We start from the raw sequence: 57,671 nt of genomic DNA, 5'->3' as shown, positions 1-57,671 counted from the left end.
TCCTGATCCTCGATCAACTCGGGGATGCCCGAGTGATAGGTGCTGACAACAATCAGCCCGGCGGCCATAGCTTCCATCAGCGCCACCGGAATACCCTCGAGATCGCCGTCCTGTGCAGCAACGCTGGGCAGCAGGAATACGTGGGCATCGCGCAGGCGCTGCTTGACCTCGGCGTGCGGGCGCGGCCCGAGGAAAGTCACCCGGTCGGCAACGCCGAGATTTGCGGCGAGCTTCTTCAACTCTTCCAGCAATTCGCCGCCGCCAATCACCGTATAGACCCAGTTGCGCCGCGGAAGGCCGGCGAGGGCGCGCAGGGCGAATTCGATGCCCTTCTTTTCGGTCAGCCGGCAGACCGAGATGAAGGACAGCGTGTCCCGGTCCCAGGAACGCCAATGATAGCTGATCTCGCCCGGCCGCACGCCCATATGGTGAACCATGACTTGCGCGGCAGGCGCGCCGACGCCGATCAGGGCGTCGCGGAAAAACGCGTTCACCGGCAGCTGGAGAACGCCCTTTTCGAAAACAACCTTGTAGCGCGTGAGCGTGTCGTCATGCAGCGGTTCGCCGACATCGCGGCCGTGGAATATGGTTACCAAAGGAGCGGAAATCCGGCCTCGTTTCATGGCGCGGGCAACGCGCATGCCGTTATTGCCGAAATGCGCGACGATCACATCGGCGTTCTGCAATTTGCGCGCAAAGGCGATGTCGATAACGGTCGAGAGCTTATCCCAGAACCTGCCCGACCATCTCCTGAGCGTCGGGCGAAAGCGCCCCAGTCCGCCCCACCAGCAGACGACCTTGCCAGGCAGCGCCTGCCAGCGGCGATCGTCGATGTTGCTGTCCTTGCCGAACGACGTCTCGTTGCAGACGACGCCGACTTGCATGCCGCGCTCGAGGCACCCTTCTATCTGGTCGAGGACGAAGGTCTCCGACAAAGAGGGGAACTTATCAACTACGAAGCAAATCTTCATCGAATGGACGATCTTTCGAGGCCGGTCGGCGATCTGCTCGCGCGGATGAGGGCTGAAGCCCGTCGCCGCCGTGCGAGGCGCCCCAAGCGTCTGGTGTTGTGCGTGCCGTTGTCCCAAAGCAGCTCCCACCCCGGTCAGGCGCGAGAGCCGGCTTTTGGGCAACGTGTATGGTTTTGGACGAAATGCATCAGGCGGCATGCTCCAGCGCGCCTTGCCTGGCGTTGTCGAGAACGCCGAGGAAGGTCGCGAACTGAATGTCTGGATTCATTTGCGGCCGCTCCGAAAACAGCTGCGCCGCCGCCGACAGCCTGTCGTACTCGGCCTTGTCGCTCCATAGCCGCCTGACCGCGGCGACCCAGTCGTCGAGCGGTGCGTCATAGTCAAGTACAACGCCGCCGGCGCCGATCGCTTCCGGCAGGCCGCCGCGGCGGGACCCGACGACCGGAATGCCGCTGCAATGGGCCTCGGATGCCACGCGCCCCCAGGCCTCTTCCCATTTGCTGGGCGCCAGCAGGATCTTGGTGCGGCCATAGACCGTCTTCATGTCGCTGGTACGGCTTTCCAGCCTGACGTTGCGCAGCGGCGCGATGGTCCGTTCGATCTGCGCCCGGTGGTCGTCGTCGAGCTTCCAGCTTTCGACGAACAGAAACGGGATTTCGGGGCATTGGCCGGCGATGCGCACGGCGAGTTCGAACCCTTTTTCATTGTAAGGGTTGATCAGCGTGACGAATTCGCCGGTCGTCGGGGTGCTGTAGAGCCCGGGATTGATGGTCGGCGGAATCACGGTCGAGTCGATGCCGAACCTTTCCTTGTAGGTGCGCGCGGTGAATTCGGAGTTGGCGATATAAAGCGCCGAATGCAATTCGCGCAGGTCGCCGGCCAGCTCGTGGAATTCGACGTTCCGCAGATAGACCACCAGCGGCACGCCGAGCGCCTGCAGCGCCTTTCCGATCGGCACCGATTTGTGGCACTGCACGACGGCGACATCGGGATCGAGCCGTTCGACCGCGAAGCGCGCCGCCTCCCAGGGAAACCACGCCCGCACGACCGGATAGCCGGGATAGCTGTCGATGACCGCACGCTGGCGAAGCAGTTTCATCTTGGCGCGCGCCTTGAAGCCGAACATGCCATCACCGAACAGTGCCGCCAGGACCGAGGCGTCATGACCGTGCTCGCGCAGCTGCTCGACCAGATGGTGCGTGCTCGACTGAACGCCACCGCTGAACTGCGGCGTGTAGCCGTTGCCGCCTGCAAACAGAACTTTCATGGACCTGGCTCCTTGCTGGACCGCCCTATCGTCACGCCGCCATTCTGCCGATGCTGTGGTATTCGATGCCGTGGCGGGCGATGACCTTGGGGTCGTAGAGGTTGCGTCCGTCGAAGATGACGGGCGTGGTCAGCGCGTCCTTCAATGCATCGAAGGACGGCGCACTGAAGCTCTTCCACTCGGTCACGATCAAGAGCGCGTCGGCACCTCGCACAGCGGCCTCTTTGGTGCCGCACAGCTGCAGGTCGTCGCGCAACCCGTAGATCGCCTGGCATTCCTGCATCGCCTCGGGATCGTAGGCCTGCACATTGGCACCGGCGGCCCAGAGCGCCTCCATCAGCGTGCGGGCCGGGGCTTCGCGCATGTCGTCGGTATTGGGCTTGAAGGCCAGGCCCCACAGCGCAAAGGTCTTGCCCTTGAGATTGCCCTTGAAATAGCGGTCCACCTTCTCGAACAGGACCGACTTCTGCTGGTTGTTGCGCTCCTCGACGGCACGCAGCAGCTTGGCGTCGAACTTGATGGCTTCGGCGGTCTTGATCAGGGCGCGCACATCCTTCGGGAAGCACGAGCCGCCATAGCCGAGGCCCGGATAGATGAAGTGGTAGCCGATCCGCGGGTCGCTGCCGATGCCCTTGCGGACCTCCTCGATGTCGGCGCCCAGTTGCTCGGCCAAATTGGCCATTTCGTTCATGAAGCTGATCTTGGTCGCCAGCATGCAATTGGCCGCGTATTTGGTAAACTCGGCACTGCGCACGTCCATCACGATCATCTTTTCGTGGTTGCGGTTGAACGGCGCGTAGAGCTCGCGCATCACCGCCTCGGTGTCCTCGTTGCTGGTGCCGACGATGATGCGGTCGGGCTTCATGCAGTCGCTCACAGCGGACCCTTCCTTGAGGAATTCCGGATTGGAGGCGACGTCGAAAGCCAGATCCTCGCGCCCGCGCGCCCTCAGCGTCTCGGCAATCCTGGCCTTTATCCTTTCGCAGGTACCGACCGGCACGGTCGACTTGCCGACGACGATCTTGGGCGCGTCCATCTCACGACCGATGGCCTCGGCGACGGCCAGCACATATTTCAGGTCTGCCGAACCATCCTCGCCCGGAGGCGTGCCGACCGCGATCATCTGGATCTGGCCATGCTTGATCGCCGCGGCGGCGTCGGTGGTGAACTTGATGCGGCCGGCGGCATGGTTCTCCTTGACCATGTTTTCGAGCCCAGGCTCGAAGATCGGGACATGACCCTGGTTGAGCCGCTCGACCTTTTTTGCATCGATGTCGACGCAGACCACCTGATGGCCGACTTCGGCAAGCACCGCCGCCTGTACAAGACCGACATAGCCGATTCCAAAGACAGTCAAATTCATTCGGTTTCATTCCTGTTCAAGGCTTCGGGGCCTGTTCGAGCTTCGGGCTCGGACCACCTTCGGCCCGGCGGGTTCAGATGCGCTTCTAGTTCGTTTTGCATGCCAGCGATTCCGGGAATTGGCAGGGCTGGCCGAGTGCGGTGAATGCAACGCGGTCCACTTGCATGGCGAGCTTGCGGCCCGGATCCGAGAACGGCCCCATCCAGCCCTTCATCGTATCGCTGCCCCACAGGCTGAAATAGATTCTTTGCGAATGGGTGGGCAGCTTCGCCGGATCGGTGATCTCGTGGACAAGCTTGCCGTTGACGTACCAGCGCAGCCGGTCCTTTTCCCAGACGAAGGCGTAGTCGTTGAAGGCCTTGTCGGTGCCCCCGGCGACGTCGACCAGCTTCTCGTTCTTGCCCTTGCCGGCTATGTAGGCGTTGACCTGGACCTTGGACGTGTCCTTGGTCAGCACCTCGAAGTCGATTTCATCATGCGGCTGCTTGTCGGCATCGCCGACGAAGCTGAAGAATGCCGCGTTGACGCCGGAGCCCGTGTCGGTCTTCATCCGCGCCTCGTAGGTGCCGTAGCCGAAGCGCTGCTTGGTCTGGATCTCGGCGCAGGCGAATTCGCGATCCTTCAGCTTGCGCTTCTCGAAACCGAGCGTCAGCATGCCGTCGGAAAGGCCGATCAGGCTTTTGGACCAGGTGCAGTTCTGATGCTTGCCGTTCGTCCAGCCGTCGGAAATGTACCAGCGCGCGCGACTGAGGCTGGTGAAATCATCGACAAAGGACGGCGCGGTTGGGAGATCCTGGGCGCGGACGGGCACCAGGCCCGCAACCAGGCTGCCGAGAACGATCAGCAGAAACGCGCCGTCTGAACGGAGCCGCCGCAGCTTGCCTGGGATCGGGCGCGTGAACGGGGTGCCGCCGGTTGCCGGGGTGGACGTGCTTTTAGGATCTGCGTTCATATCAAACTCACCTTTGTGCTGTGCGCCCCCAAAGCGATCGTTCGAACCGTGACGAAACAAGCTAATCTTGACCTCTGTCGCTCCTAGGCTCCGTGTAGCGTGCCCAAAACCATTGCGCCGACTCCGGGATATTCGCTCAACCTGTGCCGGGACCGGCGGGTTTCACAAAATCGGTCCTTATGTCTGGGCCGTTCTGCCGATCCTCCTCGAAGATTTCATCCAGCGAATGACGGAGATCCTTCATCATCTGCTTCTGGCGCGAGAGCGCAGCGATGCGCCGCTCGCAATTCAGGATCGACCTGGTCAGTTCGCCAACTTCGGAAGACCTGCGGGAGGAGACCGCCCCGTTTTCCATGGCCTCGACCAGGAAGGCGGCATTGGTGGCCGTTGTCCTGTAGCGGTTCTCAAGTCCGTTCTTCTCCGCCTCGACCTCGGCCGCGATCTGGTCCAGCAGCTTCGCCAAGCGATCGAGTCGCGCGGTGTCGGTCTGCGTGTCGCGCGCCGGATCTCTCGATCGGAAGCGAAAGATCGAGGCCATGCAGTCAGCGCCCCATCATCGTCGAGACGATGACCGGCCTTGGCGCCCGTCCACGTTCAAAAGACATTTCTCGCATCGTCCAGCTCCTCTGACAGGGGATGTCTCGGGCCAGTTCGGTTGGCCGTCCAAAATTGCTGCACCGCAACATAGATTGCCATTCCCCGCGCGCATAGGCAACCACCTAGATCGTAAACTCATAAATCGCGTCGAAATGGTGCGAGCCGACCGAGGTAAGGCGATCGCCACGTTGACGAGCCTAGCTTTCGCCGGCTGTGCTGGTTCCGGCCATGAGGAAGCGCAGCGGCGGCACATGCTGACGCTTAGCGGCGAAGCCAGCGCGGCGAAACAGCGCATCCAGCTTGTCGGAGGCAACGCCGCGGACGACGGCCGTGAGGTTGGACGAGCCGGCCAAGGCATAGGCCACAGCCGGCGCCAGCCCGCGCTCAGTCTTCACGTCTAAGAACTTCCGCAACCGGTATTTGTCGCGAATGTGCCGCTCGTGCCTTCTCAGCGCAGCCTTCGATGCCTCCGGCAAACTGTCGATCGCAAGCAGTGCCAGGTCGGCATCGGCCAGATGCTTCAGATCCTGGGTGTTGTGCCGTCCGCTCAGCGAATCGGCGCGCACGATCGCGCCGTAGCCACAGGATTTGATGACCTTGAAGCGCGCGCCATGCGCAACCGCGCGCGCATAGAGTTCATAGTCTTCGCCAAGGCGCAGCTTCTCGTCGTAGCGCAGCCCATGCCGATCGAGGAAGGCGCGGCTGATCACGGGTTTGAGGAAGCCCAGTTCCCCTCGTTGCACACGGCGCCTGGAGATGTTGGCGTCGATGAAACCCTCGAAATCGAGGAATTCCGGCTCGGGCGAAAACGGTGGAGCGACGATTTTCGAGACATCGGTTGCCGCGTCATCCCTGACAAGCATGATGTTGTCTGCCGCGAAATCCCAATCGGTGCTGGCGAACAGTCTGTGAAACCTGCCTTCGAAAAAGAAATCATCAGCGTCCAGGATGCTGATGAACGGCGACCTGGAACCGGCTATCGCGGCGTTGCGGGCAAAGGAGGGGCCGCGATTGACGTCGAAGCGGATGACGGAAAGGCGGCCCGTGCCGTCGTCGGCTGCATGGGCGACTTTCGCAGTATCGTCGGTGGACGCGTCGTCGACGACGACGACTTCCGCAACCTCCGGCTCGCGCAATGCCGATGCAATGGCGGCCGGGATTGTCCGCGCCGCGTTACGGGCAGCGATGATCACGCAGACTTGGGATGATGTCATGGACATGCCTCTCGATTGCAGAAATCGTTGCGGATTTCCTCGCCCTCCCCGCTCAATGCCTCACCGCCCGTCTGACATGCATCGGCCCAAATGCCTATGCTGCAAGTGCGAAGCAAGCATCGCCAAAATCATCGGCGCCGTCCAGTTTTTCATTTGGCTGGGTGTCATGACGCGGCTGGGCAGGCGGCGAGCCGCAATCGGGATAGCTCCCGAAAGGCGCCGCTTGGCAGAGCCGCTCCTGCACGGCCCGGATCAAGCCACTGGCGCGCTCAGTTGGCCAACCAGTCACTGCCGAGTAGGTCGTGGCGATGGAGAGCGGCCGCTTGGTGGAGGCCGGGAGCATCGAGGAATTGAAGAAACGGGATGCCGACTTGCGGCGTGTTGCTGGAGGCCAACGCCCGAAATCAGTGAAGGCCTCTCCTGGCGCTTAATTTCTCGCCTTCGGCCGCTTCGTTCGAACTCAGCTTTCGTTCTGCGTCGCGAATTTTGTCGGCCGAGGTCGGGGCATTTCTTGCGACCATGGCAAAGACCAGCAGAAAATAACCGAGTTGGATGACTATGGCGCAGCCGATGACGCGAAAAAGCGTCGTGCCGAGCGAGGCGCCGCCCAAATAGGACCAGACGACCACGATCGCCAGCGCAAAACACATTCCGATAATGAACTTTGGCAGTGACATACCCGACAGCCCATCAACCGGCTCGGGAAAAAATGTCGACAAGCCCACCCCGAGCACCTCCCTTAAACTCTGCGAGCTTGTTTAGGTTGCCCGCTTCTGGCCGGTTGCTTCCGGCCTTGCCCAATCTGTCCATACTCCGACAGAAACAATTTGCAACTCTATTGAGGCGAGCAATAGGCGGCAAGGGCAGCTACGGAATAATTTTAAGCGAATCCTCAGGATCGCCTCTGCCATGGTGCAATGCACACGTCGGCATCACCACTGATTGACGGATATCGACTCGCTCCAGTAAGATTTATAATATTGACCAGTATCTTATCATAACATCAGTCGATATTTTGAACTTCTAAGTGACGGCAAAGCTCCACAACCGGGTATAAAGAGCGATTCGCCCAAAATCAGCCCCAAAATTGGACTAGATTTCCAAAATTGCCCATAATCTGTCGCCTTTGCGACATAAAGGCAAAATTTTGTGCAGGACGAGTTCATTATTTAGTCAGTTCATGACGCGACTATTACAGCCGGCTGGGAAATTGTGTGTTGCGCTGCAGCATTTTTTTGGTATCGTGCGCTAAACCATCCGTTCAACGTATGGAGTTTACGCATGAGGGACGTAGCCAAGCCGGCCGACGCGGATTTTTCGCAGGCCGGCGTCGATTTTCCGCCGCCGATCGGCGGCCTGCTCAAACGCAGCTTCGATATTGCCGGTTCGCTGATCGGCCTGATCGCTCTCAGCCCGCTGTTCGTGATGATAGCGCTGCTTGTCAGGTTTTCCGATGGCGGGCCGATTTTCTATGGTCATAGCCGGATCGGCCGCGGAGGACGGATTTTTCCGTGCCTCAAGTTCCGCACTATGGTTCCAGACGGCGAGCGGGTGCTTGCTGCCTATCTCGCCGCGAATCCGGAGGCCAACGCCGAATGGATAGCGACCCGCAAGTTGAAGAACGACCCGCGGATCACGCGCGTCGGAGCGGTGCTGAGGAAGCTCAGCCTCGATGAGTTGCCGCAGATCATCAACATCCTGCAGGGGGATATGAGCCTGGTTGGGCCTCGTCCCGTGGTACGCGATGAGTTGGAGATCTATGGCAATTCGGCCGTCTATTACCTGAAATCGCGCCCCGGCCTGACCGGGCTCTGGCAGGTTAGCGGACGCAACGATGTTTCCTACGACAGCCGCGTCGCGTTCGATCGACACTATGTCGAGAACTGGTCGATGTTCGAAGACATTCGCATCATCATCAAGACCGTACCTGCGGTCTGGATGTCGCGAGGCTGCTACTGACGGCCGCTTGCTGGCCGTGCATCGAGGAGCGACTGTCCAGAATTCGAGCCCGGAACTCAGGCCCCGGGACTCAGGCATCGGGACTCAGGCATCGGGCGGGGCAAACCAGATCGGAAACGCTCAGTTGAAAGCAGATATAATCGATATCTTTTGCACCGGCATTCTCTCCAGACGCATGCGGCGAGTACGACTTTTGACGACTTGCCTCACGCTGGCGACCGGCCTGTCGCTGGCCCTGCCGCAGTTTGCCTTCGCCGATGACTATCGGCTTGGAGCACAAGACAAGCTAACCATCCGCGTAGCGGAATGGCAGACCGTCGAAGGCACGTTCCGTGACTGGTCGGCCATCAATGGAGAATACACGGTCGGGCCGGCAGGAACCTTGTCGGTGCCGTTCGTCGGCGAGATGCCCGCATCCGGCAAGACGACCTCGGAGATCGCGGCATCGCTCGGCGAGGCGCTACAGCGTAAGCTCGCCCTGGCTGACAAGCCCGAGGCCTCCGTCGAAATGGCGCAGTACCGGCCGTTCTATATTTCTGGCGAGGTGCAATCGCCCGGACAGTATCCTTGCGTGCCTGGGCTGACGGTGCTGAAAGCGATGAGCATTGCCGGCGGAACGCGGCGGAACTCGGAGAGCGGGCAGCGCTACGACCGCGACCTGATCAATGCCAAGGGCAATTTCGACGTACTTCAAGACCAACAGGTCAGGCTGATCGTCAAGCGCGCCCGCATCGAAGCGGAACTGGCGAACAAACCGTCATTCGAAGTGCCGAAAGAAGTGGCCGACGATCCGAAGCTGCCCAGCATCGTTGCCGATGAGACGGCGATCCTGGCGGCCGACCAGAAGAAACTCAACCTACGCTTGCAGGCGCTCGACGACTTGAAGGCGCTGCTGCAGAGCGAGATCGATTCGCTGCAGAAAAAGATCGTCAACCAGCAGAAGCAGGTCGATCTGGCGAAGGAGCAGCTCAACGGTATCGGCTCGCTGGCGCAAAAAGGCCTGGTCGTCAACACCCGGGTTTTGAATTCCCAGCAAACCATCGCCGACCTCGAAGGCCAGATACTGGATTACGAAACGGCGATTCTCACGGCCAAGCAGTCGATCAGCAAGGCCACTCAGGACGCTATCGATCTGGAGAACACCCAGAACTCCACCCTCGCGACCGACCGGCAACAGACGGAAGCCGACCTCAACGAAGCGACGCTGAAGCTGAATATGGAAAAAGGCTTGATGACCGAAGCCCTGTCGGGCAACCCCATGCCGCAATTCTATGGCAACAACGAACCAGCCGCCATGTCGTTTTCCCTGGTGCGGGTGGTCGACGGCAAGACCAGCGAAATCACCGCCGACGAAGACACGCCGGTGCTGCCCGGGGACGTGATCAAGGTCAAACCGGCGCCCCTGGCCATCCAGTAGCTTCTTTCCACCGGAGCGAAGCACCCACCTCGCAGGCGGCGGCCTGCGGGGTTTTGGGCTTCGTATTTTATGGATCAGAAAACAAGGCGGCCTTTGGGCGACGAACAGCCCGGATCGGCCCGCTCTAGCCTCGCACGGCGTCCGGTTCCTCGAGATGGTTCGCGGCGCTCCACCGGGAACGGGCGACGGACGGCACCTTCACCAGCTTGAAGTAGCTGTAATACAGCAGGAACGATCCCATGATGTAGGGATTGAGGGTCTCGACCTCGACGAAGGAGCGGATGAACAAAAGCACCATGACGCCTGCGAGAATCACAGACTCGGCTTGCCATGTCCTGAATATCAGCGCCGAGACGTGCCCCCAGAGCGTGCGCAGGATGATCAGCGACAGCAGTGTCGCTCCGACGAAGCCGAGTTCCACCAAGGTCTCGATGTAGGTGTTGTGGAAGTGGAAGCCGCTTCGGGCGGCGATGTAGAATTCATTCCACAGCCGCTCGGCCTCGGAGAAGCCCTGCACCCAATACGCCGCGTAGCCGACGCCGAGGATGGGCGATTGCTGCGCGGCATTCCAGCCCTGCTGCCAGAGGTAGGTTCGTCCGGTGAGCGTCGAATCCTTGCCGAAGAGGCCAAGGACAAAGTCCATTAGCCCGAGATTCAGCGCAATCACGGTGCAGGCGACCAGCCCGCCTGCACCGATCACGAAAATAACCCGGCGATGGCGGAGCGAAAGCAGCTTGCCCATGGAAAGCAGCGCGACCAGGGCGAGAACCGCCGGGGTCGATGCCATCGAAGTGGCCGAATGCGACACGACCAGCAGATAGCCCGACAGAAGGACGATTGGTACAATCAACAAAAAACCTATGCGGCCGCGCCTGAGAAAGGCCAGGTAGGCAACGCAGAAATAGATGCCAAGCGATGCGACAAAGCCGATCTGGTTCTTGGAGCTGAAAGCGCCGACGAAATTGTATGTCCCGTCGAGAACGTCGTAGGAATAACTCGCGACCTTGAGCGAGTAGAGCAGGACGACGAAAATCCCTATTAGGGCGCCTATGGTCAAGGTCCGGACGCTGACCGTGCGCGCGGCAATGTAGGCGCATGCGATATGGGAACAATATTGCACGGCCGTCCTTGCCGTGGTGCCGGGAGCTGCCGACCAGAACACCGAGAAGCAGACATAGGCTGCAAACGCCAGCGGAAGCCAGGCGCTGGAAGCGTGCCTTAATATTTTCCGGTAGTCGACCAGGATGAGCGGCAGCCAGACTGCATAATAGGCCAGGATCATGGTCTGGCCGAAAATGGTCGAGTAGGAGAACGCCCAGATCGAGACTGCAACGGCAAAGCTGCCATAGACCGTGTTCTTGTCCGGATCGATCAACAGAGATTTTGGAATCTTCATCTCGGTATCGGTTTTCCGCCCTTGCAGCTCAATGCCGATTTCATGGGCCGCTCATGGGTCGATTCATTGGATCGATGGGAGCCTCGCCTGCAGGCGCTCGCATTGTGCAGTGCAATATAGCGCATCCGGCGCTGCATGTCACCCGGATGACAAACTGGGCGAAGTCGTTCCTGCAGTTCTCCCATGCCGGACGAGACGATTTGGCCAGGAGGCAGTGCCGTTCAATTGCCTGGTGCTGGCCCATCACGAAGCTGTTCGGAGGCTGCAAGTCCGCGCTTGAACTTGTCCGCCGTTGACTTCACATTCGCCGCCGATTGGGAGGAAGACCACATGCCGATGAGTTTCGCGGGACGATTTGCCGGACGATCTGCTGTTATCACCGGCGGCGCCTCAGGCATCGGCCTTGCCGTCGCGCAAAGGATCACTAAGGAAGGCGGGCGTGTTTCGGTCTGGGATCGCGATGCCGCCCAGATGGAGCAGGCCAAGGCCATTGTTCCAGGCCTGCACAGCGTCACCTTAGACGTCGCCGACCCCATAGCGGTCGAAGCCGCCGCCCGAGAGACGATCGAAGCGATTGGCGCAGTCGATGTCCTTGTCACCAGCGCTGCCATCACCGGACCGAACATGACGACCTGGGAGTATTCCGTAGAGGATTGGCGCCGGGTCATCGACATCAACATCAACGGCGTCTTCTTCTGCAACAAAGCGCTGGTCCCGCATATGCTCGAACGCAATTACGGCAGGATCGTCAACATCGCCTCGATTGCCGGCAAGGAAGGAAACCCGAACGCCTCGGCCTACAGCACCTCCAAGGCCGCGGTGATCGGCATGACCAAATCGCTCGGCAAGGAACTGGCCAAGACCAGGGTAACGGTGAACTGCGTCACGCCGGCGGCCGTGCGCACCGCGATCTTCCAGCAGATGAGCCAGCAGCACATCGACTTCATGCTGTCCAAAATACCAATGGCGCGGTTCGGCGAGGTCGAGGAGGTGGCGGCGCTGATTTGCTGGATCGCGTCCGAGGAATGCTCGTTCACGACGGCGGCCGTCTTCGACGTCTCCGGCGGCCGGGCGACCTACTGAGGCCGGCCGGACGCAAACCGCCCGACCGGATCGCGGCGCCTCAGTCGTGAAGCTGCCGCGAGATCGGCGGGCCGATCGAAAAGTCGCTGAATGTGACCTCGAAGCCCTCGCGCTGCGGCGAGCAGCACATCATGCCGACATCGACCGTTTTCGACGGCGGGAAATAGGCAAGCCGCACCGGCTTCCAATGTTTGTCGGTCGCGTCCAGATACTGGACACGGATCGTCTCGGCATGACGCGTCAAGCGGATCCTGACGCCGTCCGGGTCGGCCGGAATATTGGCCAGCGACCAGTCGGAGGCATCGTTGGTGACGACGACGGAAAAATACATCAGCCCGTCGGTGTATTCGATGCCGGCCTTGATCCAATGGGTCTCGCTCAGGCGGACCATAAGCCCGGCTTGGTCGTAAAGCACCTCATAGTGCCCCTTGGCCGTGACTTCGGCGCTGAAATCGCCCTCGACCTCACGATAGAGGAAATGGCCATTGTCACGCCAGAAGCCGTAGAACGTCTCTCGCCAGAAGTCGGTCTCCTTGCCGGTCCGCACATGCACCGTATTGTCGCCGAACTCGTGGTGCGGCGGCGGATTGAGCCAGGTCAGGTCCGTATTTTCAGATGCCATCGATTTGCTCGCCTGCCTGGCTGGTCCCGGATGAGTGCCGCCGTGATCAGCCAGCGAATGTATAGGCGGTCTTCACGGTGGTGTAGAACTCCGCGGCGTAGCGGCCCTGCTCGCGTGGGCCATAGCTCGACCCCTTGCGCCCGCCGAAGGGCACGTGGAAGTCGACGCCCGCCGTCGGCAGGTTGACCATGACCATGCCGGCTTCCGAATTGCGCTTGAAATGCGTGGCATGCTTGAGGCTCGAGGTGCAGATGCCGGACGTCAGCCCGAACGGCGTGTCGTTGGCCACCGCCAGCGCCTCATCATAATTCTTGACGCGGATGACGTTAGCGACAGGTCCGAAAATCTCCTCACGGGAAATGCGCATGGCGTTGGTGGTTTCGGTGAACAGCGCCGGTTGCAAATAGAAGCCGCGGGTTTCGCGATCGAGCCGCTCACCGCCGAAAGCGAGATCGGCACCTTCCTGACGTCCGATGGCGATATAGTCCTCGTCCTGTTTGAGCTGGCTCTGGTCGACCACCGGCCCGATCTGGGTCTTGGCATCGAGAGCGTCGCCGATGACCAGCTTGCCCAGGCGATCTTTCATCGCCTCGACGAAGCGGTCATGGATGCCGTCCGTCACCACCAGGCGGGACGACGCCGTGCAGCGCTGGCCGGTCGAGAAGTAGGCGCCGTTGACCGCGCAGTCGACGGCGACGGCAAGGTCGGCATCATCGAGCACGACAAGCGGGTTCTTGCCGCCCATTTCGAGCTGGAACTTGCGCATGTGCTCGACGCTGGCGGCGGCCACGCGCTTGCCGGTGCCGACCGAGCCGGTGAAGGTGATGGCGTTGAGATCAGGGCTGTCGAGCATGGCCTGGCCGACCACCGAACCTTTGCCCATCACCAGGTTGAGCACGCCGTTGGGCAGTCCGGCGCGGTGCAGGATGTCGACAATTGTCCAGGCGCTCTCCGGAACGAGTTCCGCCGGCTTGAAGACGATAGTGTTGCCGTAGGCCAGCGCCGGAGCGATTTTCCAGGCCGGAATGGCGATCGGGAAATTCCACGGCGTGATGATGCCGACGACGCCGACCGCTTCGCGGGTGATCTCGACGCCGACGCCGGGCCGCACGCTTGGCACCAGCTCGCCCGACAGGCGTAGCGTCTCGCCGGCGAAGAAGTCGAATATCTGGGCAGCCCGCACAGTCTCGCCAATGCCCTCGACCAGCGTCTTGCCTTCCTCGCGCGCCAAGGCCCGGCCGATTTCATCTTTCCGCGCGGTGATCTCGTCCGACGCCTTCCTCAGCACCGCGTGGCGTGCCAGCAGGCCCGATCGGGACCATGCCGGAAATGCCGCCTTCGCCGCCGCGATGGCCTGCCGGGCGTGCTCGGCGCCTCCCGATGCATATTCGCCGACCACGTCGTCGAGATTGGACGGGTTGATATTGCGGGAGCCGGCATCGCCCACCCACTCGCCATCGATGAGGTTCTTTCGAAACGGGATCATGTCGCTGTCTTCCTTGTCGTCCTTCGATCGCCGTCTATCTGGACCACCGACCGCCACACCGCAAGGCCGAAAGGCGGGCAAACTTCTCCTCCTCGACAGGCATGTGATAGGGGTCGGGCTGGAAAAGATGATTCCAGTATGGTGCGTCGTGGATCGCACGGGAGGAAAAGTATCAGGTCCGACAACGCGTTGCCGCTGGTGATCAGCGCACCCCATCCACGCACGCTCGACCTGATCTTCACGCCGGCTGCGCTGACGAAATTTCGGTCGAAATACCGCATCGTCGAAACATCGCCCGAAGGTGTCGCGGCGCTGCCGGCCGATATCCTTGGCGAGGCGCGCTACATTGTCGGCCAGCCGCCGATCGCGCCAGAGACACTGGAAAAAATGAAGGCGCTGCGCTGCATCTTCAATGTCGAGAGCAACCTCATCAACAACATGCCATATGAGACGCTGTTTTCGCGCGGCATCCATGTCGTCACCACTGGGCTGGTCTTTGCCGAACCGGTGGCCGAGCTCGGCCTTGCCATGGCGCTCAACCTTGCCCGCGACATCGTCGATGCCGACCTCGCTTTTCGTCAAGGCAAGGAATTGTGGGGCGGCGACGGCAACCGGACGGCGCGGCTTCTTTCCGGCGCGGATGTCGGCATCATCGGCTTCGGCGATCTCGGCCGCGCGCTCAACCGGCTTTTGACGGGTTTTCGCACGCGGACAAAAGTCTTCGACCCGTGGCTGCCGCCGTCGATCCTGATCGAGAACGGCGTTGAGCCGGCCTCGCTCGATGAAGTCCTGTCGAGCAGCGATTTCGTCTTCGTCGTCACTTCGGTGACCAGCGAAAACCAGGGTTTCCTCGGCGCCGAAGCCTTTGCCAGGATGCGCGAGGGATCCGCTTTCATCCTACTCAGCCGGGCTGGCGTGGTCGATTTTCCGGCACTGATGGATGCTGTCCGCAGCGGCCACATCGTCGCCGCCAGTGATGTTTTTCCTGAGGAGCCGCTGGCCCAAGATCACCCGGTCCGCACATTGCCGGGGTTCCTGCGCTCCGCCCACCGGGCCGGCGCACTCGACATCGCTTTCAAGCGGATGGGCGACATGGTGCTGGAAGACATGGACCTGGTCGACCGCGGCCTGCCGCCGATGCGTTCGAAGCGGGCCGAGCGTGAGACCGTTTCGCGAATGCGCTCAAAGCCGGTCGACAAGAATTAAGCCGTCTGTCCCGACGGTCGCACATGCTCAGATCGTGAAGGACCAAAACAGGCAGGCCAGTGTCGCAGCGGCGAAGACGACGAAGAACAGGCTTCTCAACAGGATGTTGCGCCGCAGTTCGTTGATGAAGAGATGGCATCCGACGATGGCTGCGACAAACAGGAACCGCCAGTTCAGCAGTGCCGAGAGCACATCGTGCTGACCGAAAGCAAATCTGGCGGCGAGACATCCAACGATGACCGCGAACAACACGATGACCGTCCAGAAGATTGCATCGGCGGCATGCGTCAGGACGATGCCGGCGAGCCTGATCGGCAGAACCATCATCAGCAGTGCGCTGAGGAAGTAGACCGCCGCGAGCGGAATGAATGCCCCTGCATCGGCGACGTCACTCAAGCGCTTGGCGCCGATCGCGCCATAGGGATAGCCATGCCTGGCCACCGCCAGGCTGAGCGCCATCAGCAAAGCCGTCAGCACGGCCGCAAGCGCGAATGAGGTCAGGGCTTTACTCATGGGGCTCCCGTTCCGAACGAATCGAAGTCAGAACGGTGGTAGCCTATGGTTTGTAAATTGCTAGTAAGCATCATGCAGCGGCGCGGCAGAGTTCCTCGGCGCATTCACTCTGCAGCTTGCAGACGCCGCCCGTCGATAATGGTCTTGATCTCGGCGCGGCAGGAGCCGCAATTGGTGCCGGCGTGAAGGGCGGCGCCGATTGCCGCGACGCTGGTGCAGCCGCCGCGCACCGCTTCCGCGATCTGGTTGGCACCGACCCCGAAACAGGCGCAGACGATGGCGCCGCGGTCGACGCTCTTGCCGCCAGGCCTGCCGGCGACGATCGCCAGCCGCGCCTGCCGATCGGCATGGTCGGCACCCAGTTGTTCGGCCGCCCAGCCGCGCGACACCGCTACCGGGGTAGGCGCAAGATAGAGCGCGCCGACCAGCCGACCGCCCGCGAAACGGGCGAAGCGATGGTGCCCGCCGGCCATGTCGTGATAGGCGAGCGCCTCGCCTTCCGGGCCGAACAGCGCGGCGGCAAACCCGGTCCAGTCGCGGCTGTCCTGCAGCGCAATTTCAAGGCGCCAGCCGGCGGGGCAGCGGGCGAGGCTCCAATAATCGGCGTCGATGGATGCGGGCCGTTCCGCAAGCACCGCGAAGCCGAAGGCCGTGGCGGCGAACCGCTCGATTCGGGCGGCAACGTTCTTTGAAGCCGGCTGGCCTGAAATCGCATCAGTCGTCGGCGCGACCAGGGCATCGACGCGCGCGCGCGCGGAAAACTGATCGGTCCAGTGCATCGGCACGAACACAGAGCCTTGGCGTTGGCGCCCTGTCACCAGCGCGCGGACCACGACCTCGCCATAAGCTGTCGAGACGCGCACAATATCGGCATCGCCGATGCCGTAGTGCTGCGCATCAGCCGGGTGAATTTCGACGAAAGGCTCGGCCATGTGCTGCGACAGGCGCGGGCTCTTGCCGGTTCGCGTCATGGTGTGCCAGTGGTCGCGCACGCGCCCGGTGTTGAGCACCAACGGGTAGTCCAGGCTGGTGCGGGTTTGGGCGGTTGGGCGGATGGCAATAAAGCGTGCCTTGCCGTCGGGTGTGTAGAAATTGCCGTTGGCAAAGAAGCGGGTGCTTTTGTCCTCCGGCTGGCGCCACGCACCCCCCTCTGGCCTGCCGGCCATCTCCCCCTCAGGGGGGGAGATTGGCAGTTTTGCCGGCACCGCCTTTTCAGCAATGGTAACGATTGGCGAAACCGGTGGCGACATCCAATCTCCCCCCTTGAGGGGGAGATGGCCGGCAGGCCAGAGGGGGGTGCCTTGGCTCGGCGCTGGCCATTGGAATGGCGCCAATTTCTCAAAGGTCCCTGAATCAATCGCGCCATACGCGCCTATATCAAAATCGCGCGCGCCGTCATTCTCGAAACCCGACAACGCCGCATGCTCGGCGAAGATGTCGGCCGCCGACACATGCGAAAAAGCTTCGGCAAACCCCATCCGCCTGGCGACTTCAGCGATGATCCACCAATCTGGCCTTGCCTCGCCGGGCGTGGCCAAAAAAGCCCGCTGGCGCGAGATGCGGCGCTCCGAATTGGTGACGGTGCCGTCCTTCTCGCCCCATGCCGCCGCCGGCAGCCGGACCTGAGCATGGCGGACCGTGTCGGTCTCGCCCAGCACGTCCGAGACAACGACAAACGGGCAAGCCTTGATCGCCGCCTCGATGGTATCGGCGTCCGGCATCGAATCGACCGGATTGGTCGCCATGATCCACAGCGCCTTGATGCGTCCGTCGGCCACCGCTTGGAACATCTCGACCGCTTTCAGGCCGGGCTTTTCGACGACGGTCGGCGCGTTCCAGAAGCGCTGCACGCGGTTGCGGTGCTCGGGGTTTTCGATCTCCATGTGGGCGGCCAGCATGTTGGCCATGCCGCCGACCTCGCGGCCGCCCATAGCATTGGGCTGGCCGGTCACCGAAAACGGCCCGGCGCCGGGCTTGCCGATGCGGCCGGTGGCGAGATGGCAGTTGATGATGGCGTTGACCTTGTCGGTGCCCGAAGACGACTGGTTTACGCCCTGGCTGTAGACGGTCACCGTCTTCGCCGTCGCGGCAAACAGGCTGTAGAAGCGGGACAGTTCGTCCTCACTGAGACCCGTGGCAGCCGCGATGCCGGCAAGGTCGAGCGCCGAGGCAGCGAAAAGCGCTTGCCCGAATCCGGTCGTGTGCGCCGTGATATAGGTACGGTCCAGCGCGTTATGCTGGCCGAGATAGGCGAGCAGCCCTGTGAACAAAGCGACGTCGCCATCGGGCGCGATCGCCAGATGCATGTCAGCGATATCCGATGTCATGGTGCGGCGTGGGTCGATCAGCACCACCTTCATCTCGGGCCGCTTTTCCCGGGCAGCGGCAATGCGCTGATAGAGCACCGGATGGCACCAGGCGAGATTGGAGCCGACGAGCACGATCAGGTCGGCAAGTTCCAGATCCTCGTAATTTCCCGGAACCGTGTCCGAGCCAAAGGCGCGGCGGTGGCCGGCGACCGACGAGGCCATGCACAGGCGCGAATTGGTGTCGATATTGGCCGAGCCGACAAACCCCTTCATCAGCTTGTTGGCGACGTAGTAGTCCTCGGTCAGCAACTGGCCGGAAACATAAAAGGCGACCGAATCGGGGCCGTGTTCGGCAATGGTTTGCGAGAAGGTCGAAGCGACTAGATTGAGCGCTTGGTCCCAGTCGGTACGGCGACCGTGGATTTCCGGATGAAGCAGCCTGCCGTCGAGATCGATGGTCTCGGCCAGTGCGGAGCCTTTGGAGCAGAGGCGGCCGAAATTCGCCGGGTGGTCCGGGTCGCCACGAACGGTTATTTCACCGTCCGCGGCGACCTTCGCCAGCACGCCGCAACCCACCCCGCAGTAGGGGCAGGTGGTCCTCACCTCGCGCGCTTCATCAATCTGCATGGTTCACGCCGCGCGGCTGGCCAGCGCTTCCAGCGCAATGAACAGCCGCTCGCCGTCGATCCGCACCGGAATGGTGCGCACCACGCCCTCGTCGGCGCCGAGCGCCTTGCCTGTCTCGAGCGAGATCACCCAATTGTGCAAAGGACAGGTCACCGCCGTGCCATGGACGATGCCCTGGCTGAGTGGCCCACCCTTGTGCGGGCAATGGTCGTCGATGGCGAAGACTTGATCGTCGGCCGTGCGAAAGACGGCGATCTTTCCTTCGGGTGTGGCGACGCAGCGCGCACCGCGACGCGGAATGTCCGAGAGCGTGCCGATGGATACCCAATTCATGTGGCTATTCCTCTTTTGCGCGTGTTCTTGTCCGGAAACCGCATTCCACTTTTCGGGAACACGCGCCTACTCCGCCGCCTGCGCAAAGCCGACCGAAGCCATCGGCCGGAATTCATGCTTGTCCTTGCCGGAAGCACGTTCCGACCACGGGTCGACCTGGGCGAATTTCTGCGAGAAGACGAAGCGCGCGAAATAGGCCTTGCGCTTCTCGCCATCGTCCATGATCTGGCGCTTGATCTCGGCGATGCCGACGCGCTTGGCCCATTTGTAGATACGCTCGAGATAGCGGCCCTGCTCGCGATACATCTGCGTCAACGCCACGATATGCTCCAGCGCCTCGTCCTCGGTCTTGACCAGGCCGAGCACTTCGGTGCCCTTGATGTCGAGCCCGGCGGCGCCGGCGAAATGGATCTCGTAGCCGCTATCGACGCAGATCACGCCGACATCCTTGCAGGTCGCCTCGGCACAGTTTCGCGGACAGCCCGATACCGCCATCTTGACCTTGGCAGGGGTCCACGAGCCCCACATGAATTTTTCGATACGGATGCCCAAACCGGTCGAATCCTGCGTGCCGAAGCGGCACCAGTCGGAACCGACGCAGGTCTTTACGGTGCGCAGCCCCTTGGCATAGGCGTGGCCGGAGACGAAGCCAGCCTGGCCGAGATCGGCCCACACCGCCGGCAGGTCTTCCTTGCGGATGCCGAGCATGTCGATGCGCTGGCCGCCGGTGACCTTGACCATCGGGATCTCGAACTTGTCGACGACGTCGGCGATGGCGCGCAATTCGGCGGCGTTGGTGACGCCGCCCCACATGCGCGGCACCGCCGAATAGGTGCCGTCCTTCTGGATGTTGGCGTGAACGCGCTCGTTGATGAAGCGCGACTGGTAGTCGTCGGCGTATTCGTCGGGCCAGTCGCAGACGAGATAATAGTTTAGCGCCGGCCGGCATTTGGCGCAGCCGCAGGAGGTCTTCCATTCCAACTCCTGCATGACGGCGGGAATGGTCTTCAGGCCCTTGGCCTTGATCAGCCGGCGGACCTCGTCATGACCAAGCGCGGTGCAACTGCACATCGGCTGGACCGCCGCGGGGTTGTATTTGTCGCCGATGGTCAGCACCATCAACTTCTCGACCAGTCCGGTGCACGAGCCGCAGGAGGCAGACGCCTTGGTGTGCGCGCGCACGTCGTCGAGCGAGGTCAGGCCCTTGGCCGTGATCGCGCCGGTGATCTTTCCCTTGCATACGCCGTTGCAACCGCAGATTTCCGCATCATCCGGCAAGGCTGCAACGGCCGCCATAGGGTCCAGGGGGGCGCCTCCCTGGTAGGACTGGCCGAAGATGAGCGTATCGCGCATCTCGGATATATCGGTCTGCTTCTTCTTGAGGTCGTTGAACCAGGCGCCGTCGGCCGTCTCGCCGTAGAGCACTGTGCCGATGATGCGGTCGTCCTTGAGCACCAGGCGCTTGTAGACGCCGGCCGCCGCATCGCGCAGCACGATCTCCTGGCGGTCATCGCCCTCGGCGAAGTCGCCGAGCGAGAACAGTTCGATGCCGGTGACCTTGAGCTTGGTCGGCGTGTCCATGTGGACGAAAGCCGCTGCCTCATTGCCGGCCAGATGGCTGGCGGCGACGCGCGCCATCTCGTAGAGCGGCGCGACCAGCCCGTAGACCTGGCCGTTGACCTCGGCGCATTCGCCGATTGCATAGATGTCGGGATCGTTGCTGCGCATGCCGGCGTCGACGACAATGCCGCGATTGACGGCAATGCCGGCTTCCTTCGCCAGGACCGCGTTCGGCCTGATGCCCACGGCCATGACGACGAGCGTTGCGGGAATGACAGTGCCGTCGGCAAGCTCCACCCGCTCGACCTTGCCGTTGCCGGTGATCGCCTGGGTGTTGGCCTTGGTGATGACCTTGATGCCGCGCTGCTCGACGGCGCGCTGCAGGAGATATCCGGCGGCCGGATCGAGCTGACGCTCCATCAGCGTCGGCATGACATGCAGCACGGTGACGTCCATGCCTTGCGCATTTAAGCCCGCTGCTGCCTCGAGCCCGAGCAGGCCGCCGCCAATGACCACAGCCTTGGCCCGCGACTGGGCGGCAAGCATCATGGCCCGGACGTCGTCCAGATCGCGATACGTGAGCACGCCCGGCAGGTCATGGCCCGGCACCGGAATGATAAACGGCACCGAGCCGGTGGCGATGACGAGTTTGTCAAAGGGCTCGGTCACGCCATGATCGGAGGTGACGGTCTTTGCCTGCCGGTCGATGGCGACGATCTTGTGGCCCTTGTAGAGGGTGATGCCGTGCTTGATGTACCAGCCGTCGCCATGGATGATGATCTCTTCATAGGCCTTTTCGCCCGACAGAACCGGCGACAGCATGATGCGGTCGTAGTTCACGCGCGGCTCGGCGTTGAAGATGGTGACCTGGTAGCGCCCAGGCGCCTTTTCCAGGAGGTGCTCCAGCATGCGCCCGGGGGCCATGCCGTTGCCAATGATAACGAGTTTCTCGGTCATGTCCTGATCCACTCCGGTCTCACTCAGCCGCGTAGGAAAGGCCTGAAGCTTCGTCAGACGCCGTGCGCTCCATCCGCCGGATGGAAAAATGCATCCAGGCAAAGCAGGTGGCGACGATGACGAAGAGCAGCATGAAGCAGCTCGACCAGACGCCGGTGAGGTCGTTGAGCGCGCCGAAGACGATTGGCAGGATAAAGCCGCCGAGCCCGCCAATCATGCCGACAACGCCGCCGACCGCGCCGACACTCTGCGGATAGTAAGCCGGGATGTGCTTGTAGACGGCAGCCTTGCCAAGGCTCATGAAGAAGCCGAGCACACAGGCAACGGCTATGAAGGCGAGCGGGCCGACCTCGAAATGGAAGGCGATCGGCCCGCTGACACCGCGCACGACGTAATCTGCCGAGGGGAGAGACAGAACGAGAGTCGCGGCGGCACTGACAGCGAAGGTCCAGTAGAGCACGGTGCGGGCGCCGATCCGGTCGGAAAGCACGCCGCCATAGGCGCGGAAAATACTTGCCGGAATTGAATAGGCCGCGCCGATCATACCGGCGGTCGCAAGCCCGAAGCCGTAGACGCCGATCAGGTAGCGGGGCAGCCATAGCGAGAGCGCCACGAATGCACCGAAGGCGAAGAAATAATAGAAGGCGAAGCGCCAGACCTGAAGGTTCTTGAGCGGCGCGAATTCCTGCCAGAAGCTTCTCGAGGGCGCGGCCTTGCCGGCGCGGCGCTCGCGGATGACCGGATCGTCGCCGGTCGTGAACCAGAAGACGGCGGCCATGACGACGAGTGCTGCCGCCCAGATCAGCGCGACCGACTGCCAGCCCCAGGAGAGAAGCACGAACGGTGCCAGGAACTTGGTGACCGCGGCGCCGACATTGCCGACACCGAAAATGCCAAGCGCCGTGCCCTGCTTGCCGGCCGGGAAGAAGCGCGAGACATAGGCGACACCAACGGCGAAGGAACCGCCAGCGAGCCCGACGCCCAGCGCAGCGACCAGCATCTGCCCGTAGGTGTGCGCAAAAGCGAGCAGAAAGGTCGCGACCGCCGCCGCAAGCATGGTCGCGGTGTATACCAGCCGTCCGCCAAAACGGTCGGTCCAGACACCGAGCACCATACGCACGAGCGAGCCGGTGAGGATCGGCGTGCCGACGAGCAGGCCGAACTCCGTCTCGTTCAGCCCCAGCTCCTGCTTTATGCGCACGCCGATGATTGAAAAGATCGTCCACACCGCGAAGCAGACGGTGAAGGCGATGGTGGACATGACAAGCGCCTGCCGGGGAGCACTGTCCTGGCTGGGCGCGGCTGGGAGATTTGCGGTCATTTTCTGGCTCCGGTTAGCGGCGTGGGAAGCACCGCCCTTGTGCTGTTCGTTCGCGACTGTCAGCGGCGCGGCATCGCCCGCAGCGCGCTGACGGCGAGAAAATCGCGGCGCGTGAAGTCCGCGAGGGACGCGCCAGTTCCGATCCGTTTCGTCATCGTCGTCTCCGGTTGGGCGCCGCTTGGGACCAGCGCCGTCGATTGCGTCAAAACAAAAAAGCCGCCGGCCAGGTCTTCGCGTCCGGAGTTCCGGGAGCGCGTGTGGACCTGAGCGGCAGCTTTGCCTGTGGCGCCCGCCATTGGACGCCGTGTCACTTGGCCCTTGCGGACCTACATGTTGAAAAGCAGGAAGCGTGCCAATTCGACAGCGCTCTGAATTATCGAATGAAACCAATGTGAACCGCAGCCGCGCGACTTTTGACCAAGCTCGGCAGCGGATCAAAGATTAGTCAGAATGCCTTGCACAGCAGCATAATATTTGTGCAATGCGGTAGATTGCCTATTGCCGATGCAGATTGCCAATGATGATGACGAGTTTTCCGGTTATTGCCTTACTCCGCGGCTTCGACGAAGCGGTGGCGTTCGTAGAGGAATTTCAGCACCGCCTCGCGGCAGCGCAGGAAGGTGCGGTCGGAGGAAAGCTCGATGCGCCGACGCGGCCGGGCCAGCGGCACGGGAAGAACCTCGCCGATGGTGGCCGCCGGGCCGTTGGTCATCATGACGATGCGATCGGACAACAGCACCGCCTCGTCGACATCGTGGGTGATCATGACGGTCGTCGAGCCGAGCCTCGAATGGATATCCATCACCGCGTCCTGAAGATGGGCGCGCGTCAGCGCGTCGAGCGCGCCGAAGGGCTCGTCGAGCAGCAGGATCTTCGGCTCCATGGCCAGCGCCCGGGCGATGCCGACGCGCTGCTTCATGCCACCCGAAATCTCGGCCGGACGTTTGTCCTTGGCATGCGCCATCTGCACGAGATCGAGATTGCGCATGATCCATTCATGCCGCTGGGCCCGGCTCTTGCTCCGGCCAAAGACCTTCGTGACTGCCAAATTGATGTTCTCGTAGACGGTGAGCCAGGGCAGCAGCGAGTGATTCTGGAACACCACGGCGCGTTCCGGGCCAGGGCTGTCGACTTCCTTGTCCTCGAGCAGCACGGCGCCGGCCGAGACCTTGGTCAGGCCGGCGATCAGGTTGAGCAAGGTCGACTTGCCGCAGCCTGAATGGCCGATGATCGAGACGAATTCACCTTTGTCGATGGTCAGCCGGATGTCCTTCAGCACGTCGCTGACCTGGCTGCCGCGGGCGAAGGATTTGTCGATGTGGTCGAGTTTCAGATAGGCCGTCATCGTCCCTCTCCTCACTTTGCCGTTGTGCCGCGGGTGACGAAGACGCCGACCGCCGCGACCAGGCGGTCGAGGCAGAAGCCGGTGACGCCGATATAGGCGAGCGCGACGATGATGTCGGGCAGCCGCGATGAGTTCCACGCGTCCCAGATGAAGAAGCCGATGCCGACGCCGCCGGTCAGCATTTCGGCGGCGACGATGGCGAGCCAGGACAGACCGATGCCGATGCGCAGGCCGGTGAAAATGTAAGGTGCAGCTGCCGGCACCATGATCTTCACGAAGAATTCGAACTGGTTGAGCCTGAGGATGCGGGAGACGTTGCGGTAGTCCTCAGGGATGTTGCGGACGCCGACCGCGGTGTTGATGATGATGGGCCAGATCGAGGTGATGAAGATGACGAAGATCGCCGACGGGCTGGAATCGCGGAACGCCGCCAGCGACAGCGGCAGCCAGGCGAGCGGCGGCACCGTGCGCAGGATCTGGAACACCGGATCGAGGCCGCGCATCGCCCAGATCGACTGACCGACAAGCGCGCCGAGCGCAACGCCGACGATCGCCGCAAGGCCGAAGCCGACGGCGACGCGCTGCAGCGAGATCAGCACCCGCCAGGCGAGCCCGATATCCTGCGGGCCGTTGTCGAAGAACGGATGGGCGATCAGGTCATAGGCCTCGTTCCACACCTGGCTTGGCGGTGGCAGGCTGGCTGTGGGCGACGAACAGGCGACCTGCCAGACGACGAGCATGATGGTGATGACAATGACCGGCGGCACCAGCGTGCTGGCCAGCTTGCCGGCGATCGCGGCCGGGTCGAAGCGGCGCCGCGCCCTGGCGGTGAAAGCGATGACCTCGGCGGGCTTGGCCGGCGCGGGGTACGGCTTCACCTTGCTGTCCTCGATGGCTTGGATAGACATTTCTCGAAAACTCCTTGGCAGCACATGCACAACGGGCGGCGTTGCCAACGCACTGTCGCGCATCTATGTCGGGCTCAGGCCGACGCCTTGATCTTCAGGCTGTCGAGATAGGCCGACGGATTCTCCGGATCGAAGATCTTGCCGTCGAAGAAGGTTTCGGTGCCGCGCGACGAAGACGCCGGAATATCGGCCGCGGCGACACCAAGATCCTTGGCCGCCTCGCGCCACAGATCCTCACGGTTGACCTGGCCGACCAGTGCTTTGATGTCGGTGGTCGGCGCGAACTTGCCCCAGCGGATGTTCTCGGCGAGGAACCAGCTGTCGTGGCTCTTGAAGGGATAGGACACGCCGCCCTGCCAGAACTTCATGTAGAGATCGGTGCCGTTGGCGACGCGGCCATTGCCGTAGTTGATGTCGCCCTTGAGGCGGCCGATGATGTCGGCGGTCGGCACGTTCATCCACTGCCGCTTGCCGATGATGGCGGCCGTCTCGTCCTTGTTTTCTTTTGCCTCGCACCATTGCTGGGCCTCCATGACGGCCATCAGGATCGCCTTGGTGGCGTTCGGATATTTGTCGATGAAGGCGGCGCGCAGGCCGAGCGCCTTTTCCGGATGGCCCTTCCACAGTTCGCCGGTGGTGGCGGCGGTGAAGCCGACGCCCTGATGGACGAGCTGCTCGTTCCATGGCTCGCCGACGCAGAACACGTCCATGTTGCCGACCTTCATGTTGGCGACCATCTGCGGCGGCGGCACGACGATGGTCGAGACATCCTTGTCGGGATCGATGCCGCCGGCAGCCAGCCAGTAGCGCAGCCAGAGGTCGTGCGTTCCGCCCGGGAAGGTCATGGCGGCCTTGACCTCCTTGCCCGCGGCCTTCTTGGCGGCGAAGGCTTCCTTCAGCTTTGAGGCATCGAGGCCGACGCCGGTGGCGGCATATTCCTGGGCGACGGAAATGCCCTGGCAGTCGTAGTTGAGCCGGGCCACGATCGCCATCGGCAGCGGCTGTTTGTTCTGCGTCACCTTGCCGGTGTGCATCAAATAGGGCATCGGCGTCAGGATATGGGCACCGTCAATGCCGTTGGCTTCGCCGCCGAGCACCAGATTGTCGCGCGTTGCGCCCCACGAGGCCTGCTTGAGCACCTCGACATCGGGCATGCCGAATTTCTCGAACAGGCCTTTTTCCTTGGCAATCATCAGCGGTGCCGCATCGGTCAGCGCAATGAAGCCGAGCTTGGCGCCGGTGACTTCCGGCGCGGCGGGTGCCGCATAGGCGCCGGAGGGCAGCAGCGCACGCGCCGCCGCCAGCGTTGCCGCGGTGGTCGCGCTGATCCTCAGGAAATCGCGGCGGCTGATCGCCGGTTGGGCGGAATGGCTATTGGTGCGTTTCGTCATCGTCATCTCCGGTTGGGCGCGGCTTGGGATCGGCGCCGTCGATTGCGTGTTCGACCAAAACAAAAAGCCGCCAGCCAGGCCGCGCGCGTCCGTCATCCGGGATCGCGTGTTGACCTGAGCGGCAGCTTTGCCTGTAGCGCCCGCCATTGGACGCGTATTCCGTGACCCCGAGAAGAGTCTGCCTATTGCAATGCAGGAACCGTGCCAGTTTCGGAATGGATGGTAAACATCAATGAGATCAATGACATACCACAATCGTCGGCGCGCCGGCCCGCTGGGCGCGCAAGCTAAGGATTGTTCATTAGCGCAGTTGCACGCACATTTTTTGTGCAGTGCACAAGAATGGCGCGGAAATGATCAGGCTTCGGCGCGCGCCAATTTCTGGCCGGCAATGTAGGCGTCGATCTCGTCGGGATCGAATATCTGGCCATCGAAGAACCCGTCGGGACCGAGCACCAGGCTTGCCCCCGCCGAACCAACTGGAGTCGCGGCCTTCAGCGCGCCCTCGACCTTGGCATTAGCACCGGGAAGCGCCACGCCAAGCGGCTTCAACGCCGAGCGGTAGAGATCGGGGCGGTAGCAGTCGCGGGCAACAGCGAGGTTTTCCGGCGTGTGCGCGACATGCCCCCAGCGCACCATCTGCGTGTAGAACCACAGCGCATGGCTCTTCCACGGGAAGTTTGCCGCCTTGTCGAAGGGCAGAAAGAAGTCGCCGACGCTCAGTTCGGCGCCGCCGCCGAGCGCAAGATGACCGCTGAGGATTGGCATCTGCAGCGCTGGCGCCAGGCCGAGGAGGGCCGGCTGCGCCATCAGGGCCGTGAGTTCGCCGCGGTTTGCCGGATCCTGGCACCAGCGCGCCGCATGATGCAGCGCGCGCAGCAGGGCCGAAAGCGCGTCCGGCTGTTTTTCCGCCCATGCCTTGCGCACGCCGATGACTTTCTCCGGGCTGGTCTTCCAGATGGCCGCCTTGACCGTGGCGATGTGGCCGGTGCCGGCGACGACGGAGGCGCTGTTCCAGGGTTCGCCGACGCAGTAGCCGTCGATCCTGCCGGCAGCGAGCGCGTCCGCCATGAAGGGGGGCGGCACGATGACGATTTCGATCTCATGCGACGGGTCGATGCCGCAGGCGGCGAGCCAGTAGCGCAGTTCGTAATTGTGCCCGGAGTGCGGATGGACGACGGCGAAGCGAAGCAGATCGCCACTGGCATTCGCCCGTTCACGAATCAGCGCCCCCAACGCCCTGCCGGCCCGTGCCGGATCGAGGTCGGGTCGGGCGCCGTGCGCGGCCATGCCCGCCCAGACGGCGTTCGAAACGGTGACGCAATTGCCGCCAAGGCCGAGTGAAAACGGCACGACCGTATCGGAGGCGAGCGGCGTCAGCCCCAGATTGCAGGCGATCGGCATCGGCCCCAGCATGTGCGCGAGATCAAAATGGCCGATGGCGATGCGGTCGCGGATGTTGGCCCAGGACGTTTCCCGGTTGAGCATCAGATCGATGCCTTCGCGCAGGGCGAAGCCGATTTCCTTCGCCGCGACAAGGACAGCGCTGTCGAAGAGCGGCATGAAGCCAGCATTGATCCGGTGCTCGGCCGCCATCGTCAACTCTCCTCGGGATCCAGAAGGCCTGCCGCCGTCACCAGGCTCTGGGCGATTTCGCCGATCTTGCGGTTCTGGTTCATGGCGGTCTTGCGCAGCAGCGTATAGGCCGCGTCCTCCGACAGGCCGCGCGACTTCATCAGTATGCCCTTGGCGCGATCGATCACCTTGCGGCTTTCCAATTCGCTGCGGGCCTCTTCCAGCTCGCGCGCCATGCGCGAAAACGCGTTGAAGCGGCTGATCGCCATGTCGAGGATCGGCTTGACCCGCTCCTGACGCAGGCCGTCGACAACATAGGCTGACACCCCGGCTTCCACCGCCGCTTCGATCGAAGCCTGGTCCGAGCGATCGACGAACATGGCGATCGGCCGCTTCACCACGCGCGACAGCTGGAACATGTTTTCGAGCATGTCGCGGTTGGGATTTTCGAGGTCGATGACGATCACGTCGGGTTCGATCTCGGCGATCCGCCGCGCAATGCCGGCGACGTCATGGATGACGGTGACCTGCTGGTGCCCGGCCTCCCGCAGCCCCGATTCGATTATCGAAGCGCGGATGTGGTTTTCATCGATCACCAGGACAGTGAGGGATTTGCGGATCATGCCGCATTTTGCGCAGGCGAGACGATTGTGCAATGCGGCATGGCGAGATTCACGCAAACAAAGCCAGCGTTCAGGCGCCGCCTGAGGCATTTGACGCGACGGCCGCAGCGACCAACTTGACGCCGCGGGAGCCGGCACCAGCCTTCACCTTGAGCCGCACCGGCTTTGCCCTTCTGCTCTATGCCGTCGGCGACAACGAGGCGCATTTTGTTGGGCTGATCGTGCTGTTTGTGGCGGCGGCTTGTTTGCGGATTGTGGAGGAGAGATAGGGGGCGCGACACCACCAGCTGCTTTTGACCCGAAGCCGACCGTCGCAGACCAAATCCTGAATGGCTGCTTTTCACGCAAGCGGACTGGCCGCTTTTAGGTCCTTGGACCATCGATCCGGCCTCAGTTCGGATCTGCCGACGTTGCTTTCGACCGGTCCTGTGACCACCGCGGCTTCTACCGGATCGCCAGGGAAGCGAGGCAAGGCAGCGTCAAGTTCGAGCCAGAGATTAAGAAGAACGGAGCCATCGCCGCATAGGAGTCTGCCTCCGTGGGTATGGACGGATTCACTCATGCGCAATATGGATGGGGAGGCCTGCCGTGGCGCTCACATTTTCGCCGCGTCGCTGAGGCAGGTGACGTTCGTTCAATGACGCTGCGCAGGGCGGGTTGCCGCCCGCAGAAGTGTCGATATCAGGGGATCTGGTCGATGACCGACAACAAGCCAGACGTTACCAAGGATTGGCAAGCGACGCAGGGCCAGAAGTCCTCCGCCACGCGTCTTCGCCTTTTCGCCGCACTCTCGTGGATCGTCGCCATTGGCGGCGAGATCTACGGGATTATTCTGCTTCGCCAGAACAAGTTCGACCAGGGACACCTGCCGCTGATCATCGGCCTTCTGGTCGGCATCGCGATTTTCGCAATCGCCGGCAACTTGCTGTGGAAGGCGGCCAACAGGCACGATCCGGCCCGTGCATCCGACGCGGCCAGGTTCTTCTTCCAAAACCAGCTCGGCGCAATCATGACGCTGATTGCCTTCCTCCCGCTGGTTTTCCTGATCCTCACCGACAAAAACATGGATCCGCAGACCAAGAAGGTTGCCGGCGGCCTCGGCGCTGCGCTGGCCGTGCTCGCGACGGTCATGGGGATCAGTTTCAAACCCCCGTCGGTCGAACAGTACACCCAGGATATGAACGCATGCGCAGCCCAGATCAAGTCGGGGCAGCCCACCACCGCCTGTTCGCCCGATGTCGCCGCTCAGGCGCAGGCGATCGCGACGGACACCGCCGCGGTGGCGGCGGCGACGCGGGACGCGAGCCACCCCGCCGGTCAGGATGTCGTCTACTGGATCGCGCCCGAAAACGGAGCCGCGAAGTCCACCGAGCCGCATGTTTTCCACCTCTGCGCAGGCGTGAGTCCGCTGAAGGACAAGACCGTGAATAGTGGCTCCGTAACGGAGGCCTACGCACAGAACGCCGTCCGCATCACGAAGCAGATCGATATGGAACAGAAGCAGTGCGGGTTCACCCCCACAACCAGCACCAACTGAACCCGCCTGCGCTCGATCGCGTCCAGCCGTTGGTCTTGTCGAGAGGGATGACGCGTAAGCGCAGGCTCAGTATTGACTCGCCGAAGCAACGCTGAATACCGGGATCGCCCCGGCTGGCCATTATTGTCCAGCTGCAAACTTATCCGCGGCGGGCAACGACTGGGCGTCTTACGCACGGCAGCTTCCGGCCTGAGCGCTTCGAATGGAGAATGACGTTAATGCGGCGCAAAGCAGACTTCACCCCGGCCTGATCCAGCGGCGCTTTCTCAGTGCGCCTGCCCCGCCGCTTCACACCACCGCACTCCCCTGCTCCGCCTCCGCCGCATTCGGATCGCCCGGCGCGGTCGCCCAGGCGAGCTCCACCAGCGTCACCGTCCGCCGTCCAACCCCGTCGAGCTGACACACGATCAGCCCCTGCTCCTCGATGTAGGTCAGCAGGCGCGGCGTAGCGAGTGCGAGCCGTAGGCGCGGGCGATCGCGGCGTCGCTCGGGCAGGGCCAGCCCTCCTTAGCGGCGCGGGCGATCATCATGAACACGCCTTGCATGTCCTCGGGCAGCAGCGAGGCGCGCGCCGAGACGTCCTGCCAGGCGTCGTCGCCTGCCATGTCGGAGCCGAGGCCGGCGCGGGCGCGCGTCAGCATGCGGCGGAACTCCGGCACGTCCGGCACGACCGCGGCGAGGCCCTCGATGCGGCAGCGGACGACGAACTCCTGATAGAGCACGCCGATGACGCGGAAGCCGGCATCAGGCTGCGCCAAGAGGCGGCTGATGGTGTCGGGACTGCGAGCAGCGCGGCATTCGCGGTCGGCTACGAAAGCGGGATGCCGAAGAGGCGAGAGGCAGAACCTTGGCCGCAGCATGAGCAGGCCGTGAGCAGCGATGAAGCCGGCAAAGGTCATCCTCAGGAGGCTAAGCGGTCGGCCGGAAATAGCCGATGTCGCGCTTGCCTTGCCGGGAAATATGCCGTCCGTCAGGCCCCTCCATAGCGCCAATCATCACGCACGTCCTCCCGATCAGCGCGAAAATCAGCGTGGAGCGATCTCTGCGACGAGATCGTTCGTCGTCTTGACCCCAGCCATGAAGCCGGCGGCATTGAATTCGTTCATGACGAAGAAAGCGCCGACGCCGCTTGTCGGTGCAATCGCAACATAGAGAAACATCCCTTGCAGGCCGCCGCTCTTCTGGAGGATGAGCGGGCGATGCTCGTTAGGGAGCATGATGACCCATCCGAGACCCATGGCGTCCATCGGCCCACCGTCATCCAGCCCCATCACCGACGCGAGCCCGTCCCGGTACAAAAAAGCCGCGTGGTTCAAAAGGCGCAACTCGGCGTCGGCCGCGGAAGGCTTGTTGTCGACATGCCAGTTCATCCAGCGCAGCAGGTCGTCCGCGGTCGAGTACAATCCACCGGCGCACTCCATGGCTGTGCTCGTCGGCACGATTGGCATGGGGCTGCCGTCGAAGTTATGGCCCTGCATCAGGCGCGGCTCGTCCTCCGGTCTTGGGTTGAAAACCGTGTCTTTCATGCCGAGGGGATCGAGGACACGCTCTCGAAGGACCTCGGCATAAGGCTTTCCAGAGACATTCGCGAGCGCCGCTCCGAGGAGGTCGTATCCGAAGTTCGAATAGAGAACGGCGGTGCCCGGCGCGAACAGCAGCGGATTGTCCTTGAGGGCGGCAATCTGCGCCTCTTTGGTGTTCGTAGAGAAAGGGTCTGAGGGGGGCGCTTCGGCCACTGGCACCTCCCGCGGAAGGCCGGAAGCTTGCGCGACGAGATCGATCAGGCGGAGGGCGCGGCCGTCCTTCTCCGGGAGCGTGACGTCCCAGCCAAGGCGATCCTGCAGCCGGTCGGTGAGTTGTACCTTGCCGTCGATCGCCAGCGAGGAAAGCACACCGCCGCAGAACACTTTGCTCACGGACGCGATGCGGAACATTGTGTCGCCGTCGGGCACTTTTTCACTCCCGTCGGCAATCTTGCCGAAACCGGCCAAGGCCGTCTCGCCGTTGCGGACGGCGCCGAAGATCAGGCCAGGCACCTTGGTGGAGAGATACAGGATCGTACCGTTGAACTGCACCGCTTCCGTCAGCAGCTTGTCCTCGGCATGTCCATAAGAGGGAAGGGTGACGGCTGCGATTGCCGTCAAAGCGATGGCCATAAGTCGGCGCGATCGAGACAAACGCATTGCCAAAATCCTTTGATAAAGCTGCAGAATAAAATCTTCGGAAAAAGGGCCGCCGCGTAGTATCTTACCATCTCTCCAGAAGCAGGAGATGTCAACAGAATGAACCGAAGGGGTAATCGGCGGAGGTAGCGTAGGTTCGGCGGATATTTGCGCTACAGTCCTGCCGTATTTCTTGTCTTCGTCAGTTGATCGCGGCTGATCTCTTCATTGACAAACCGACCCGCTGGTAATTTAGAAGATATGTAAAGCGCCGTCGGCAAGAGGGAGTGCTGTAGCGTCGAACAACTTACAATAGCGGATCTGCGTCGCGCCAATCGTCGTCGTATGATGAAGACCGCGCTCGGCCGCCGCCTCACCCCACCGCACTCCGCTGCTCCGCCTCCACCGCATTCGGATCGCCCGGCGCCGTCGCCCAGGCCAGCTCCACGAGCGTCACCGTCCGCCGTCCGCCCCCGTCAAGCTGACACACGATCAGCCTCTGCTCCTCGATATAGGTCAGCAGGCGCCGTGCGCGGCGTAGCGAGTGCGAGCCGTAGGCGCGGGCGATCGCGGCGTCGCTCGGGCAGGGCCAGCCTTCCTTCGCCGCGCGGGCGATCATCATGAAGACGCCTTGCATGTCCTCGGGCAGCAGCGAGGCGCGCGCCGAGACGTCCTGCCAGGCATCGTCGCCTATCATGTCGGAGCCGAGCCCGGCGCGGGCGCGCGTCAGCATGCGGCGGAACTCCGGCAGGTCCGGCACGACCGAGGCGAGGCCTTCTATGCGGCAGCGGACGACGAACTCCTGATAGAGCACGCCGATGACGCGGAAGCCGGCATCGGGCTGCGCCAGCACGGCGCGCAGCACCCGGTCGACGCGCTCGCGCCGCTCCGCCAGATCCTCGGCGCTGATCGGCGGCTCCACCGGTTCGGGGCGGATTTCCAGCGCCGCCGATTTCGCCGCCATCAGCTGATCGAGCAGGTCCGGCGAGGAGCGGCGCTGCGGCCGGACGGTTTCCGGCGGCGGGGCCGCCAGGATGATCGCGCGGGCATCCTCCAGCGCCGATTCCGGCAGCGGCATCAGGCGCGGGGTCGCGTTGCGCGGACTCGTATCGGTCGGGCCGATGCGCAGACCGAGCGGACGGCGCGACAGCGCCGGGCCGAGCGCCATGAACTGCCCGCGCTCGAGGTCGCGAAAAGCCTCCGCCTGGCGCCGCTCCATGCCGAGAAGATCGGCGGCGCGCGCCATGTCGATGTCCAGAAAAGTCCGGCCCATGAGGAAATTGGAAGCCTCGGCGGCGACGTTCTTGGCGAGCTTGGCCAGCCGCTGGGTGGCGATGATGCCGGCCAGCCCGCGCTTGCGGCCACGGCACATCAAATTGGTCATGGCGCCGAGCGAGAGTTTGCGCGCCTCGTCGGAAACCTCGCCGGCAACCGCCGGCGCGAACAGCTGCGCCTCGTCTACCACCACCAGCATCGGATACCAGTGGTCGCGGGCGACCTCGAACAGCCCGCCGAGAAAGGCGGCGGCGCGCCGCATCTGGTTCTCGGCGTCGAGCCCTTCGAGATTGAGCACCGTGGAGACGCGGTGGATGCGCGCCCGCTCGCCGGCGCTCTGCAGGCCGCGCTCGGTATGCTCCTCGGCATCGATCACCAGATGGCCGAAACGGTCGCCAAGCGTGACGAAGTCGCCTTCGGGATCGATGATGGTCTGCTGTACCCAGGGCGCACTCTGCTCCAAGAGCCGGCGCAGCAGATGGGATTTGCCGGAACCCGAATTGCCCTGCACCAGAAGCCGCGTCGCCAGCAGTTCCTCAAGATCCAGCGCCGCCGGGGCGCCCGCGCTCGTCTGGCCCATCTCGATCGCAACGGTCATGTCCGACTCTCCTTGGGGAGAGGGCTTATCAACCGCATCACAGCCCGTCGAGCGCGCCATGGCCGGCGCTCCGTGTTGCGCACAGGCTGGATGCTGCTAGGGTCAAAGATACGAAACGTACCGTTTCGATTCGAGACTGCCGCTAAGGGGTGGATTCCTGTCCTTGGCATCGGCAACCGGATCAAACCGATCGCCCAAAGCCTTCATTGACGCGATGGAGATCGAGCGGCCGAAGCCGGTTTTTTGCGGACATTTGCCCGCTCCTCCAGGTCTCGCCAGAAGCCAAGCACTGTCGCCACGATCGCTTCCGGCGCGTCCTCCTGCATAAGATGCTTCGCGTTCGGCACGACATGGAAGGAAGCACTCGAAATGCGGCGCGCGAGCTCGCGACCGTCATCGATGGGAATCCACTGGTCGTCCTCGCCCCACAGGATGGCAACGGGGCAACGAATCTCGCCGTAGCGCCACTCGACCTCTTTCGAGTATTTGTCATCCATCTGAGCGACCTGGCGCCAGAAAGCTTTTTGACCTTCGGCTCCCAGCCACGGCGCGAGGTAGAGCGCCATCTCTTCCTCGCGCAGCGCATTCGCTACGGCGGCGCCGATATAGGCGCGCAGGATTGCTTCATGAATGTAGTGCGGAAGGCCGGAAAAGACCGCCTCGTGTTTCTTGGCGGCCTGAACAAGTGGTGAGCCTTGCGGGCTGATTGCGACCGGATCGATCAGCACCAGCGACCGATAGTCGAGCCCATTGAGCAAATGACCGCGTAACGCTGTTGAGCCGCCGAAATCATGCGCGACGACATCGGGGGCACGCAGGCCCCAATGATCGTAAAGGGCCGCGAAAAGCTCGTTCTGAATGCCACGAGACACGTCGCTATCGGGTTTATCAGATCGACCATAGCCGAGCATGTCAAAGCAATAGATTCGCCTCTGTTGGCCGAGCAAAGGCGCAATTCTACGCCATGCCGACGATGAGAAAGGCGTGCCATGCAGCAATACCGCGGGTGAGCCCTCGCCCATCGCGCCCCAGGCGATCGAGTTCCCTTGAAAGGTGAAGCGTTCAGGAAGAGGCCAGTCCGCTGTCGCCATCAGTCTCTCCTCCGATCCTAGCGCAGCCAGAGACCTACCCAACGGCAACCCATGGATCAGGTTCCAATGGTCCGCCTTTCACCGGCTGGCCTGCTTGGCCCTCGGCGATCCGGCGCGCGCAGCCGCTGCAAGAATGCTCTCCATCAGGTCCTTTTCGCGCAGCGGTTTGCCGAGCAGCGGCACGTCGGGGGGCCGGTCGGCGATCGCGTCGGCGTCGGCATATCCGGTTATCATCACCGCCGGCCAATCGGACCGCAGATTGCGGGCGAACCGGATGACCTCGAGCCCCGAGACGAGCGGCATGGCAAAATCGGTGACGATGACATCGAAATCGTACGGCGCCCGCTCGATCATCGCCAGCGCTTCCGCACCGCCCCCGGCGCAGGTAACCGCAAAGCCATGTTGGCGAAGCGATTGCGCCGTCAGTTCCCGCAGTACATTGCTGTCGTCAATCAGCAGGACCGACGGATAGTCCTCGCCGGCATTCACGACGGTGTTGTCGGCATCGGACTTGTCGGCGATTTCCACCGGGCGCTCGATTGAACGCGGCAGCCAGAGCTGGACGGATGTTCCACTGCCGACGGTGCTCTCAATGCGGAGCGTGCCGCCCGATTGCTTGACGAAGCCATGCACCGTGCTCAGACCGAGGCCAGTGCCCTTGCCGACCGGTTTTGTGGTGAAGAACGGTTCGACGACCTTGGCGAGAATGTCGGCCGGTATGCCCGACCCCGTATCCTTGACGGTGACCACGACATAGTCGCCCGCCGAAATATCCTCGGCTGCACTGCCTAGCGTTCGATTTTGCGCCTCCACGATTATCGTGCCGCCGGACGGCATGGCATCGCGCGCGTTGAAAACCAGGTTCATCAGCGCCAGCTCCAGCTGGCCGGCATCGACATGCGCCGGCCACACCGTGTCGTCGACAAGCCAATCGAAACGGATCAGGCCGCCCAGAACCGGGGCCACCAACCCGTTCATGGTGCCGCCAAGCGCAGCGAGGCGCACGGCCTGCGGCCTCAGTGTCTGGCGGCGCGAGAACGCAAGCATGCGGTTGACGAGCTCGGCGCCTTGTTTTGCCGACCGGCGCGTCAGTTCCAGAACTTGCCTGGCCTGTCCATCGAACTCGGCGTGGCGCTCGAGCAATCCCAATCCGCTGAGAATTGCGGCAAGCAGATTGTTGAAATCATGCGCCAGGCCGCCGGTAAGCTTGCCAATCGCGTCGAGGCGCTGCGATTGCAGCAGCTGGTTCTCAAGCTCGCGCCGCTCGGTAACGTCCAGCAATGTGCCGAGGATCTCGGGCCTCTGGCCATCGGAACCGTTCGACAGGACGCCCTGGTCGAGGAAAATCCGGTAATTGCCGTCGGCGCATTGCCAGCGGAATTCGCAGGTGTAGGAGCCGATGGCCTTGGCTGCGAGCAGGGCTTGCCTCACTCTCGGCAGATCGTCGGGATGAACCCGGCTTAGGCCGAAGCCTGGATCGGAGGTCAGCCGTTCGGCAGGAAAGCCGGTCAAGCGTTCGACCCCTTCAGTCACAAAGCTGGCGCCGAACGGCGGCTCCGCCGCCCTTGCGTGGAAGCAGACCGGAAGAGAGCTCAAAATGGCATGCTGCCGCTCCTGGGCGCTACGCAGCGCCCGCTCGGCCTCGAGTTTTTCCTGCTGCGCCTGCAGTGCCTGGGCCAGCAGCCGTTGCTCGGCAGCCGCCTTTTGCTGGATTTCGAGCGTCTTCTCATGAAGTTCGACGAACACGGCTACCTTGGAACGCAGCATGGCCGGGTCGAAGGGCTTGAACACGTAATCCACCGCGCCGGCGTCATAGCCGCGCAGCATGTGGGCGTCTTCCTTGTTGATGGCGGTGAGAAAGATTATCGGCGTTCGCCTGGATTGCTCGCGCTGGCGAATCAATCCAGCGGTCTCGTAGCCGTCCAGCCGAGGCATCAGCACATCCAGCAGGATGACTGCGAAATCCTCTTTCAGCAGAGCGCGCAGCGCCTCTTCGCCCGACTGCACGCAGACGACTTCGCCGACAGGGGCCAGAACCTCGCCGATCGCCAGCAGATTGCGCTCGTCGTCATCCACGGCCAGGATGCGCGCCTTTGCCGGCCCTGTCGCCGGGGCCATAACCTCCAGCTTCCTCGCTCCGTTTCTCGACAGTTTCTGCATCGAGCGGCCGTCAGTTCACTGCCATGAGCGTCTTTTCCGGACGATGGACACGGGATCGCGAGCGGCCGATCCAGACACGCAGCAAGGCCAGCAGCAGGTCGAGGTCGACCGGCTTGGCGATATAGTCAGAGGCGCCGGCGTCGAGGCACTTCTGCCGGTCGCCCTTCATTGCCTTGGCGGTAACCGAGATCAACGGGATATGGGCGATTGCCGGCATGCCGCGGATCTGCCGCATCGTCTCGTAGCCGTCCATCTCCGGCATCATGATATCGATCAATGCGGCGTCGATATCCGGGCTCTGCTCCAGAAGCGCAATACCTTCCCTACCGCGCTCCGCGTGCAGCACCTGGATGTCATAGGTCTCAAGAACGCTGGTGAGCGAATAGATGTTGCGGATGTCGTCGTCGACGATGAGGACCTTTGCGCCGGCGAGGTCGAATTTATCCGGCTGTTCGGCTGCCGAACTGTCGTGGCCTCGCCCCGGGAGCGTTGCGGATATCAGGAGAGCCAGCTGCGCGAAATTCTCCGCCCGCGGAACGTCCGCCAATGCCGGATGCAAGGCGAGCGACTGTTGCAGCGCTTCCGGATGCGGCGCGAAGAACAACAGTCGCGACACGGACTGCCCGAACAGGACGGCAATCTCATCCAGCATCTGGGCGTTGTCCTTGGCCGAGCGGCCAAGGCCGAGCACAACGGCATCATAGCCGGCGATGCCGATGTCGTCGGCATTCGCCGCGACGCGGCCGATCGCGGTGACCGAGGTGACGCCGTCGCGGATCGCCTCGATCAACGAGAGACGGCGCTCGGGATCGGTATCGGCAATCAGAACGCGGCGCTGGACGCGGAGCTTTCTGGAGTGAATGTCCTGGAAGACCTTCATCAGTTCGTCCGCCGACACGGGCTTGGTTGAAATGGTGGATGCGCCCTTGCGGGCAAGCACCTCGATATCTTCGGCACCCGAGATGACATGGACGGGAATGTCCTTGGTTTTCGGGTCATGGCGAAGCAGATCGAACAACACCCAGCCGTCGATATCCGATAGTCCGAGATCCAGCGTGATCGCATCGGGAACCAGCTTGCGGGCCAAAGCCAGCGTGCCAGAGCCCGCGGTCGACAGGACGCCCTTCAGCCGGGCCGAACGCGCCAGGCCGAGCAGCAAACCGCCAAAGGTCGGGTCGTCCTCGACGATCAGCACGACCCTATCTTCCGGTGAGATCGTATCGCGGTCATCAAGCAATTCGGAGGATGGCGGGCTCGGCTGCGCCGTCGTCGCGACCACCTCCATCGCCGGCAGCAAGGCCGCTTGCGGGGCCAAGGCCATCCGAGGTCCGTCGAACGGGATGACCAGCGTGAACGTCGAACCCTTGCCCGGCGTGCTCTCGACCCGCAATTCGCCGCCGATCAGCCGGGCGATCTCCCGGCTGATCGAGAGCCCAAGCCCGGTGCCGCCATATTTGCGACTGGTGGTGCCGTCGGCCTGCTGGAAGGCCTCGAAAATCAGCTTCTGCTTGTCCTGCGGAATACCGATGCCCGTATCGGTGACCGCGATAGCGAGCGCTTCCATCGGTTGCACCGAGCCGTTGTGACGGCCAGTCTTTTCGGCCCGGAAATTCAAGCTGACTTCGCCCTCGGAGGTGAACTTGAACGCGTTCGACAAGAGGTTGAGCACAATCTGCTGCAAGCGCTTCTCGTCGGTGCGGACGGTCTCCGGAAGCTCGGGATCGACGTTGATGGCGAAGCCAAGCCCCTTGTCGGTCGCCAGCTGCCGGAAGGTTCGCTCCATATGCTGGCGAAGATGCACCACCGGCATGTCGTTGATATCGATCGAGACGGTACCCGATTCGATCTTCGACAGATCGAGGATATCGTTGATGAGGCTCAAAAGGTCGGTGCCGGCCGAGTTGATGGTGCGCGCGAACTCGACCTGCTTGTCGTTGAGATTGCCTTGCTGGTTGGTTGCGAGCAGGTTTGAAAGGATGAGCAGCGAGTTCAGCGGCGTACGCAGTTCGTGGCTCATATTGGCGAGGAATTCCGACTTGTATTTCGAGGTAAGCGCCAGCTGCTCGGCCTTCTCCTCCAGCGCACGGCGCGCCATCTCGATTTCGAGGTTCTTGTTCTCCACCTGCTTCTTTTCGTTCTCGAGCAGCTGCGCCTTTTCCTGCAGCTCCTCGTTGGTGGCGTGCAGCTCTTCCTGCTTTTTGGTCAGCTCGGTCTGACGCGCCTGCAGCTCCGAGGTCAGCAGCTGCGACTGCTTGAGCAGGCCTTCGGTGCGCATGGTGGCGGCGATGGTGTTGAGAACGATGCCGACGGATTCCATCAGCTGGTTGAGGAATGACTGGTGCGTGTCGCGGAATTCGCTGAACGAGGCGAGTTCGATGACGGCCTTCACCTCGTCCTCGAACAGAGCCGGAAGAATGATCACGTTGGCCGGCGCGGCATTGCCAAGGCCCGACGTGACGCGCAGGAAATTCGGCGGCACATTGTCCAGCATGATGGCGCGCTTGTCGGCGGCACTTTGCCCGACAAGGCCTTCGCGCAGATCGAGGCGTTGCTTGATCTCCGCCTTGCTTTCGGCGCCATAGGAGGCGGCGAGTTCCAGATAGAATTCATCCTCGTCGCGGTTGGTCACGTAGAACACGCCATATTGCGCATTCACCAGCGGCGCGAGTTCGGACATGATGAGACGCGAGACCGTTGCCAGGTCGCGCTCGCCCTGCAGCATGCGCGAGAACCGGGCGAGATTGGTCTTCAGCCAGTCCTGCTCGGCATTCTTCAGCGTCTGGTCCTTCAGATTGCGGATCATCTCGTTGATGTTGTCCTTCAGCGCCGCGACCTCGCCGGAGGCCTGGACGCTGATCGAGCGGGTCAAATCGCCCTTGGTCACCGCAGTCGACACTTCGGCGATGGCGCGCACCTGGGTGGTCAGGTTGGCCGCAAGCTGATTGACGTTGTCGGTCAGGTCGCGCCAAAGGCCGGCGGCGCCGGGCACGCGGGCCTGGCCGCCGAGCTTGCCTTCGATGCCCACCTCGCGGGCGACGTTGGTCACCTGATCGGCGAAGGTCGCCAACGTCTCGATCATGCCGTTGATGGTGTCGGCGAGCGAGGCGATCTCGCCCTTGGCATCGACCGTCAGCTTGCGCTTGAGATTGCCTTGCGCGACCGCGGTCACGACATCGGCGATGCCGCGCACCTGGTTGGTCAGGTTCGTCGCCATCAGGTTGACGTTGTCGGTCAGGTCCTTCCAGGTGCCGGCGACGCCCTCGACCCGTGCCTGGCCGCCGAGCTTGCCCTCGGTGCCGACCTCGCGGGCGACACGCGTCACTTCGCCGGCAAAGGAGTTCAGCTGGTCGACCATGGTGTTGATGGTCGATTTCAGCTCCAGGATCTCGCCCTTGACGTCGACGGTGATCTTCTTCGACAGGTCGCCGCGCGCCACTGCGGTGGTGACCTCGGCGATGTTGCGAACCTGGCCGGTCAGGTTCTCGGCCATCGAATTCACATTGTCGGTCAGATCTTTCCAGGTGCCGGCAACGCCGCGCACCTGCGCCTGGCCGCCGAGCTTGCCCTCGGTGCCGACCTCGCGCGCCACGCGCGTCACTTCCGAGGCAAAGGAATTCAGCTGGTCGACCATCGTATTGATGGTGTCCTTCAGCTCGAGGATCTCGCCGCGCACGTCGACCGTGATCTTCTTCGACAGATCGCCAAGCGCCACCGCAGTCGTCACCTCGGCGATGTTGCGCACCTGCCCGGTCAGGTTGGCGGCCATCGCATTGACGTTGTCGGTCAGGTCCTTCCAGGTGCCGGCAACGCCGCGCACCTGCGCCTGGCCGCCGAGCTTGCCGTCGGAACCGACTTCGCGCGCCACGCGCGTCACCTCGGAGGCGAAGGAATTCAGCTGGTCGACCATCGTGTTGATGACGTCCTTGATCTGCAGGATCTCGCCCAATGCATCGACCGTGATCTTCTGGGTGAGGTCGCCGGTCGCAATTGCCGTCGCCACCTTGGACACGTCGCGCAACTGCACGGTCAGATTGCCGGCCATGGCATTGACGTTGTCGGTCAAATCTTTCCAGGTGCCGCCGACACCCTCGACATGCGCCTGGCCGCCGAGCTTGCCTTCCGATCCCACTTCGCGCGCCACACGCGTCACTTCCGAGGCGAAGGAATTGAGCTGGTCGACCATCGTGTTGACGGTGTCCTTGAGCTCCAGGATTTCGCCCTTGACGTCGACGGTGATCTTCTTCGACAGGTCGCCGCGGGCCACGGCGGTCGTCACCTCGGCAATGTTGCGCACCTGGCCGGTCAGGTTGGCGGCCATCAGGTTGACGTTGTCGGTCAGATCCTTCCAGGTGCCGCCGACGCCCTTCACCTCGGCCTGGCCGCCGAGCTTGCCTTCGGTGCCGACCTCGCGCGCCACACGCGTCACTTCCGAGGCGAAGGAGTTCAATTGGTCGACCATCGTGTTGATGGTGTCCTTGAGCTCGAGGATTTCGCCTTGCACGGCGACGGTAATCTTCTTCGACAAGTCGCCCGAAGCAACCGCGGTCGTCACCTCGGCGATGTTGCGGACCTGGCCGGTCAGGTTCTCGGCCATCGAATTGACGTTGTCGGTCAAGTCCTTCCAGGTGCCGGCAACGCCGCGCACCTGCGCCTGGCCGCCGAGCTTGCCCTCGGTGCCGACTTCGCGGGCGACGCGCGTCACTTCGCCGGCAAATGAGTTCAGCTGGTCGACCATGGTGTTGATGGTTGATTTCAGCTCGAGGATCTCGCCCTTGACGTCGACCGTGATCTTCTTCGACAGGTCGCCAAGCGCCACAGCAGTGGTCACCTCGGCGATATTGCGCACCTGGCCGGTCAGGTTCTCTGCCATCAGGTTGACGTTGTCGGTCAGGTCCTTCCAGGTGCCGCCGACACCTTCGACGCGCGCCTGGCCGCCGAGCTTGCCTTCTGTACCGACCTCGCGCGCAACGCGCGTCACTTCCGAGGCGAAGGAATTGAGCTGGTCGACCATCGTGTTGATGGTGTTCTTGAGCTCGAGGATTTCGCCCTTCACATCGACGGTGATCTTCTTCGACAGGTCGCCGGAAGCGACGGCGGTCGTCACCTCGGCGATGTTGCGCACCTGCCCGGTCAGGTTCGTCGCCATGGCGTTGACGTTGTCGGTCAGGTCCTTCCAGGTCCCGGCCACACCTTTCACGCGGGCCTGGCCGCCGAGCTTGCCTTCGGTGCCGACCTCGCGCGCCACGCGCGTCACCTCCGAGGCGAAGGAGGCCAGTTGCCCGACCATGGTGTTGACGATCTTGCCGATGCGCAGGAATTCGCCGCGCAACTGCCGGCCGTCGATTTCGACCATCATCGTCTGCGACAGGTCGCCTTTGGCGACCGCGCCGATGACGCGCGCCACTTCGGCCGTCGGCTGAACCATGTCCTCGATCAGATCGTTGACGGAACGGACGCTCGATTCCCAACTGCCGGTAGCGTTGCGGACACGGCCGCGTTCGCCGATCCGGCCATCCTTGCCGACGACCTTGCTGAGGCGTTCGAACTCGCGCGTGACCTGATCGTTGAGTTCTACGATTTCGTTGAAGGTGTCGGCGATCTCGGAATCGAGGCCGGTGTAGACATTATCGATGCGAACGGAGAAATCACCGCTCCGAAAAGCCTTCAGCGCGTTCAGTATTTGACGGTGGTCCAATTGCCTTGTGGATGCAAGCACGCTCACAGCGCCCCTCCCAGCTCACGGATTTCTTGAATGTCCTGGTGAAACTGTCCCCTGCGGCCGACACAACTCCCCGCAAGCGCAATAACGCGGCATGCTCGATTTGGTTCCAGACGAAATTGCCGCTATGCGGCAGGAATTTCGCAGCCGCATTCACGAAACGACGAGCAACAAAGATCCATAATGGTTTATCGATCACTATTTATGCCAAACGGAACATCTCGAAAAAACTCTCGTTGGGTATAGATCGCGATAGAGCGATGCAACTCGATGGAGACACTAAGATGATGAAAATTCTCTCTGCATTCCTACTTGCTATCGGCCTGGCCACATCTGCCATGGCACAATCGATGGGCTCCGGGACCGGTAGCGCCGATGGCAATACCGGCGTCAACACAGGCACTTCCGGCGGCAACATCGGGACCGGCAGCGCAACTACCCCGAACACCATCGATCCGAACGCAACGAACGCCACCACGCCGCAGACAAACGGTATGGAGGACCGCTGCAAGGATACGGCGGGCAGCGATACCGACAACAATACCCCCAGCGGCGCCATGACGTCGGATATGCAGAACTGCAACAAGTAACGGAGTTTTGCTCAGCGGTCATTTCAGCCCGCTGCCTGGTTCAGACCCGGCGCTCGCGGTTCAAACCACAGCCAGAAAAATGCACTGACCGGGCACGGGCTCACTACTTTTGGACCGGCGAGCCCAAGCCGGGCGGCCGACTACACTAGTCTCAGCTAGGTTCCGCGATAGGCGGCGGGCAGCCCGGGAGCGCAAAGAGTGGGGGAGTCATTTCCAAGCCAGTTATATGCGACGATGGCTTAGTCCAATTTAATGGACGATTTCGGTTAAGCGCTGCAACTGATAAAACAGTTAGGAAACAGTTCGCACTCTCGCTGAAAACAGCGGCGGAACAGTGTCCGATGCGCACTGAAAACAGTGAAGGAACAGCGACCCGGGCAAGAGAATTTCATGCCTGAAAACAGACCGGAAACAGACGGGACGCGACCCTGGATTCTGGCGCACTATATCCAGACTCCAATAGCGCGCGACGAATGGGATTCGCGACCAGTACGCGCGCCAGGGGGAGTTAGCTCAAAGAACCTGTATTAGGTGGCAGTTAGATAGTGTCTCAGTTTGAAATTTTGCCGGTCGCCGCTCGTCTGTCGCACCGCGCACGGCGCACGACCGGCCGAACCAAAGAAGAGGCGCGCTCCCTTGTTTCGCGCCGTATCCCCATCTAGCCTGCACTACTTTCAGTTGTGGGGATCGGGTATGAAACAGAATCAGGTTGGCACTCGGCGATCATTCGCAGGCAACGCATTGGCCATCGGGCTTTTGATGTCGAGCATATCTCTGGCAGGGTGCACTACAGTTTCGACTAGCGGCGCGGATGGATGGCTTACGAAGCGAACTGCTTACGGGGTTTCCGACGCAATGGCTAAGAAGGGCATGATGCCCGTAGCCGTCGACTGCCGGTTCGATAGAACAGATCCGGACAATGCGGCCTTTGGATCCAAGGTTACGTGGAAACCTGCCCCACCAAACTTCCTCTGGCAGTGGCATGTCGGCTATCCCGATTACGTTGCGACGAAGGAAGCTAGATCACGCGCAATGGGCCTCCATCGCGTGTTTTCGAAAAGGGTTCGTGATCAGGCAACGGGTCAAGTGGTTCAGTGTTCGATCTGGACGAATTGAAGCCGCTCGGCCTCGGCCCAAAAGGGAATCGATTCCGGCTTGGGGGTGACTACCGATAAACGCGATTATCGCTGGCGTCCGTCACAGCTGAAGAGGGAACCGATGGCAGAAGCTCAGCACATCACGAAGATCGTCGACGGCGTGGCAGCCTACGGCTCGGAGAAAGCGAAATGAGCCACCAAGCTGCAATAATGCGAGCACTTCTCGTTGGCATCCCTTTCCTGATTCTTATGGCGTTTCTGCTTTGGATGGCAAACCGCTCAAGGATCGTCATGGCAAACGCCGCGAAAGAGATCGCCAAAGAAATTCGGGAAAATACGGCAGCGGTGAAGGCTCTTAGCGAGCGTATCGACAAAATGAAGCGTTAGTCCAAAAGACCGATTTTCATGTGGCGATACCGGGCGCCGTCGAGCCACCGCATCCAATTGGCCGGTATAATTAGCGGTATCCCGGTCGACCGCTGCAGCTGAAAACAGTTGGGGAACAGTAGCTTCGGACCTCAGTCTTGGCTCGGCTTACCAGACATGCGGTTGTCGATATCAGTCAACTTGGTCAAGATGCCTTCTTGCGCCTGCACCATCGCTTGCTGAACGTGGATGAGTTTGAACGTGAGCCAGATAGAAACCCAAAGGCTTGCTGCGAGATAAATCAGCATCGGCATCCAGGAGATGAAGATCCCGAGCAGCGAGTTTTCCGATTCCATATTGCCCCCACATACGATGTTGCCGCGATATCCTTGCCGCCGGGCGTGCATGAACGCAAGCTACTGGCGCCAAGATCGATATCTCGTCCACCGCTGTCAGGCATTGCTGCTTCGGACCTGAAAAATGTTTTGTGCGGTGCGCTGGCGGTGCCCCGGACCTTTCCAAGGCAAGGCCCCTGAGGGGGTGGAAACTAATTTTCTGAAAACGTGAAAGAACTTTTGGTGGAGCCAATCGGAATCGAACCGACGACCTCTTGAATGCCATTCAAGCGCTCTCCCAACTGAGCTATGGCCCCACTCCGGCAGTTCGCCGGCGCCGTTTCCGGCGAAGAGATCCGGCGCGGGTTGAGACCGCGTCGTTAGTGCAGGCGGCTTCTAACCCCGCCTTCAGTCAATATCAAGCCTTCAAGAACCGCTTTTTCTAGGCAGCGCCGCGAAAGCCGGCGAATGCGGTTCGCTCAGACTTCGTCGTCGTCTTCGCCGACGCCGATCATGTCGGCAACGTCGTCGTCTTCTTCCTCCTCGTCGGCAAGGAACGTGTCATCCTCGTCATCGCCAAGGTCAACGTCGTCCTCGTCATCGCCGAGATCGGGAAGCTCGTCGGCCTTCGCGTCCTCGTCCGCCTCTTCGAGAGAGACGACCTCGACGCCCTCTTCCTCTTCGGCGTCCACTTCCTTCTCGGCAACTTCCTCTTCCTCCTCGAGGGCGGCTATCTTGCCTTCCTCGAAATAGGAGCGCGGATAGCTCTTGCCCGTGTAAGGCGAGACGATCGGGTCCTTGTTCAAGTCATAGAATTTTCGACCCGTCTCCGGGTCGATGCGTTTGGTGCCAAGTTCGGGTTTTGCCACAGCAAGCCTCGTCGATGAAAGTTTGGTCCCCTTAACCAGAGTTTACGGCGCTGTCAAAGCGAAAAGCCGGCGTCCCAAAAAGCTTGAATTCGAAGGCCTTCGTACCAAGGGGATGACCATCTCGATCCGCCATGATAGGAGACCGCGCAAACCACAAGAAAATGGCCGGCCGCCGGCGTTTCCAGGAAAGAACCATGTCGCACACTGCCGCCCCGAAGCAGGCCACCGCCCGAAAATCATCTGGTCTTTCCGGCGCGGCACGGGTGCCGGGCGACAAGTCGATCTCGCACCGTTCCTTCATGTTTGGCGGGCTGGCCTCCGGCGAAACCCGCATCACCGGACTACTGGAAGGCGAGGACGTGATGCGTACGGGCGCTGCCATGAAGGCGATGGGCGCTCATATCGAGAAGCATGGCACTGAGTGGGTGATCCGCGGAACCGGCAATGGCGCGCTGCTGCAACCGGAGTGCCCGCTCGATTTCGGCAATGCCGGCACGGGCTCCCGCCTCACCATGGGCCTGGTCGGCACCTATGACATGGAAACCACCTTCATCGGCGACGCCTCGCTGTCCGGCCGGCCGATGGGCCGCGTGCTCGAACCGCTTCGCCAGATGGGCGTGCAGGTGCTGAAGGCGACACCCGGCGACCGCATGCCGATCACGCTGCGCGGGCCCAAGCACGCCGCGCCGATCACCTACCGCGTGCCGATGGCCTCGGCGCAGGTCAAGTCGGCGGTGCTGCTGGCCGGGCTGAACACGCCGGGCATCACCACGGTCATCGAGCCGGTGATGACGCGCGACCACACCGAAAAGATGCTCAAGGGATTCGGCGCCAATCTGTCGGTCGAGACCGACGAGCGCGGCGTGCGCCACATTTTCATCGAAGGCCAGGGCAAGCTCACCGGCCAGACCATCGCGGTGCCTGGCGACCCCTCCTCGGCCGGCTTTCCTCTGGTGGCCGCGCTGATCGTGCCGGGCTCGGACATCACCATCGAAAACGTGCTGATGAACCCGACGCGCACGGGCCTTCTTTTGACGCTGCAGGAAATGGGCGCCTGGATCGACATAATCGATCCGCGCAATGAAGGCGGCGAGGACGTCGCCGACCTGCGCGTACGCTATTCCGAACTGAAAGGCGTCACCGTGCCGCCCGAACGGGCGCCGACTATGATCGACGAGTATCCCGTGCTTGCCGTGGCGGCGAGCTTTGCCGAGGGCGAAACGCTCATGCTCGGGCTTGAAGAGCTGCGGGTGAAGGAATCCGACCGGCTGTCGGCGGTCGCCAACGGGCTGAAGCTCAACGGCGTCGATTGCAGCGAGGGCGAGGCCACGCTGGCCGTGCGCGGAAAACCTGGCGGCAAGGGCCTCGGCCAACACCCCAACGGACAGGGCACCATCGTCCAGACCCATCTCGACCACCGCATAGCCATGAGTTTTCTGGTTATGGGGCTGGCGACGGAAAAACCCGTGACCATCGATGATCAAGCGATGATCGCGACAAGTTTTCCGGAATTCATGGGCCTGATGAAGGGGCTCGGTGCGGCGATCGAGTGAGATACTTTTACGTTCATTGGAAACATAGCATACCGGAGGAGCCGTCCCATCTCTGGTATGAAGTTGCCGACGACAATTTCCAGAACCGGACTATAGAGTTCTATGCCGATGGCTCCGTGGGTTTTGCAATTCGCGGCGCTGCCCTCGACGGGTCGGAGGATATTGAGATCGGGGGCACCAGAAATTCCGTATAAGGCTTTCCCGATCTCACAGAAATCAACTCCGACAATCAGTTCGAGGCCTCGGAGGTCAACGCGGTTGACTTCGAGCGCCGATGGAGTGAGGCACTTGCATCGAGGTTTCGAATGACGACAGGCTTCACCATCGCCATCGACGGACCTGCAGGCGCTGGAAAGGGCACCCTTGCCCGACGGCTCGCCGATCACTACCGGCTGAACCTGCTCGACACCGGCCTTACCTATCGCGCGGTAGCGCATTCGCTGCTTCGGCTGGGCCTGCCGCTCGACAATGTCTCGGCCGCTGAAACCGCGGCTCGCCAGGTCGATCTGGCAAAACTCGACCGCGCCGTGCTTTCGGCACATGCCGTTGGCGAGGCGGCGTCGAAAGTGGCTGTCATCCCGTCAGTGCGGCGCATACTGGTCGACAAGCAGCGCGACTTTGCAAAAGCCCCGCCGGGCGCGGTGCTCGACGGTCGCGACATCGGCACCGTCGTCTGTCCCGATGCCGACGTAAAACTCTATGTCACGGCCAGTGCCGAGGTGCGGGCAAAGCGGCGGCTGGATGAAATCGAGAGCATTGGCGGCACTGCCAATTTCGAGGAAATCCTTGCCGATATCGTGCGCCGCGACGAGCGCGACATGGGCCGCATGGACTCGCCCTTGAAACCGGCAGCCGATGCGCACTTGCTCGACACGTCGGAAATGGCTATAGAAGCCGCGTTTCTGGCAGCACGGGCGATCATCGACGACGTCCTGGCCAAGAGAAACAATGCCTGAGGCTGGGTTTTCCTGCCGCCGCCGATTGCCGGCGACAAAAAGAATTCCCATATCGGGCATGAACCAGCCTGCCAGCATTCTTCATGCGCCGGAATTGCCGCCCAAAGGCGGCCAAGGGCTTTTTGCCCGGAACGCCGGCAGGCCAACGCAACACTAACCCACGGCGCCCGCCTCGCGACAGATTGCGGGGCAATCCAGGAGAACCTATGTCAGTTGCAAATCCCACTCGCGATGATTTCGCGAGCCTGCTCGAAGAATCATTTTCCGCCGGCCATTCCGGCGAAGGTCAGGTCGTAAAGGGCGTCATCACCGCCATTGAAAAAGACATGGCTATCATCGACGTCGGCCTCAAGGTCGAAGGCCGCGTGCCGCTGAAGGAATTCGGCGTCAAGGGCAAGGACACGACGCTCAAGGTCGGCGACACGGTCGAGGTCTATGTCGAGCGTATCGAGAACGCGCTTGGCGAAGCCATGTTGTCGCGCGAAAAGGCTCGCCGCGAAGAGAGCTGGGTCCGTCTCGAAGAGAAGTTCACCAAGGGCGAACGCGTCGAAGGCGTCATCTTCAACCAGGTCAAGGGCGGCTTCACCGTCGACCTCGACGGTGCCGTTGCGTTCCTGCCGCGCAGCCAGGTCGATATCCGCCCGATCCGCGACGTCTCGCCGCTGATGCACAACCCGCAGCCCTTCGAGATCCTCAAGATGGATCGCCGCCGCGGCAACATCGTGGTGTCGCGCCGCACCGTACTCGAGGAAAGCCGCGCCGAACAGCGTTCGGAAATCGTGCAGAACCTCGAAGAAGGCCAGGTGGTCGAAGGCGTCGTCAAGAACATCACCGACTATGGTGCGTTCGTCGACCTCGGCGGCATCGACGGCCTGCTGCACGTCACCGACATGGCATGGCGCCGCGTCAACCATCCGACCGAAATCCTCAATATCGGCCAGACGGTCAAGGTGCAGATCATCCGCATCAACCAGGAAACCCACCGCATCTCGCTCGGCATGAAGCAGCTCGAGAGCGATCCGTGGTCCGAGATCGGCACCAAGTTCCCGATCGGCAAGAAGATCAAGGGTACCGTTACCAACATCACCGACTACGGCGCATTCGTCGAGCTGGAGCCGGGCATCGAAGGCCTCATCCACGTTTCGGAAATGTCGTGGACCAAGAAGAACGTGCATCCCGGCAAGATCCTGTCGACGACGCAGGAAGTCGACGTGGTGGTGCTCGAAGTCGATCCGGCCAAGCGCCGCATCTCGCTCGGCCTCAAGCAGACGCTGGAGAACCCGTGGGAGGCCTTCGCGCGCAGCCATCCGGTCGGCAGCCAGGTTGAGGGCGAGGTCAAGAACAAGACCGAGTTCGGCCTGTTCATCGGCCTCGAAGGCGATGTCGACGGCATGGTCCACCTTTCCGACCTCGACTGGACCCGTCCGGGCGAGCAGGTGATCGAGGAGTACAATCGCGGCGACATGGTCAAGGCGCAGGTGCTCGACGTCGACATCGACAAGGAGCGCATCTCGCTCGGCATCAAGCAGCTGGCCAAGGACACGGTCGGCGAAGCGGCGACGTCAGGCGAACTGCGCAAGAACGCAGTCGTCACCTGCGAGGTTATCGGCGTGAAGGATGGCGGTCTGGAAGTGCGGCTGGTCGACAGCGGCATCGAGACCTTCATCAAGCGCTCCGACCTCAGCCGTGACCGCGACGAGCAGCGCCCCGAGCGCTTCACTGTCGGCCAGAAGGTCGACGCCCGCGTCATCGCCTTCGACAAGAAGACCCGCAAGCTGCAGGTCTCGATCAAGGCGCTGGAAATCGCCGAAGAGAAGGAAGCGGTCGCCCAGTACGGTTCGACTGACTCCGGCGCTTCGCTGGGCGACATCCTGGGTGCCGCGCTGAAGAAGCAGGGCAGCTAAGCCAACACTGCGCCTCGCGCAGGTTGTAAACGAAACAAAAAGCCCCGCCGGAGCGATCCGGCGGGGCTTTTTTTGCACCCGACCTGAATTTCAGGCCCTGCCGTAAAGCGGCACCAGCGTGCCGCTCATCGCCAGATTGGCCGGCGAAGCGAGGTAGGCAATGGCCTCCGCGGCTGCTTCCAAGCTGACCCATTTGCTGAAATCGGCGCCCGGCATGTCAGCCCGGGTGGCCGGCGTGTCTAGGGTCGAGGGCGCCACGGCGTTGACCAGTATGCCCTTGCCCTTCAGCTCTTCGGCCATCGCCACGGTCATCGCGGCGACCGCCGCCTTGGCGGCAGCGTAAGCCACCTTGCCGGAGCCGCGCCGCGGATCGAGCCCGGCTCGCGCGGTGACATTGACGATGCGGCCCGATACGGAAGATTCCAGCATCGAGCGTATCGCCGCGCGGCAGCACAGGAAGGTGGTGCGGGCGTTGGTGTCCATCATCTCGGCAAAGGAGGCGGGCTCGATCTTCTCGACCGGTGCGGCGGTGAAGCCGCCGGCCAGATGCACCGATGCCCACAAATCCGGAACGCTAGCATAGAAGGCATCGACCTTGGCAGCGTCGGCGAGGTCGACATTGTGCGCCAGCCTGACGCGGTCATGTGCCGGGAAGGGAAAATGGGCAGGCGCGGCGGCGTGGGCATTGGGCACATGGCAAATCGCGCCCTGCTCCAGCAGTTTCCCTACGACCGCGCCGCCAAGCGCCCCGGTGCCGCCGGTCACCACGATATGTCTGCCGTCCAGTGTTTCCGTCATATTCGACCGCTCCGTCGTTGCGCGCCGCCGATGCGGAAGGTCGCGCCTTTCGCGCGATCACTCAACCGAAATCTCGATGACGTAGGGTCGTCCAGCCGCCCGCGCGCGCCGTAGCGCGTCCGCCAAGCCGCCGGCGCCGGAAATCCGCTCGGCGGCAATGCCATAGGCTTCGGCCAATTTGCAGAAATCCGGCGGTGCCGGGGAGACGCCGACAGGCTCGACGCCGACATCGAGCATCGAGGTTTCGATCTCGCGGTAGCCGCGATTGTTCCAGACGGCGAAGATCACCGGCGCCGCCGCGTCGAGCGCGGCGCCCAGTTCCGGCAGGGTGAACTGGAAGCCGCCGTCGCCGGTGAGACAAACGACCAGCGCCTCAGGCCTGGCAAGGGCAGCACCGATCGCCGCCGGCGGGCCATAGCCGAGCGCGCCGAAGCCGGTAGCGGCGTTGAACCAGCCGCCCGGCCGGTCGTGATCGTAATAGAGGTTGGCGGCGTAGACCGGCTGGGTCGAATCGCCGACGATGATCGAGCCAGGCAGCGCATCACGGATCGTCTCGACGGCGCGCAATTGCGCCTGCATAGCTGGGCCAATCTCGGCAAAGGCCGCTTGCCGCGTCGCGGCCGCGCGAGCGGCGCCGTCGCCTGATTGCGCCTGGCCCATGCCGAGTTCGGCATGCAGCGCCTCGAGCGCTGCGCCACAATCGGCCTGGATCGAAATCCGGGCCGGCCGCCTGGTAAGTTGGTCGGCGCCGATGTCGATGCGGATCAGATTGGCGGGCAGGAAAAAACCGCCGTCGCCATAGCCGTCATAATCGGTCGGACCGAATTCGGTACCGGCGGCGATGACCAGGTCGGCATCGGCCATCAGCGCACGCACCGCCTTCAGGCTGGGGCTGGCCGGCACGCCAAGCGGATGGCGATAGAGCAGGCCGCGCGCATTGGCGGTCTGGACGACCGGCGCTCCCAACCTCTCGGCCAGGCGCTGCAACGGCGCTTCGGCAGCTTTGGCGCCGCCGCCGGCCAGGATAAGCGGCCGGCGGGCGGCAGCGCAAAGCCTGGCTGCCTCAGCGATCACCGCGGCGCCCGGCTCGGGCGGGGCCGAATTCCGCAGCAGCGCCACGATGCCGGTGGCGGGCATGGTCATGACATCGGTCGGGATCTCGATATGCACTGGCCCCGGACGCGAGGATGAAAAAAGTGCAAAAGCGCGGGCGAGCACGCCGGGCAATTCGCCGGCCTCGGTGACACGGTGCGAAAACAGCGCCACCTTCTCCATCATGCCGCGCTGGTCCGGCAGTTCATGCAGATGGCCAAGGCCCTTGCCCAGCGTCGGCGTGGCGTTGACGCCCGAGATTACCAGCATCGGCACCGAATCGGCGCGCGCCTGGCCCATGGCGGTGATGGTGTTGGTCAGCCCCGGCCCGGTGATGACGAAGGCGACACCCGGCTTGCCGCTGGCGCGCGCATAGCCGTCAGCCATGAAGCCGGCGCCCTGCTCGTGGCGCGGCGTGACGTGACGGATCTTCGACCGCGCAAGCCCGCGGTAGAGCTCGACCGTGTGCACGCCGGGAATGCCGAAGACGGTGTCGACGCCGTGCGCTTCCAGCAAGGTGATGAGCGCTTCGCCGATCGTCGTCATTGTCTTAGCACCGGGCGCGTGAGGCAGGTTGGGCCGCCCTCGCAGGCAATGCACAGCGCATCGGCCTCGAATGTCGAGACCGTACAGCCGGCGGCCTGCATGGCAGCCGCCGTCTTCGGAAAACCGGCAACGGCGATAACCTGGCGCGGCGCGGTCGGCAGGACGTTCAGGCTGAGCCCGCTCGAGGCGAAGAATTCGTCGGCGTCGCCCTCGACCAGGCGAATGCCATGCGCACGCAGCATCTGGTGGAAGGCGACCGGCAGGAGCGGCGCATAGACCAGCGCCAGATCGTCGGCGAGCGGGCTGATCACCGACATCAGATGCAGGCAGGCGTCCTCGCCTTGCCAGAGCGGCAGGTCGAAGCCATAGACCTGGATGCCTTTGGGTGAAAGCAGGTTGGAGAGCTGCTGGATGCCGTGCTGATTGGTGCGTACGCCGCGGCCGACCGCCAGTGTGTTTGCATCCATCCACACGCAGTCGCCGCCCTCGACCTGGCCGGGAGTCTCGATACGGCCGAGGACAGGTATGCCCATGCGCCCATAAGCTGCCTCGTGCAGGCCGGGCTCGGGCCGGCGCAGCGCCTTGCCCATGGCAAGGATGACCGCGCCATGGTCGGTCATCAGCGAGGGATCGTGGGTAAAGACAGAATCGGCAAGCCCGTCATCGGCGTCGCTCAGCCATTCGATCTCGGCGCCTGAGCCGGAAATCAGCCCGGCCAGCGCTTCATGCTGGGCCGCCGCTTTTTGCGGATCGAAGCCGGGACCGTAGTGCCATTCCAGTGCTTCGGCCCGATGCATGGCGCTGGCGGCGGAGCGCATCAGCACGCGCAGCAGCGGCCCGGCCATCGACTGCGACCCGTATGCTTTGCCCACTAAATTCTCCTGAAACGCGCTCCCTCCTGCCAATAGCCACTCGGCAGGCCGTGATCAATGGTCCAAAAACTGCGGTTGACGGAGGCAAGCGGAACGGTCCATCTTGAGAATCGGAACGCTGTCCAGTGACGGGTAATGGGTAATAAATTCCAGCAAGGACTGCCTCGGCTGCTCCGCGGGGCACCGCGACGATGACAGCGCCGGCCACCGCCCTGAAGCATACGGTGCAGAACGGCGCCGCCGAGGCCATCCACGTCGAGAACCTGCACAAGAATTTCGGCAAGCTGCACGTATTGAAGGGCGTTTCGCTGTCGGCGCGCGATGGCGAGGTGATCGCCATCATCGGCGGCAGCGGCTCGGGCAAGTCGACGCTGCTGCGCTGCATCAATTGCCTGGAGAACCCGACCAGCGGCATCATCCGCGTCAATGGCGAAGAGATAAAGCTGAAGGCCGACAGCCACGGCCACACCGTGCCCGCCGACCGCAAGCAGATCGAACGCATCCGCTCCAAGCTCGGCATGGTCTTCCAGAACTTCAATCTTTGGAGCCACATGACGTTGATCGAGAACGTCATCGAGGTTCCCGTGCATGTGCTCGGCGTCAAGCGCGATGTAGCGATCGGCGAGGCGGAAAAGCTGCTCGCCCGCGTCGGCCTGGCCGAAAAACGCGACGTCTACCCCGCCTATCTGTCGGGCGGCCAACAGCAGCGCGCAGCGATAGCCAGGGCGCTGGCCATCAATCCGCGCGTCATGCTGTTCGATGAGCCGACCTCGGCGCTCGACCCGGAGTTGGTCGGCGAAGTGCTGAAGGTGATCGGCGACCTGGCGCGCGAAGGCCGCACCATGGTGCTGGTCACGCATGAGATGAAGTTTGCCCGCGAGGTGGCGACGCATGTCGTCTATCTCCATAACGGGCTGGTCGAGGAAGAAGGGCCGCCGGAACAGATCTTCGGCGCACCAAAATCCGAAAGGCTGAAGCAGTTTCTGCGCAATGTTGGATGACTTGCGAGAAAAGCAGACGGGAACGTCAAAACCAAAAAACGGGAGAACTGAAAAATGAAACCTTTTCTCAAAACGGCGCTCGCGGCCACGCTGATCGCATTGTCGGGCGCATTTTCGGCAAGCGCCGAACAGATCAAGGTGGGTTTTTCGCCGGAAGCCTATCCGCCGTTTTACTCGCAGGATGCTTCCGGCAAGTGGGGTGGCTGGGAAGTCGACATCGTCAACGCCATTTGCGGCGAAGCCAAGCTGGATTGCGCATTGACGCCAGTCCCGTGGGACGGCCTCATCCCGGCGCTTAAAACCAAGAAGATCGATGCGATCATGAATTCGATGTCCATTACCGACGAGCGCAAGAAGGAAATCGACTTCTCCGACAAATACTATAACACGCCGACTGCGGTGATCGGCGCCAAGGATCAGAAATTCGATGCGACGCCAGAGGGGCTGAAAGCCAAGATAGTCGGCGTTCAGGCGTCTACGGTGCACGCCGCCTACGCCAAGAAGCACTTCACCGACGCTGCGGAAATCAAGGAATACCAGACGCAGGACGAGGCAAATCAGGATCTCGCCGCCGGCCGGATCGATGCCACTCAGGCCGATTCGATCGCGCTCGACGCGTTTTTGAAGTCGGACCAAGGCAAGGCGTGCTGCGACCTCAAGGGTTATGTCGCGCCGGACCTTGAAGTGCTCGGGCCGGGCGTCGGCGCCGGCATGCGCCAAGGCGACACCGAGCTCAAGGACAAGATCAATGCCGCCATCAAGGCCATTCGGGCCAATGGCAAATATGCCGAAATCACCAAGAAGTACTTCGATTTCGACATCTACGGCGAAGCGTCGCAGTCCAACTGACGGCAACGGCGTCAAGCCGGGCATGCCTAGCCGCCGTCGTCGCGGTGGGCATGTCCGGCTTGACGCATCATTGGCGCCTCAACCCGCAAGTCCAGGGGACATAAGCTGAGCGACGTTCTCGCCACCATGTTCGGAGCCAGTTCGCTGGAATTGCTGTCCTTCGAACCGCCGAACGGCAGGGGTCTCAGCCTTCTGCATGGGCTGGCAAACTCCGTCGGAATTGCTTTCGGTTCCTTTGGGGTTGGTCTTTTGATCGGCGTCGGCGGCGCCTATGGCAAGCTCTATGGCGGGCCGGTGGTCCGTGACCTGCTGGAAGTTTACACCACAGTGGTCCGCGCCGTGCCCGAGCTGGTGCTGATCCTGCTGCTTTATTTCGCTGGTACCGACCTCATCAACCAGTTGCTTACCGCGCTCGGCTATGCCGCGATCGACATCAACGGGGTTGTCGCCGGCATAGGCGTGCTCGGGGTCGTGCAGGGCGCCTACTCCACCGAGGTCTTGCGCGGCGCAATCCGCGCCGTTCCGCAAGGCCAGATCGAAGCCGCGCGGGCCTATGGAATGCCTCCCGGCCTGCTTCTCAGGCGTATAACGCTGCCGGCGATGCTGCCCTTCGCCATTCCGGGGCTGGCAAATTTGTGGCTGATCGCCACCAAGGACACCGCGCTTCTCGCGATCGTCGGCGTCAATGAACTGACCCAAACCACACGGACGGCAGCCGGCGCGACGAAGGCTTATTTCACCTTCTTCATGGCGGCGGGCGCGCTTTATCTCGTTCTGACCCTCGTCTCCAACGTCGTCATCGGGCGGGTTGAGCGCTGGGCGCGACGCGGCATGCCGTCGATCGCGGGATCGCACTGATGGCGACCGAAACCCCGGTCATTGACGCCGCCGCACGGGCCTCGCTCTGGATGCAGCCACACCGCATAGCTCTGATCCTGATCGCGCTGGTTGTCGTACTGGCATCGATTTTCCTCATGCGCTGGGATTGGCTTCCCACCTATCTGCCGCTGGCTTTGCAAGGCATATGGCGGACCATCTGGCTGCTTGTGGTAACGTCGGCTCTGGGCATCGCGCTCGCCATCCCCCTCGGCCTGGCGCAGGTGATCGGCCCGCCGATCTTGAGCGTGCCGGCCAAGGTGTTCTGCACGATTGTTCGCGGCACGCCGCTGCTGCTCCAGCTCTGGCTGCTCTACTACGGACTGGGTTCGCTGTTTCCGCAATTTCCGTGGATACGCGAGTCGTTCCTCTGGCCCATTCTAAGGCAGGCATGGCCCTACGCCGTTCTTTCTCTGACGATCTCGTATGC

The 57,671-nt window shown here is 62.5% G+C and carries 46 protein-coding genes, 1 tRNA gene and 1 pseudogene (1 of these 48 running past the window's edge); 16 read left to right on the top strand and 32 right to left on the bottom strand.

The annotated features are described in order from the left end of the window. The 7 genes from NKJ93_RS24245 to NKJ93_RS24215 form a co-directional block, all read right to left on the bottom strand. Positions 1–1,088, bottom strand: the 5' portion of a protein-coding gene (locus NKJ93_RS24245) for a glycosyltransferase (RefSeq protein ID WP_352591600.1). It extends 199 nt beyond the left edge of the window; the window shows 1,088 of its 1,287 coding nt (coding positions 1–1,088); its start codon is at positions 1,086–1,088; the stop codon falls past the left edge of the window. Between the two features lie 70 nt (positions 1,089–1,158). Then, positions 1,159–2,238: a glycosyltransferase gene (locus tag NKJ93_RS24240; protein ID WP_023717986.1), complete on the bottom strand. Its 1,080-nt coding sequence runs from the start codon at positions 2,236–2,238 to the stop codon at positions 1,159–1,161. Between the two features lie 31 nt (positions 2,239–2,269). Continuing rightward, complete coding sequence (locus NKJ93_RS24235; protein WP_023717987.1) at positions 2,270–3,601, bottom strand: UDP-glucose dehydrogenase family protein; 1,332 nt, start codon at positions 3,599–3,601, stop codon at positions 2,270–2,272. Between the two features lie 85 nt (positions 3,602–3,686). Then, on the bottom strand, positions 3,687–4,553 hold the full coding sequence (gene exoK, locus NKJ93_RS24230; RefSeq protein WP_352483971.1) for an endo-1,3-1,4-beta-glycanase ExoK: 867 nt from the start codon (positions 4,551–4,553) through the stop codon (positions 3,687–3,689). A gap of 136 nt (positions 4,554–4,689) precedes the next feature. After that, the gene (locus tag NKJ93_RS24225; protein WP_023717989.1) at positions 4,690–5,091 is read right to left on the bottom strand and encodes a hypothetical protein; all 402 of its coding nucleotides are present in this window, start codon (positions 5,089–5,091) and stop codon (positions 4,690–4,692) included. Positions 5,092–5,347: 256 nt separating this feature from the next. Beyond that, on the bottom strand, positions 5,348–6,370 hold the full coding sequence (locus NKJ93_RS24220; protein WP_352591597.1) for a glycosyltransferase family 2 protein: 1,023 nt from the start codon (positions 6,368–6,370) through the stop codon (positions 5,348–5,350). A 398-nt stretch (positions 6,371–6,768) separates the two neighbouring features. Continuing rightward, positions 6,769–7,041: an exopolysaccharide production repressor protein gene (locus tag NKJ93_RS24215; protein WP_023717992.1), complete on the bottom strand. Its 273-nt coding sequence runs from the start codon at positions 7,039–7,041 to the stop codon at positions 6,769–6,771. A 604-nt stretch (positions 7,042–7,645) separates the two neighbouring features. Between NKJ93_RS24215 and NKJ93_RS24210 the strand changes: the two genes are divergently transcribed. Together NKJ93_RS24210 and NKJ93_RS24205 are read left to right on the top strand one after the other, a co-directional pair. Next, positions 7,646–8,323 carry a sugar transferase gene (locus NKJ93_RS24210; protein WP_292659405.1) on the top strand — a complete coding sequence of 226 codons (678 nt, stop codon included), beginning with the start codon at positions 7,646–7,648 and terminating at the stop codon, positions 8,321–8,323. 175 nt (positions 8,324–8,498) lie between these two features. Continuing rightward, positions 8,499–9,740 carry a polysaccharide biosynthesis/export family protein gene (locus NKJ93_RS24205; RefSeq protein WP_156948041.1) on the top strand — a complete coding sequence of 414 codons (1,242 nt, stop codon included), beginning with the start codon at positions 8,499–8,501 and terminating at the stop codon, positions 9,738–9,740. 124 nt (positions 9,741–9,864) lie between these two features. Here NKJ93_RS24205 and NKJ93_RS24200 read toward each other — a convergent pair whose 3' ends face one another. After that, the gene (locus NKJ93_RS24200) at positions 9,865–11,136 is read right to left on the bottom strand and encodes an O-antigen ligase family protein (RefSeq protein WP_352591594.1); all 1,272 of its coding nucleotides are present in this window, start codon (positions 11,134–11,136) and stop codon (positions 9,865–9,867) included. Positions 11,137–11,466: 330 nt separating this feature from the next. Between NKJ93_RS24200 and NKJ93_RS24195 the strand changes: the two genes are divergently transcribed. Further along, complete coding sequence (locus NKJ93_RS24195; RefSeq protein WP_352591591.1) at positions 11,467–12,219, top strand: SDR family NAD(P)-dependent oxidoreductase; 753 nt, start codon at positions 11,467–11,469, stop codon at positions 12,217–12,219. A gap of 40 nt (positions 12,220–12,259) precedes the next feature. Here the strand turns inward: NKJ93_RS24195 and NKJ93_RS24190 are convergent, their stop codons facing one another. Both NKJ93_RS24190 and NKJ93_RS24185 read right to left on the bottom strand, forming a co-directional pair. Then, the gene (locus tag NKJ93_RS24190; protein WP_352548921.1) at positions 12,260–12,841 is read right to left on the bottom strand and encodes a DUF1349 domain-containing protein; all 582 of its coding nucleotides are present in this window, start codon (positions 12,839–12,841) and stop codon (positions 12,260–12,262) included. Positions 12,842–12,887: 46 nt separating this feature from the next. Further along, entirely contained in the window at positions 12,888–14,324 is a 1,437-nt protein-coding gene (locus NKJ93_RS24185) for an aldehyde dehydrogenase family protein (protein WP_352591647.1), read from the bottom strand. Positions 14,325–14,465: 141 nt separating this feature from the next. Here NKJ93_RS24185 and NKJ93_RS24180 point away from each other — a divergent pair, with 141 nt between their 5' ends. After that, entirely contained in the window at positions 14,466–15,533 is a 1,068-nt protein-coding gene (locus NKJ93_RS24180; protein WP_352591588.1) for a hydroxyacid dehydrogenase, read from the top strand. Positions 15,534–15,560: 27 nt separating this feature from the next. On the opposite strand, the gene NKJ93_RS24175 is transcribed toward NKJ93_RS24180, so the two are convergent. The 10 genes from NKJ93_RS24175 to NKJ93_RS24130 form a co-directional block, all read right to left on the bottom strand. Beyond that, positions 15,561–16,046: a hypothetical protein gene (locus NKJ93_RS24175; protein ID WP_023717999.1), complete on the bottom strand. Its 486-nt coding sequence runs from the start codon at positions 16,044–16,046 to the stop codon at positions 15,561–15,563. A gap of 104 nt (positions 16,047–16,150) precedes the next feature. After that, the gene (locus tag NKJ93_RS24170) at positions 16,151–18,982 is read right to left on the bottom strand and encodes a nitrate reductase (protein ID WP_352591585.1); all 2,832 of its coding nucleotides are present in this window, start codon (positions 18,980–18,982) and stop codon (positions 16,151–16,153) included. A gap of 3 nt (positions 18,983–18,985) precedes the next feature. Further along, positions 18,986–19,315, bottom strand: coding sequence for a nitrite reductase small subunit NirD (gene nirD / locus NKJ93_RS24165; protein ID WP_352483963.1), 330 nt, complete (start codon positions 19,313–19,315; stop codon positions 18,986–18,988). Positions 19,316–19,381: 66 nt separating this feature from the next. Further along, positions 19,382–21,832: a nitrite reductase large subunit NirB gene (gene nirB / locus NKJ93_RS24160; RefSeq protein WP_352591582.1), complete on the bottom strand. Its 2,451-nt coding sequence runs from the start codon at positions 21,830–21,832 to the stop codon at positions 19,382–19,384. A gap of 19 nt (positions 21,833–21,851) precedes the next feature. Beyond that, the gene (locus tag NKJ93_RS24155) at positions 21,852–23,153 is read right to left on the bottom strand and encodes an MFS transporter (protein ID WP_352483961.1); all 1,302 of its coding nucleotides are present in this window, start codon (positions 23,151–23,153) and stop codon (positions 21,852–21,854) included. Between the two features lie 547 nt (positions 23,154–23,700). Further along, a complete protein-coding gene (locus NKJ93_RS24150; RefSeq protein ID WP_023718003.1) occupies positions 23,701–24,498 on the bottom strand; it encodes an ABC transporter ATP-binding protein in 798 nt (265 codons plus the stop codon). Between the two features lie 11 nt (positions 24,499–24,509). Next, positions 24,510–25,406, bottom strand: a complete 897-nt coding sequence (ntrB, locus tag NKJ93_RS24145) for a nitrate ABC transporter permease (RefSeq protein ID WP_352591579.1) — start codon at positions 25,404–25,406, stop codon at positions 24,510–24,512. A gap of 74 nt (positions 25,407–25,480) precedes the next feature. Continuing rightward, positions 25,481–26,797 (bottom strand): CmpA/NrtA family ABC transporter substrate-binding protein, encoded by a 1,317-nt coding sequence (locus NKJ93_RS24140; protein ID WP_352591576.1) that lies wholly within the window; start codon positions 26,795–26,797, stop codon positions 25,481–25,483. A gap of 357 nt (positions 26,798–27,154) precedes the next feature. Next, the gene (locus NKJ93_RS24135; protein ID WP_352591573.1) at positions 27,155–28,393 is read right to left on the bottom strand and encodes a CmpA/NrtA family ABC transporter substrate-binding protein; all 1,239 of its coding nucleotides are present in this window, start codon (positions 28,391–28,393) and stop codon (positions 27,155–27,157) included. 2 nt (positions 28,394–28,395) lie between these two features. Further along, entirely contained in the window at positions 28,396–28,995 is a 600-nt protein-coding gene (locus NKJ93_RS24130) for an ANTAR domain-containing response regulator (RefSeq protein ID WP_352591570.1), read from the bottom strand. Positions 28,996–29,027: 32 nt separating this feature from the next. Between NKJ93_RS24130 and NKJ93_RS24125 the strand changes: the two genes are divergently transcribed. Both NKJ93_RS24125 and NKJ93_RS24120 read left to right on the top strand, forming a co-directional pair. Next, positions 29,028–29,264: a hypothetical protein gene (locus tag NKJ93_RS24125; RefSeq protein ID WP_352591567.1), complete on the top strand. Its 237-nt coding sequence runs from the start codon at positions 29,028–29,030 to the stop codon at positions 29,262–29,264. A 428-nt stretch (positions 29,265–29,692) separates the two neighbouring features. Beyond that, positions 29,693–30,532, top strand: a complete 840-nt coding sequence (locus NKJ93_RS24120; protein WP_352591564.1) for a hypothetical protein — start codon at positions 29,693–29,695, stop codon at positions 30,530–30,532. 288 nt (positions 30,533–30,820) lie between these two features. Here NKJ93_RS24120 and NKJ93_RS24115 read toward each other — a convergent pair. The 6 genes and pseudogenes from NKJ93_RS24115 to NKJ93_RS24090 form a co-directional block, all read right to left on the bottom strand. Continuing rightward, positions 30,821–31,290: pseudogene (locus NKJ93_RS24115) on the bottom strand (ATP-binding protein); the annotation flags it as partial. Positions 31,291–31,557: 267 nt separating this feature from the next. Further along, positions 31,558–32,688 carry a D-alanyl-D-alanine-carboxypeptidase/endopeptidase AmpH gene (gene ampH, locus NKJ93_RS24110; RefSeq protein WP_352591561.1) on the bottom strand — a complete coding sequence of 377 codons (1,131 nt, stop codon included), beginning with the start codon at positions 32,686–32,688 and terminating at the stop codon, positions 31,558–31,560. Between the two features lie 379 nt (positions 32,689–33,067). Continuing rightward, positions 33,068–34,567, bottom strand: coding sequence for a helicase HerA domain-containing protein (locus NKJ93_RS24105; protein ID WP_352495732.1), 1,500 nt, complete (start codon positions 34,565–34,567; stop codon positions 33,068–33,070). Between the two features lie 203 nt (positions 34,568–34,770). Beyond that, entirely contained in the window at positions 34,771–35,658 is an 888-nt protein-coding gene (locus tag NKJ93_RS24100) for an alpha/beta fold hydrolase (protein ID WP_352591558.1), read from the bottom strand. Positions 35,659–35,736: 78 nt separating this feature from the next. After that, positions 35,737–37,776, bottom strand: coding sequence for a PAS domain-containing hybrid sensor histidine kinase/response regulator (locus NKJ93_RS24095; RefSeq protein WP_245278536.1), 2,040 nt, complete (start codon positions 37,774–37,776; stop codon positions 35,737–35,739). Between the two features lie 52 nt (positions 37,777–37,828). Next, entirely contained in the window at positions 37,829–43,534 is a 5,706-nt protein-coding gene (locus NKJ93_RS24090) for a HAMP domain-containing protein (protein WP_352483997.1), read from the bottom strand. Positions 43,535–43,578: 44 nt separating this feature from the next. On the opposite strand from NKJ93_RS24090, the gene NKJ93_RS24085 reads away from it, so the two are divergent. Beyond that, complete coding sequence (locus NKJ93_RS24085; protein WP_352591555.1) at positions 43,579–44,127, top strand: hypothetical protein; 549 nt, start codon at positions 43,579–43,581, stop codon at positions 44,125–44,127. A gap of 1,286 nt (positions 44,128–45,413) precedes the next feature. After that, positions 45,414–45,611, top strand: a complete 198-nt coding sequence (locus NKJ93_RS24080; RefSeq protein WP_031193688.1) for a hypothetical protein — start codon at positions 45,414–45,416, stop codon at positions 45,609–45,611. 131 nt (positions 45,612–45,742) lie between these two features. Here the strand turns inward: NKJ93_RS24080 and NKJ93_RS24075 are convergent, their stop codons facing one another. From NKJ93_RS24075 to NKJ93_RS24065, 3 genes are all read right to left on the bottom strand, one after another. Next, entirely contained in the window at positions 45,743–45,946 is a 204-nt protein-coding gene (locus NKJ93_RS24075) for a hypothetical protein (protein ID WP_352548929.1), read from the bottom strand. 220 nt (positions 45,947–46,166) lie between these two features. Beyond that, positions 46,167–46,242: transfer RNA gene (locus NKJ93_RS24070), tRNA-Ala, on the bottom strand. A gap of 162 nt (positions 46,243–46,404) precedes the next feature. Next, positions 46,405–46,794, bottom strand: coding sequence for a TIGR02300 family protein (locus tag NKJ93_RS24065; protein WP_023676282.1), 390 nt, complete (start codon positions 46,792–46,794; stop codon positions 46,405–46,407). A 194-nt stretch (positions 46,795–46,988) separates the two neighbouring features. Between NKJ93_RS24065 and aroA the strand changes: the two genes are divergently transcribed. The 4 genes from aroA to rpsA all read left to right on the top strand — a co-directional run bounded on the left by aroA (position 46,989) and on the right by rpsA (position 51,207). Then, complete coding sequence (gene aroA / locus NKJ93_RS24060) at positions 46,989–48,347, top strand: 3-phosphoshikimate 1-carboxyvinyltransferase (protein ID WP_352483949.1); 1,359 nt, start codon at positions 46,989–46,991, stop codon at positions 48,345–48,347. Beyond that, positions 48,344–48,541, top strand: coding sequence for a DUF6881 domain-containing protein (locus NKJ93_RS24055; protein ID WP_352495730.1), 198 nt, complete (start codon positions 48,344–48,346; stop codon positions 48,539–48,541). The genes aroA and NKJ93_RS24055 overlap by 4 nt, the downstream gene beginning before the upstream one ends. A 111-nt stretch (positions 48,542–48,652) precedes the next feature. Then, positions 48,653–49,303 (top strand): (d)CMP kinase, encoded by a 651-nt coding sequence (cmk, locus tag NKJ93_RS24050; protein ID WP_352591552.1) that lies wholly within the window; start codon positions 48,653–48,655, stop codon positions 49,301–49,303. Positions 49,304–49,509: 206 nt separating this feature from the next. Next, positions 49,510–51,207, top strand: a complete 1,698-nt coding sequence (rpsA, locus tag NKJ93_RS24045) for a 30S ribosomal protein S1 (protein ID WP_352495728.1) — start codon at positions 49,510–49,512, stop codon at positions 51,205–51,207. 90 nt (positions 51,208–51,297) lie between these two features. On the opposite strand, the gene NKJ93_RS24040 is transcribed toward rpsA, so the two are convergent. Genes NKJ93_RS24040 through NKJ93_RS24030 form a run of 3 tightly spaced genes read right to left on the bottom strand, consistent with a single transcriptional unit; the run spans position 51,298 to position 54,488 of the window. Then, complete coding sequence (locus NKJ93_RS24040) at positions 51,298–52,005, bottom strand: SDR family NAD(P)-dependent oxidoreductase (protein ID WP_023718023.1); 708 nt, start codon at positions 52,003–52,005, stop codon at positions 51,298–51,300. 57 nt (positions 52,006–52,062) lie between these two features. Next, positions 52,063–53,643: a 5-guanidino-2-oxopentanoate decarboxylase gene (locus tag NKJ93_RS24035; RefSeq protein WP_352591549.1), complete on the bottom strand. Its 1,581-nt coding sequence runs from the start codon at positions 53,641–53,643 to the stop codon at positions 52,063–52,065. After that, positions 53,640–54,488: a dimethylarginine dimethylaminohydrolase family protein gene (locus tag NKJ93_RS24030; protein WP_352591644.1), complete on the bottom strand. Its 849-nt coding sequence runs from the start codon at positions 54,486–54,488 to the stop codon at positions 53,640–53,642. Before NKJ93_RS24030 ends, NKJ93_RS24035 begins: the two co-directional genes overlap by 4 nt. A 218-nt stretch (positions 54,489–54,706) precedes the next feature. Between NKJ93_RS24030 and NKJ93_RS24025 the strand changes: the two genes are divergently transcribed. The 4 genes from NKJ93_RS24025 to NKJ93_RS24010 all read left to right on the top strand — a co-directional run. Then, positions 54,707–55,516 (top strand): ABC transporter ATP-binding protein, encoded by an 810-nt coding sequence (locus tag NKJ93_RS24025; protein ID WP_023718026.1) that lies wholly within the window; start codon positions 54,707–54,709, stop codon positions 55,514–55,516. Between the two features lie 54 nt (positions 55,517–55,570). After that, the gene (locus tag NKJ93_RS24020; protein WP_352483947.1) at positions 55,571–56,365 is read left to right on the top strand and encodes a transporter substrate-binding domain-containing protein; all 795 of its coding nucleotides are present in this window, start codon (positions 55,571–55,573) and stop codon (positions 56,363–56,365) included. A gap of 126 nt (positions 56,366–56,491) precedes the next feature. Beyond that, positions 56,492–57,223: an ABC transporter permease gene (locus NKJ93_RS24015; protein ID WP_036244431.1), complete on the top strand. Its 732-nt coding sequence runs from the start codon at positions 56,492–56,494 to the stop codon at positions 57,221–57,223. Next, a partial coding sequence (locus NKJ93_RS24010; protein ID WP_352591546.1) for an ABC transporter permease subunit occupies positions 57,223–57,671 on the top strand: 449 nt, incomplete at its 3' end. The genes NKJ93_RS24015 and NKJ93_RS24010, both read left to right, overlap by 1 nt.

Origin of the sequence: Mesorhizobium sp. M0028 (genome assembly GCF_040323855.1) — a bacterium.
Classification (GTDB): Bacteria; Pseudomonadota; Alphaproteobacteria; order Rhizobiales; family Rhizobiaceae; genus Mesorhizobium.
Note: the sequence above shows the minus strand (reverse complement) of the source record. Positions and strands in the feature narration are given on the sequence as shown.

Coding starts and splice junctions, on each gene's coding strand:
- NKJ93_RS24215 (WP_023717992.1), bottom strand. CDS start 7,041: ATGTCACTGCCAAAGTTCATTATCGGAATGTGTTTTGCGCTGGCGATC.
- NKJ93_RS24170 (WP_352591585.1), bottom strand. CDS start 18,982: ATGCAGATTGATGAAGCGCGCGAGGTGAGGACCACCTGCCCCTACTGC.
- NKJ93_RS24155 (WP_352483961.1), bottom strand. CDS start 23,153: ATGACCGCAAATCTCCCAGCCGCGCCCAGCCAGGACAGTGCTCCCCGG.
- NKJ93_RS24130 (WP_352591570.1), bottom strand. CDS start 28,995: ATGATCCGCAAATCCCTCACTGTCCTGGTGATCGATGAAAACCACATC.
- NKJ93_RS24195 (WP_352591591.1), top strand. CDS start 11,467: ATGCCGATGAGTTTCGCGGGACGATTTGCCGGACGATCTGCTGTTATC.
- nirD (WP_352483963.1), bottom strand. CDS start 19,315: ATGAATTGGGTATCCATCGGCACGCTCTCGGACATTCCGCGTCGCGGT.
- NKJ93_RS24150 (WP_023718003.1), bottom strand. CDS start 24,498: ATGACGGCCTATCTGAAACTCGACCACATCGACAAATCCTTCGCCCGC.
- NKJ93_RS24100 (WP_352591558.1), bottom strand. CDS start 35,658: ATGGCGACAGCGGACTGGCCTCTTCCTGAACGCTTCACCTTTCAAGGG.
- exoK (WP_352483971.1), bottom strand. CDS start 4,553: ATGAACGCAGATCCTAAAAGCACGTCCACCCCGGCAACCGGCGGCACC.
- NKJ93_RS24040 (WP_023718023.1), bottom strand. CDS start 52,005: ATGACGGAAACACTGGACGGCAGACATATCGTGGTGACCGGCGGCACC.
- NKJ93_RS24140 (WP_352591576.1), bottom strand. CDS start 26,797: ATGACGAAACGCACCAATAGCCATTCCGCCCAACCGGCGATCAGCCGC.
- nirB (WP_352591582.1), bottom strand. CDS start 21,832: ATGACCGAGAAACTCGTTATCATTGGCAACGGCATGGCCCCCGGGCGC.
- NKJ93_RS24015 (WP_036244431.1), top strand. CDS start 56,492: ATGTTCGGAGCCAGTTCGCTGGAATTGCTGTCCTTCGAACCGCCGAAC.
- rpsA (WP_352495728.1), top strand. CDS start 49,510: ATGTCAGTTGCAAATCCCACTCGCGATGATTTCGCGAGCCTGCTCGAA.
- NKJ93_RS24035 (WP_352591549.1), bottom strand. CDS start 53,643: ATGACGACGATCGGCGAAGCGCTCATCACCTTGCTGGAAGCGCACGGC.
- NKJ93_RS24220 (WP_352591597.1), bottom strand. CDS start 6,370: ATGTCCATGACATCATCCCAAGTCTGCGTGATCATCGCTGCCCGTAAC.
- NKJ93_RS24120 (WP_352591564.1), top strand. CDS start 29,693: ATGACCGACAACAAGCCAGACGTTACCAAGGATTGGCAAGCGACGCAG.
- aroA (WP_352483949.1), top strand. CDS start 46,989: ATGTCGCACACTGCCGCCCCGAAGCAGGCCACCGCCCGAAAATCATCT.
- NKJ93_RS24180 (WP_352591588.1), top strand. CDS start 14,466: ATGGTGCGTCGTGGATCGCACGGGAGGAAAAGTATCAGGTCCGACAAC.
- NKJ93_RS24020 (WP_352483947.1), top strand. CDS start 55,571: ATGAAACCTTTTCTCAAAACGGCGCTCGCGGCCACGCTGATCGCATTG.
- NKJ93_RS24135 (WP_352591573.1), bottom strand. CDS start 28,393: ATGGCGGCCGAGCACCGGATCAATGCTGGCTTCATGCCGCTCTTCGAC.
- ntrB (WP_352591579.1), bottom strand. CDS start 25,406: ATGTCTATCCAAGCCATCGAGGACAGCAAGGTGAAGCCGTACCCCGCG.
- NKJ93_RS24235 (WP_023717987.1), bottom strand. CDS start 3,601: ATGAATTTGACTGTCTTTGGAATCGGCTATGTCGGTCTTGTACAGGCG.
- NKJ93_RS24095 (WP_245278536.1), bottom strand. CDS start 37,776: ATGGCCCCGGCGACAGGGCCGGCAAAGGCGCGCATCCTGGCCGTGGAT.
- NKJ93_RS24210 (WP_292659405.1), top strand. CDS start 7,646: ATGAGGGACGTAGCCAAGCCGGCCGACGCGGATTTTTCGCAGGCCGGC.
- ampH (WP_352591561.1), bottom strand. CDS start 32,688: ATGGCCATCGCTTTGACGGCAATCGCAGCCGTCACCCTTCCCTCTTAT.
- NKJ93_RS24190 (WP_352548921.1), bottom strand. CDS start 12,841: ATGGCATCTGAAAATACGGACCTGACCTGGCTCAATCCGCCGCCGCAC.
- NKJ93_RS24105 (WP_352495732.1), bottom strand. CDS start 34,567: ATGACCGTTGCGATCGAGATGGGCCAGACGAGCGCGGGCGCCCCGGCG.
- NKJ93_RS24030 (WP_352591644.1), bottom strand. CDS start 54,488: ATGGCCGGGCCGCTGCTGCGCGTGCTGATGCGCTCCGCCGCCAGCGCC.
- NKJ93_RS24125 (WP_352591567.1), top strand. CDS start 29,028: ATGCGGCATGGCGAGATTCACGCAAACAAAGCCAGCGTTCAGGCGCCG.
- NKJ93_RS24080 (WP_031193688.1), top strand. CDS start 45,414: ATGAGCCACCAAGCTGCAATAATGCGAGCACTTCTCGTTGGCATCCCT.
- NKJ93_RS24175 (WP_023717999.1), bottom strand. CDS start 16,046: ATGAGTAAAGCCCTGACCTCATTCGCGCTTGCGGCCGTGCTGACGGCT.
- NKJ93_RS24025 (WP_023718026.1), top strand. CDS start 54,707: ATGACAGCGCCGGCCACCGCCCTGAAGCATACGGTGCAGAACGGCGCC.
- NKJ93_RS24205 (WP_156948041.1), top strand. CDS start 8,499: ATGCGGCGAGTACGACTTTTGACGACTTGCCTCACGCTGGCGACCGGC.
- cmk (WP_352591552.1), top strand. CDS start 48,653: ATGACGACAGGCTTCACCATCGCCATCGACGGACCTGCAGGCGCTGGA.
- NKJ93_RS24240 (WP_023717986.1), bottom strand. CDS start 2,238: ATGAAAGTTCTGTTTGCAGGCGGCAACGGCTACACGCCGCAGTTCAGC.
- NKJ93_RS24200 (WP_352591594.1), bottom strand. CDS start 11,136: ATGAAGATTCCAAAATCTCTGTTGATCGATCCGGACAAGAACACGGTC.
- NKJ93_RS24075 (WP_352548929.1), bottom strand. CDS start 45,946: ATGGAATCGGAAAACTCGCTGCTCGGGATCTTCATCTCCTGGATGCCG.
- NKJ93_RS24225 (WP_023717989.1), bottom strand. CDS start 5,091: ATGGCCTCGATCTTTCGCTTCCGATCGAGAGATCCGGCGCGCGACACG.